51 protein-coding genes and 3 tRNA genes (2 of these 54 running past the window's edge) are annotated in these 57,209 nt (G+C 58.2%); 27 read left to right on the top strand and 27 right to left on the bottom strand.

What is annotated here, in order from left to right; translation table 11 throughout:
• The 3 genes from EQV96_RS11045 to EQV96_RS11035 form a co-directional block, all read right to left on the bottom strand.
• On the bottom strand, positions 1–57 hold the 5' portion of the coding sequence (locus EQV96_RS11045; protein WP_095002994.1) for a high-affinity branched-chain amino acid ABC transporter permease LivM. Its footprint begins 1,200 nt before the window's first position; only the first 57 of its 1,257 coding nucleotides appear in the window; it begins with the start codon at positions 55–57; its stop codon lies off the left edge, out of view.
• Positions 54–977, bottom strand: a complete 924-nt coding sequence (livH, locus tag EQV96_RS11040) for a high-affinity branched-chain amino acid ABC transporter permease LivH (RefSeq protein ID WP_016779736.1) — start codon at positions 975–977, stop codon at positions 54–56. Before livH ends, EQV96_RS11045 begins: the two co-directional genes overlap by 4 nt.
• 249 nt (positions 978–1,226) lie before the next feature.
• A complete protein-coding gene (locus tag EQV96_RS11035; RefSeq protein WP_095002995.1) occupies positions 1,227–2,354 on the bottom strand; it encodes a branched-chain amino acid ABC transporter substrate-binding protein in 1,128 nt (375 codons plus the stop codon).
• Positions 2,355–2,714: 360 nt separating this feature from the next.
• Here EQV96_RS11035 and EQV96_RS11030 point away from each other — a divergent pair, with 360 nt between their 5' ends.
• The gene (locus EQV96_RS11030; RefSeq protein ID WP_095002996.1) at positions 2,715–3,020 is read left to right on the top strand and encodes a DUF2288 domain-containing protein; all 306 of its coding nucleotides are present in this window, start codon (positions 2,715–2,717) and stop codon (positions 3,018–3,020) included.
• A gap of 155 nt (positions 3,021–3,175) precedes the next feature.
• Here EQV96_RS11030 and EQV96_RS11025 read toward each other — a convergent pair whose 3' ends face one another.
• The gene (locus EQV96_RS11025) at positions 3,176–5,164 is read right to left on the bottom strand and encodes an EAL domain-containing protein (protein ID WP_240882027.1); all 1,989 of its coding nucleotides are present in this window, start codon (positions 5,162–5,164) and stop codon (positions 3,176–3,178) included.
• Between the two features lie 262 nt (positions 5,165–5,426).
• On the bottom strand, positions 5,427–8,273 hold the full coding sequence (gene rapA / locus EQV96_RS11020) for an RNA polymerase-associated protein RapA (RefSeq protein WP_240882026.1): 2,847 nt from the start codon (positions 8,271–8,273) through the stop codon (positions 5,427–5,429).
• 172 nt (positions 8,274–8,445) lie between these two features.
• On the opposite strand from rapA, the gene EQV96_RS11015 reads away from it, so the two are divergent.
• The 3 genes from EQV96_RS11015 to ccoM all read left to right on the top strand — a co-directional run bounded on the left by EQV96_RS11015 (position 8,446) and on the right by ccoM (position 9,259).
• A complete protein-coding gene (locus EQV96_RS11015) occupies positions 8,446–8,760 on the top strand; it encodes an aspartate-semialdehyde dehydrogenase (RefSeq protein ID WP_095002999.1) in 315 nt (104 codons plus the stop codon).
• A 79-nt stretch (positions 8,761–8,839) separates the two neighbouring features.
• Complete coding sequence (locus tag EQV96_RS11010; RefSeq protein WP_095003000.1) at positions 8,840–9,001, top strand: hypothetical protein; 162 nt, start codon at positions 8,840–8,842, stop codon at positions 8,999–9,001.
• 147 nt (positions 9,002–9,148) lie between these two features.
• Entirely contained in the window at positions 9,149–9,259 is a 111-nt protein-coding gene (ccoM, locus tag EQV96_RS23265) for a cytochrome c oxidase subunit CcoM (RefSeq protein ID WP_016779744.1), read from the top strand.
• Positions 9,260–9,514: 255 nt separating this feature from the next.
• On the opposite strand, the gene EQV96_RS11005 is transcribed toward ccoM, so the two are convergent.
• Positions 9,515–10,987 carry an inorganic phosphate transporter gene (locus tag EQV96_RS11005; RefSeq protein WP_095003001.1) on the bottom strand — a complete coding sequence of 491 codons (1,473 nt, stop codon included), beginning with the start codon at positions 10,985–10,987 and terminating at the stop codon, positions 9,515–9,517.
• A gap of 352 nt (positions 10,988–11,339) precedes the next feature.
• On the bottom strand, positions 11,340–11,540 hold the full coding sequence (locus tag EQV96_RS11000) for a hypothetical protein (protein WP_095003002.1): 201 nt from the start codon (positions 11,538–11,540) through the stop codon (positions 11,340–11,342).
• Between the two features lie 701 nt (positions 11,541–12,241).
• On the opposite strand from EQV96_RS11000, the gene pcaR reads away from it, so the two are divergent.
• The 9 genes from pcaR (at position 12,242) to pcaC (ending at position 21,723) form a co-directional block, all read left to right on the top strand.
• Positions 12,242–13,084, top strand: coding sequence for a pca regulon transcriptional regulator PcaR (gene pcaR, locus EQV96_RS10995; RefSeq protein WP_095003003.1), 843 nt, complete (start codon positions 12,242–12,244; stop codon positions 13,082–13,084).
• Between the two features lie 265 nt (positions 13,085–13,349).
• Entirely contained in the window at positions 13,350–14,696 is a 1,347-nt protein-coding gene (locus EQV96_RS10990; protein ID WP_095003004.1) for an MFS transporter, read from the top strand.
• 156 nt (positions 14,697–14,852) lie between these two features.
• Complete coding sequence (locus EQV96_RS10985) at positions 14,853–15,710, top strand: CoA transferase subunit A (protein ID WP_088379144.1); 858 nt, start codon at positions 14,853–14,855, stop codon at positions 15,708–15,710.
• A complete protein-coding gene (locus EQV96_RS10980; protein ID WP_169916892.1) occupies positions 15,707–16,489 on the top strand; it encodes a CoA-transferase subunit beta in 783 nt (260 codons plus the stop codon). Before EQV96_RS10985 ends, EQV96_RS10980 begins: the two co-directional genes overlap by 4 nt.
• On the top strand, positions 16,486–17,691 hold the full coding sequence (pcaF, locus tag EQV96_RS10975) for a 3-oxoadipyl-CoA thiolase (RefSeq protein WP_240882019.1): 1,206 nt from the start codon (positions 16,486–16,488) through the stop codon (positions 17,689–17,691). The genes EQV96_RS10980 and pcaF overlap by 4 nt, the downstream gene beginning before the upstream one ends.
• Positions 17,692–17,825: 134 nt before the next feature.
• Positions 17,826–19,118 (top strand): MFS family transporter, encoded by a 1,293-nt coding sequence (locus EQV96_RS10970; protein ID WP_016779752.1) that lies wholly within the window; start codon positions 17,826–17,828, stop codon positions 19,116–19,118.
• 46 nt (positions 19,119–19,164) lie between these two features.
• A complete protein-coding gene (locus tag EQV96_RS10965; protein WP_095003007.1) occupies positions 19,165–20,517 on the top strand; it encodes a 3-carboxy-cis,cis-muconate cycloisomerase in 1,353 nt (450 codons plus the stop codon).
• A gap of 11 nt (positions 20,518–20,528) precedes the next feature.
• Positions 20,529–21,320, top strand: a complete 792-nt coding sequence (pcaD, locus tag EQV96_RS10960) for a 3-oxoadipate enol-lactonase (RefSeq protein WP_095003008.1) — start codon at positions 20,529–20,531, stop codon at positions 21,318–21,320.
• Between the two features lie 10 nt (positions 21,321–21,330).
• Entirely contained in the window at positions 21,331–21,723 is a 393-nt protein-coding gene (pcaC, locus tag EQV96_RS10955) for a 4-carboxymuconolactone decarboxylase (protein WP_095025909.1), read from the top strand.
• An 82-nt stretch (positions 21,724–21,805) separates the two neighbouring features.
• Here pcaC and EQV96_RS10950 read toward each other — a convergent pair whose 3' ends face one another.
• The 3 genes from EQV96_RS10950 to EQV96_RS10940 are packed head-to-tail and all read right to left on the bottom strand — an operon-like array spanning position 21,806 to position 27,570.
• Complete coding sequence (locus EQV96_RS10950; RefSeq protein ID WP_016779756.1) at positions 21,806–23,257, bottom strand: AdeC/AdeK/OprM family multidrug efflux complex outer membrane factor; 1,452 nt, start codon at positions 23,255–23,257, stop codon at positions 21,806–21,808.
• Complete coding sequence (locus tag EQV96_RS10945) at positions 23,254–26,415, bottom strand: efflux RND transporter permease subunit (RefSeq protein ID WP_095003010.1); 3,162 nt, start codon at positions 26,413–26,415, stop codon at positions 23,254–23,256. Before EQV96_RS10945 ends, EQV96_RS10950 begins: the two co-directional genes overlap by 4 nt.
• A 3-nt stretch (positions 26,416–26,418) precedes the next feature.
• The gene (locus tag EQV96_RS10940) at positions 26,419–27,570 is read right to left on the bottom strand and encodes an efflux RND transporter periplasmic adaptor subunit (RefSeq protein ID WP_095003011.1); all 1,152 of its coding nucleotides are present in this window, start codon (positions 27,568–27,570) and stop codon (positions 26,419–26,421) included.
• Positions 27,571–27,835: 265 nt separating this feature from the next.
• Between EQV96_RS10940 and EQV96_RS10935 the strand changes: the two genes are divergently transcribed.
• From EQV96_RS10935 to EQV96_RS10925, 3 genes are all read left to right on the top strand, one after another.
• On the top strand, positions 27,836–28,492 hold the full coding sequence (locus tag EQV96_RS10935) for a TetR family transcriptional regulator (RefSeq protein ID WP_095003031.1): 657 nt from the start codon (positions 27,836–27,838) through the stop codon (positions 28,490–28,492).
• Between the two features lie 393 nt (positions 28,493–28,885).
• Positions 28,886–29,584: a CoA transferase subunit A gene (locus EQV96_RS10930; protein ID WP_095020417.1), complete on the top strand. Its 699-nt coding sequence runs from the start codon at positions 28,886–28,888 to the stop codon at positions 29,582–29,584.
• A 2-nt stretch (positions 29,585–29,586) separates the two neighbouring features.
• The gene (locus tag EQV96_RS10925; protein WP_095003013.1) at positions 29,587–30,216 is read left to right on the top strand and encodes a CoA transferase subunit B; all 630 of its coding nucleotides are present in this window, start codon (positions 29,587–29,589) and stop codon (positions 30,214–30,216) included.
• Positions 30,217–30,351: 135 nt separating this feature from the next.
• On the opposite strand, the gene fdxA is transcribed toward EQV96_RS10925, so the two are convergent.
• Together fdxA and mutS are read right to left on the bottom strand one after the other, a co-directional pair.
• Positions 30,352–30,675, bottom strand: coding sequence for a ferredoxin FdxA (gene fdxA / locus EQV96_RS10920; protein ID WP_016779762.1), 324 nt, complete (start codon positions 30,673–30,675; stop codon positions 30,352–30,354).
• A gap of 129 nt (positions 30,676–30,804) precedes the next feature.
• Entirely contained in the window at positions 30,805–33,384 is a 2,580-nt protein-coding gene (gene mutS, locus EQV96_RS10915) for a DNA mismatch repair protein MutS (protein ID WP_095003014.1), read from the bottom strand.
• Between the two features lie 188 nt (positions 33,385–33,572).
• On the opposite strand from mutS, the gene EQV96_RS10910 reads away from it, so the two are divergent.
• From EQV96_RS10910 to recX, 5 genes are all read left to right on the top strand, one after another.
• Positions 33,573–34,298: an XRE family transcriptional regulator gene (locus EQV96_RS10910; protein ID WP_095019810.1), complete on the top strand. Its 726-nt coding sequence runs from the start codon at positions 33,573–33,575 to the stop codon at positions 34,296–34,298.
• 280 nt (positions 34,299–34,578) lie between these two features.
• Entirely contained in the window at positions 34,579–34,923 is a 345-nt protein-coding gene (locus EQV96_RS10905) for a phage holin family protein (protein WP_095003016.1), read from the top strand.
• A gap of 52 nt (positions 34,924–34,975) precedes the next feature.
• Entirely contained in the window at positions 34,976–35,476 is a 501-nt protein-coding gene (locus tag EQV96_RS10900) for a CinA family protein (protein ID WP_095020419.1), read from the top strand.
• Between the two features lie 83 nt (positions 35,477–35,559).
• Entirely contained in the window at positions 35,560–36,666 is a 1,107-nt protein-coding gene (recA, locus tag EQV96_RS10895; RefSeq protein WP_240882013.1) for a recombinase RecA, read from the top strand.
• Positions 36,667–36,674: 8 nt separating this feature from the next.
• Positions 36,675–37,142: a recombination regulator RecX gene (gene recX / locus EQV96_RS10890; RefSeq protein WP_095003018.1), complete on the top strand. Its 468-nt coding sequence runs from the start codon at positions 36,675–36,677 to the stop codon at positions 37,140–37,142.
• Positions 37,143–37,309: 167 nt separating this feature from the next.
• On the opposite strand, the gene EQV96_RS10885 is transcribed toward recX, so the two are convergent.
• The gene (locus EQV96_RS10885) at positions 37,310–38,425 is read right to left on the bottom strand and encodes a TIGR00730 family Rossman fold protein (protein ID WP_240882006.1); all 1,116 of its coding nucleotides are present in this window, start codon (positions 38,423–38,425) and stop codon (positions 37,310–37,312) included.
• A 207-nt stretch (positions 38,426–38,632) separates the two neighbouring features.
• Positions 38,633–39,043 (bottom strand): PA3611 family quorum-sensing-regulated virulence factor, encoded by a 411-nt coding sequence (locus tag EQV96_RS10880; protein ID WP_095003020.1) that lies wholly within the window; start codon positions 39,041–39,043, stop codon positions 38,633–38,635.
• 207 nt (positions 39,044–39,250) lie between these two features.
• Here EQV96_RS10880 and EQV96_RS10875 point away from each other — a divergent pair, with 207 nt between their 5' ends.
• From EQV96_RS10875 to EQV96_RS10865, 3 genes are all read left to right on the top strand, one after another.
• Entirely contained in the window at positions 39,251–40,006 is a 756-nt protein-coding gene (locus tag EQV96_RS10875; RefSeq protein ID WP_095003021.1) for a tRNA-uridine aminocarboxypropyltransferase, read from the top strand.
• Between the two features lie 303 nt (positions 40,007–40,309).
• The gene (erdR, locus tag EQV96_RS10870) at positions 40,310–40,960 is read left to right on the top strand and encodes a response regulator transcription factor ErdR (protein ID WP_095003022.1); all 651 of its coding nucleotides are present in this window, start codon (positions 40,310–40,312) and stop codon (positions 40,958–40,960) included.
• 75 nt (positions 40,961–41,035) lie between these two features.
• Positions 41,036–41,398 (top strand): diacylglycerol kinase, encoded by a 363-nt coding sequence (locus tag EQV96_RS10865; protein WP_016779774.1) that lies wholly within the window; start codon positions 41,036–41,038, stop codon positions 41,396–41,398.
• On the opposite strand, the gene EQV96_RS10860 is transcribed toward EQV96_RS10865, so the two are convergent.
• Positions 41,395–42,321, bottom strand: coding sequence for a LysR family transcriptional regulator (locus tag EQV96_RS10860; RefSeq protein WP_095003023.1), 927 nt, complete (start codon positions 42,319–42,321; stop codon positions 41,395–41,397). The genes EQV96_RS10865 and EQV96_RS10860 overlap by 4 nt on opposite strands.
• Before the next feature lie 117 nt (positions 42,322–42,438).
• Here EQV96_RS10860 and fpr point away from each other — a divergent pair, with 117 nt between their 5' ends.
• Positions 42,439–43,218 carry a ferredoxin-NADP reductase gene (gene fpr / locus EQV96_RS10855; protein WP_019827846.1) on the top strand — a complete coding sequence of 260 codons (780 nt, stop codon included), beginning with the start codon at positions 42,439–42,441 and terminating at the stop codon, positions 43,216–43,218.
• A gap of 121 nt (positions 43,219–43,339) precedes the next feature.
• Here fpr and tsaA read toward each other — a convergent pair whose 3' ends face one another.
• The 5 genes from tsaA to rimO all read right to left on the bottom strand — a co-directional run bounded on the left by tsaA (position 43,340) and on the right by rimO (position 47,403).
• The gene (tsaA, locus tag EQV96_RS10850; protein ID WP_095019814.1) at positions 43,340–44,035 is read right to left on the bottom strand and encodes a tRNA (N6-threonylcarbamoyladenosine(37)-N6)-methyltransferase TrmO; all 696 of its coding nucleotides are present in this window, start codon (positions 44,033–44,035) and stop codon (positions 43,340–43,342) included.
• A gap of 134 nt (positions 44,036–44,169) precedes the next feature.
• Positions 44,170–44,631, bottom strand: coding sequence for a DUF1456 family protein (locus tag EQV96_RS10845; RefSeq protein ID WP_095003025.1), 462 nt, complete (start codon positions 44,629–44,631; stop codon positions 44,170–44,172).
• Between the two features lie 80 nt (positions 44,632–44,711).
• Positions 44,712–45,422: an rRNA pseudouridine synthase gene (locus tag EQV96_RS10840; RefSeq protein WP_095003026.1), complete on the bottom strand. Its 711-nt coding sequence runs from the start codon at positions 45,420–45,422 to the stop codon at positions 44,712–44,714.
• 71 nt (positions 45,423–45,493) lie between these two features.
• A complete protein-coding gene (locus EQV96_RS10835) occupies positions 45,494–45,958 on the bottom strand; it encodes a GNAT family N-acetyltransferase (protein WP_095019816.1) in 465 nt (154 codons plus the stop codon).
• 104 nt (positions 45,959–46,062) lie between these two features.
• Entirely contained in the window at positions 46,063–47,403 is a 1,341-nt protein-coding gene (gene rimO, locus EQV96_RS10830; RefSeq protein ID WP_086795996.1) for a 30S ribosomal protein S12 methylthiotransferase RimO, read from the bottom strand.
• Positions 47,404–47,707: 304 nt separating this feature from the next.
• On the opposite strand from rimO, the gene EQV96_RS10825 reads away from it, so the two are divergent.
• Complete coding sequence (locus tag EQV96_RS10825) at positions 47,708–49,609, top strand: potassium transporter Kup (RefSeq protein ID WP_095003028.1); 1,902 nt, start codon at positions 47,708–47,710, stop codon at positions 49,607–49,609.
• A gap of 111 nt (positions 49,610–49,720) precedes the next feature.
• Here the strand turns inward: EQV96_RS10825 and EQV96_RS10820 are convergent, their stop codons facing one another.
• From EQV96_RS10820 to EQV96_RS10800, 5 genes are all read right to left on the bottom strand, one after another.
• A complete protein-coding gene (locus EQV96_RS10820) occupies positions 49,721–51,001 on the bottom strand; it encodes an AcvB/VirJ family lysyl-phosphatidylglycerol hydrolase (protein WP_095019817.1) in 1,281 nt (426 codons plus the stop codon).
• Entirely contained in the window at positions 51,001–53,643 is a 2,643-nt protein-coding gene (gene mprF, locus EQV96_RS10815) for a bifunctional lysylphosphatidylglycerol flippase/synthetase MprF (RefSeq protein ID WP_095019818.1), read from the bottom strand. Before mprF ends, EQV96_RS10820 begins: the two co-directional genes overlap by 1 nt.
• A 259-nt stretch (positions 53,644–53,902) precedes the next feature.
• Positions 53,903–53,979: transfer RNA gene (locus EQV96_RS10810), tRNA-Met, on the bottom strand.
• 161 nt (positions 53,980–54,140) lie between these two features.
• Positions 54,141–54,217: transfer RNA gene (locus EQV96_RS10805), tRNA-Met, on the bottom strand.
• 193 nt (positions 54,218–54,410) lie between these two features.
• Positions 54,411–54,487: transfer RNA gene (locus EQV96_RS10800), tRNA-Met, on the bottom strand.
• 289 nt (positions 54,488–54,776) lie between these two features.
• Between EQV96_RS10800 and dinB the strand changes: the two genes are divergently transcribed.
• Positions 54,777–55,838 (top strand): DNA polymerase IV, encoded by a 1,062-nt coding sequence (dinB, locus tag EQV96_RS10795; protein ID WP_095003345.1) that lies wholly within the window; start codon positions 54,777–54,779, stop codon positions 55,836–55,838.
• A 113-nt stretch (positions 55,839–55,951) separates the two neighbouring features.
• On the opposite strand, the gene EQV96_RS10790 is transcribed toward dinB, so the two are convergent.
• Both EQV96_RS10790 and EQV96_RS10785 read right to left on the bottom strand, forming a co-directional pair.
• Positions 55,952–56,905, bottom strand: coding sequence for a hypothetical protein (locus EQV96_RS10790; RefSeq protein ID WP_095003346.1), 954 nt, complete (start codon positions 56,903–56,905; stop codon positions 55,952–55,954).
• 17 nt (positions 56,906–56,922) lie between these two features.
• Positions 56,923–57,209 carry the final stretch of a proline--tRNA ligase gene (locus EQV96_RS10785; protein ID WP_095003347.1) on the bottom strand. It continues 1,429 nt past the right edge of the window, so the window shows 287 of its 1,716 coding nt (coding positions 1,430–1,716); its start codon lies beyond the right edge, outside the window; the stop codon is at positions 56,923–56,925.

Here is a 57,209-nt window from a genome sequence, read left to right as displayed (position 1 = left end):
GGCGACGGCCCAGACCAACAGGGCGCTGAAGAGCGCCGACTTAAGATTCCTAGTCATACTTTTTCAATCTCCGGACGCCCCAGAATGCCGGTCGGACGGAACAGCAGCACCAGTACCAGCAAGCCAAAAGCCACAACGTCTTTGTACTGGTCGCCGAAAATATCGGCACCGAAGGCTTCAGCCACACCCAGCACCAGGCCACCGAGCATCGCGCCAGGAATGCTGCCAATGCCACCCAGTACCGCTGCGGTAAAGGCTTTGAGACCTACCAGGAAACCCGCGTTGGGGTTGATCACGCCGTATTGCACGCTGATCAGCACCGCAGCAACAGCGGCCAGGGCAGCACCGATCACGAAGGTCAGCGCAATAACGTTGTTGGTGTTGATACCCAACAGGTTGGCCATCTTCATGTCTTCGGCGCAGGCGCGGCAGGCACGACCCATGCGGGAGCGTGAGATAAACAGGGTCAGGCCGAGCATGGCGAGGAAAGTGACAACGAAAACCACGATCTGCATGTAGGAGACGATAACTTCGCTGGCACCTCCAGGGCCAAAGGTGAAGCCGCCGGGGATCAGGTTGGGGATCGATTTGTCTTTGGAGTCTTGTGCCAGTAGCACGGTGTTTTGCAGGAAGATCGACATGCCGATGGCCGAAATCAGCGGGATCAGGCGGTTACTGCCACGCAATGGACGGTAGGCAACCCGTTCAATGCTGTAGCCGTAGGCGCTGGTGACCACGATGCTGGCGATAAACGCGGCAGTCAGCAGTAGCGGTACGCTGTCCAGACCCATCATGGTCAGGCCGGCGATGGCGATAAACGCAATATAGGAACCAATCATGTACACCTCGCCATGGGCGAAGTTGATCATTCCAATAATGCCGTAAACCATCGTATAGCCGATGGCGATCAGGGCATAGGTGCTGCCAACGTTGAGGCCGTTAACCAGCATTTGGAAGAAGTGATAGATGTCAGGCATTACAAAGCTCCTAAAAACCTGAGACGCATTTCACTGGTGGAGTCATTTTCCGGCCCGGGCCGTATGGGTTTTCACCCACTTGGAGCACAGGTCTTCTGCCAGCGAACCGCTGGTGACGGTTTTAAAGATTTTCAGGTGGGCAGGCTTTCGGATCACGAAAGCGCGGCCCCATTTCCATGAACCGCGGGCCTGTAAAACAAAACCCACCGCTTGAGCAGTGGGCTTGGTTTTCAGGTCAGGAACCGACCCTTACTGAGGGCTTACTTCAGTTTTTGGCTTGCCGAAGTGCCATTCGTAGACCACGAACTTGAAGTCTTCCACGTCACCCTTGGCGTCAAACTTCAGGTTACCGGTAGGCGTTTTGAACGTACCTTTGTGGATGGCTTCAGCGACTTTGGCCGGGTCTTCGCTTTTCGCCTGCTCGATACCGCCGGCAATCACTTCAACTGCGGCGTAGGCCGGGAACACGAATGGGCCGGTTGGGTCCTGCTTCTTGGCAGCGAAAGCATCAACCAGTGCCTTGTTTTCCGGATCGGCGTCGAACGCTTTTGGCAGGGTGACCAGCAGGCCTTCGGAAGCGCCCTGGGCGATTTGCGAGATGGACTCGTTGCCCACACCTTCAGGGCCCATGAACTTGGCGTTCAGGCCTTTTTCTTTGGCCTGGCGCAGGATCAGACCCAACTCAGGGTGGTAGCCGCCGTAGTAGACGAAGTCGACGTTGGCTTGCTTGAGCTTGGCGATGACCGAGGAATAGTCTTTTTCACCGGCGTTGACGCCTTCAAAGACAGCAACCTTGATGCCTTTGTCTTCGAGGGTCTTTTTAACGGCGCTGGCGATGCCTTCACCGTATTGTTGTTTGTCGTGCAATACCGCAACGACCTTGGGCTTGACGTGATCCGCGATGTAGTTACCGGCGGCAGGGCCCTGGGCGCTGTCCAGACCGATGGTGCGGAAGATCATCTTGTAGCCACGAGCGGTGATTTCCGGGCCGGTGGCGGCCGGGGTAATCATGATGATGCCTTCGTCTTCGTAAATGTCCGAAGCAGGCTGGGTGGAGCTGGAGCACAGGTGACCGACTACGTACTTGATACCGTCATTGACCACTTTGTTGGCAACGGCAACCGCTTGTTTCGGGTCGCAGGCGTCATCGTAGTCAACCGCTTCTAGTTTTTTGCCATCAACGCCGCCCTTGGCGTTGATTTGTTCGATGGCCATTTTTGCGCCAGCAAACTGCATGTCGCCGTACTGAGTCAGAGGCCCGGTTTTAGGGCCGGCAATACCGATCTTGATGGTGTCTGCGGCAAATGAATGGCTGGCGAACCCGGCCAAAACCATAGCGGCAAACAGTTTAGTAATCTGCTTCGTAGCCATCTTTATTGGTGCTCCACTCTTCTGTTGTAATTTTTATAGTCCTGGAAGCCAAGGCAGCCGGACCGGGTCTTCTTGTAGCGAAATTCCCGGTCAATTCCCCTTGCAACTGTACCGGTACAGTGTAGAGCGCCGCTTCAGCGCTTGAATAGCGTGCTGGCGAGGGAAAAAACAGAGAATGTCGCTTAAACGTAAGAAAAAGACAAAATGGCGGCGGATTCATCGGTTGATAGTTATCTGAATGTTGCCATATCAACCGGTTTGACCTTGGCCCTCAGCTCTTGCCACGTTTTATTACCTGTAAAGCCGGGTTTTTCTACCGGGTATGCGGCGTTATCATGACGCCGATTTTTTTCCCCGGTGAAACCCATGAATCAAGAACCTAGCACCCTCTATGCCAAGCTGCTTGGCGAGACCTCAACAATTGAATGGAAAGCGTTGCAACCCTTCTTCGCCAAAGGGGATTTGCTGTGGGTCGAACCCGCTCTGGACTTGATCGAGGCGGCGCAGGCCGTGACTCAGGATGATGCAGAGAAAGTCGCGGCCTGGATGGCATCCGGGCTGCTTGGCAGGATGACTGAGGCGCAGGCGCTAGACGTTCTTGAGCGCGACCCTCAGCTATGGGCAGTGGTGGTTTCACCTTGGGTGATGGTCCAGGAAAGGGCGCAAAATTAAACCTGCGCACCAAGCCGGCGCATTTATTTGCACCGCTGTGAAGAGCCCGGAGTGTGTAGCTCAGTAACCCGTCTTCACGTAGTGGCAATATGCCGTAGAGAAACGCCACAGTCGCCACTGTGGCGTTTTTTTGTGCCTGGGATCTGGCTGTACCGCTATTGGTTGGTAAGTACGAAGGTGGCGTGATCGGGAGCGGGCGCAGGGCGCTTGTCGAGTTGTTGAAGAATCTCTGGCAGCGCCTCAAAGGGCACAGGCCGGCTGAGCAGATAGCCCTGGATAAAGTCGCAGCCGAACTGGTTGAGAAATTCGAACTGTTGGATGGTTTCAACCCCCTCGGTGACTACTTGCAGGTGCAGGGTATGGGCCATGAGGATAATGGCCTGAACGATCTCCATGTCCTGGCTGGAGGCCGGGATGTCTTGAATAAAAGTGCGATCAATTTTCAGGGTGTTAAGCGGCAGACGCTTTAGGTAGGCCAGGGACGAATACCCGGTACCGAAATCGTCAATGGACAGGGATACACCCAGCGCACGGATCTGTCGTAACAGTTGCGAGGTGCTGCTCAGGTTGCACATCAGGGCGTTTTCTGTGACTTCCAGCTCCAGCCGGTGTGCAGCAACGCCTGATGTGCGCAGGGCGTTTTCGATTTCGTCGGCCAACTCAACCCGTACCAGATTCAGCGCCGAACAGTTAACGGCTATGCCCAGGTGCTGCCAGCCCAGGCGGGAGAGGGCGGCGAGATCATGACAGGCTTTGCGCAACACCCAATGGTCGAGCCTGGCGATCAGCCCGTTGGCCTCGGCGATGCTGATAAAACGATCAGGGCCGAGCAGCCCGTGTTCGGGATGCTGCCAGCGTATCAGCGCCTCCAGTTTGGCGACCCGGCCACTCTTGAGGTCGAAGATGGGCTGGTAATGCAGGGACAGCCCCTTGTCCTCGTTAAGCGCGTTGCGCAGTTCCTCTTCGATTTGCAGCTCCAGCGAGGCTCGGGTTTTCAGGCTCGGGCTGAAAAAATTGAGGTTGTTACGCCCGCTGCCCTTGGACTGGTAGAGCGCCAGGTCGGCATGCTTGAGCAGTTCGGCACTGGTGGTGCCATCATCCGGGTACACACTGATGCCAATGCTGGTGGTCATGACCATTTGGCGACCTGACAGCTCAATGGGCTCTTTGAGCTTGAGCATGATGCGCTGGGCCATGCCTTGGGCTTCATCGCGCTGGCTCAGGCTGAACAGGATGCAGAACTCGTCTCCGCCAAAGCGTGCAACAACGTCATCGTGGCTGCGGGTAGCGAGCTTGATGCGGGTGGCGATTGTCTTGAGCAATTCGTCCCCGGCATCGTGACCCAGGCTGTCGTTGATGCGTTTGAAGTGGTCAATGTCGAGAAACATTACCGCAAGCCTGGTGTTCCTGGTGGCGCAGTCGATGAGTTTTTCAGCAAACAGCTGATTGAAGCCGCGACGGTTGATCAGATTGGTCAGCGGGTCGTAGTGGGCCACTTGCTGCAAGGATGCGCGCGCCTGGTCGAGCTGGCTGAGCAGGGCATTGACGCGGCGCAGGTCGTGCTCCTTGAGTTGCAGTTTCTTGTCGACAATCGTGGCGCTGATGCAACTGCCAATCAGCAACAGGGTGATCACGGCCAGCACAAGGGCCGGCTGCCAGTTATTGCTGCCTGCATCCGAATTGCCAGCCAGTGTATTGCCAATGAGCAAGTGAGTGCTGAGCAGGCCGCCAGCAGCAAGCATGCACAGGGCATATTTGAATAACTGATGGAGCAGGCGGCTGTTTGGGCGCCAGGCTGTAGTGTTGTCGAGGGTTTGCACAATAATCAGGGCAATCAGCAATGAGCCAAGCGCGATAACAACGCCGTAGCGAGCTTCGAGCGGGGAGTCAAAGGCCAGGATGCAGATGCTGTGCATCGCCCAGATGCCGATGGTCAGGCAAGCGACAGCTATCCATCGCCAAATGGTTCTTGCCGCAGTTTTTTCGGCATTGGCTGCGCGGTCGAGCAGATTCAGCGTGGCCACGCAGGCAGTACAGGCAACGAGCCAAGCGAGAAACAGCAGATAGGGGTTATAGCCGCCGATCAACAGCAGTTGCCCGTTTTCTGCGGATTCGGCCAAAAGTTGCAACCCCGGACTTTCCATTGCACGCCTCGGCGATCCAGATGCGCTAGTCGTTGGGTGCTAGCTTGAGATCGAGTATAGAAGCTGGATTGGCTGTGACAGGGGTGATGGCAAAATGATGGTTATCATTTTGTTATTAGGGCGGGGGTTTATAGTTAGTTACGTTAGATCGGGACTGTCAGAAATGTGGGAGCGGGCTTGCTCGCGATAGGATTAACGCGGTGATTCAGTTTCACCTCATTGATCCTATCGCGAGCAAGCCCGCTCCCACAGCTCATGGGTTTTAACCCGCTACCAGAACCCGAATGGCTTCAAGGCGCAGGGCGGCTTTCTCAAGCATGGCCAGGCTTTGTTCGCGCTGCTTGCGCAGGGTAATCAGTTCGCTCTCGCGCACGCTCGGGTTGACAGCCTGCAGGGCAGTCAGGCGGGCCAGTTCTTCTTCCGTGTCGGCTGCCAGACGGCGCTGGGCTTCGGCCACGCGTTCCACATGACGTGGCGCGATTTTGGCTTCGCCTGCGTTGATTTTAGGCGTCAGTTGGTCGCGCTGGGCCTGAACGAACTTGTTGGCGCTGGCGCGGGGAACGCTTTCCAGCTGTTCGTTCAAGGTGTCAAAGGCCACGCGCGACGACAGGTCGTTGCCATTGGCATCGAGCAGGCAGCGCAGGGCGGCCGGCGGCAGGTAGCGGCCCAGTTGCAGGGAGCGCGGAGCAACCACTTCACTGACGTAAATCAGCTCGAGCAGGACGGTACCGGGCTTGAGGGCCTTGTTCTTGATCAGGGCGACGGCGGTGTTGCCCATCGAACCCGACAGCACCAGGTCCATGCCGCCTTGCACCATCGGGTGCTCCCAGGTGATGAACTGCATGTCTTCGCGCGACAGGGCCTGCTCGCGATCGTAGGTGATGGTCACGCCTTCGTCGTCACCCAGGGGGAAGCTGGCGTCGAGCATTTTTTCGCTGGGCTTGAGGATCAGCGCGTTTTCCGAGTGGTCTTCGCTGTCGATGCCAAAGGCGTTGAACAGGGTTTCCATGTAGATCGGCAGGGTGAACTGATCGTCTTGCTCAAGGATCGCCTCAACCAGTGCTTCACCTTCACCCGAACCACCGGAGTTAAGCTCCAGCAAACGGTCGCGGCCGGTGTGCAGCTCTTGCTCCAGACGCTCACGTTCAACCCGGGCTTCGTCGATCAGTGCTTGCCACTCTTGGTCGTCCGCAGCTTCCAGCAATGGCAGCAAACGAGGACCGAACTGGTGTTGCAGGGCGTTACCGGTCGGGCAGGTGTTGAGGAAAGCGTTCAGCGCTTCGTGGTACCACTGGAACAGGCGCTGTTGCGGGCTGGTCTCAAGGTACGGTACGTGCAGTTCGATCACGTGCTTCTGGCCGATCCGGTCCAGACGGCCGATCCGCTGCTCCAGCAAATCCGGGTGGGCCGGCAGGTCGAACAGCACCAGGTGGTGGGCAAACTGGAAGTTACGGCCTTCACTGCCGATTTCGGAACAGATCAACACCTGAGCGCCGAACTCTTCGTCAGCGAAGTAGGCCGCAGCGCGGTCACGCTCAAGAATGTTCATGCCTTCGTGGAAGACCGTTGCAGGAATACCGGAACGCACGCGCAGGGCGTCTTCCAGATCCATCGCGGTTTCGGCGTGGGCGCAGATCACCAGCACCTTGGTGCGCTTGAGCATTTTCAGGGTGTCGATCAGCCATTCGACCCGCGGGTCGAAGTTCCACCAACGCTCTTCATCGCTGGCGTCCGGCTGGGCCTGGAAGCTGACTTCAGGGTACAGCTCGGCGTGTTCGCCCAACGGCAGCTCAAGGTATTCGGCCGGGCACGGCAGCGGGTAGGCATGCAGTTTGCGCTCCGGGAAGCCCTGGATCGCGGCGCGGGTATTACGGAACAGCACGCGGCCGGTGCCGTGGCGGTCAAGCAGTTCGCGCACCAGGCGGGCGCTGGCCTCGGCATCGCCAGCATTGACGGCGGCCAGCAGGGTATCGCCTTCGGCGCCGAGGAAACCGTGGATGGTTTTATGGGCTTCAGGGGACAGGCTGCCTTTATCCAGCAGTTCCTGTACGGCCTGAGCCACCGGGCGGTAGTTTTCGCTTTCGGCGCGGAAGGCGGCCAGGTCGTGGAAGCGGTTCGGGTCCAGCAGGCGCAAGCGCGCAAAGTGGCTGTCCTGGCCCAGTTGTTCCGGGGTTGCAGTGAGCAGCAGCACGCCCGGGATCACGCCGGCGAGTTGTTCAACCAGGCCGTACTCGGGGCTGACGTTGTCTTCGTGCCACACCAGGTGGTGAGCTTCGTCGACTACCAGCAGGTCCCAGTCGGCATCAAACAGCGCTGCCTGGGCCTTGGGATCGTCCACCAGCCATTCCAGGGCAACCAGGGCCAGCTGGCAGTCTTCGAACGGGTTGCTGGCGTCGCTTTCGATAAAGCGCTCTTCGTCGAACAACGCCACTTCAAGATTGAAGCGTCGACGCATCTCGACCAGCCATTGGTGCTGCAGGTTTTCCGGGACTACGATCAATACACGGTTGGCGCGGCCACTGAGCAGCTGGCGGTGGATCACCAGACCGGCTTCGATGGTTTTGCCCAGGCCCACTTCGTCGGCCAGCAAAACCCGAGGGGCGATGCGGTCAGCGACTTCGCGGGCGATATGCAGTTGGTGCGCAATAGGTTGCGCACGTACGCCACCCAGGCCCCACAGCGGCGATTGCAGCTGGCGGCTGGTGTGTTCGAGGGTGTGGTAGCGCAGGGAGAACCAGGACAGCGGGTCGATTTGCCCGGCAAACAGACGGTCACTGGCCAGACGGAACTGGATAAAGTTCGACAGTTGGGTCTCTGGCAGGGTGACGGCTTCGTTTCGCTCGTTGAGGCCGTGGTAGACCATCAGGCCGTCAACGTCCTCAACTTCGCGCACGGTCATCTTCCAGCCTTCGAAGTGGATGATGGTGTCACCCGGCGAGAACCGTACGCGCGTGAGCGGTGCGTTGCGCAGCGAATATTGGCGGGTTTCGCCAGTGGCCGGATAGAGCACGGTCAGCAAGCGACCGTCCTGTGCCAGAACGGTGCCCAAACCTAGCTCTGCTTCGCTGTCACTAATCCAGCGTTGCCCCGGTTGATACTGCTGCGCCATGCTGCCTGACTCCCGCTTTGAAAAAGCCGAGTATATTAACGGATCAAGGGCCTCAGTCCAAAGGACTCTCAAAAAAAGCTGTCCGGTTTGCCAGGGTGTCAGCCCGGTTATCGACCAATGGTTCACGATTGCCGGTTCGCGCAAATAGCCAGAAGACAGGAGAACAATCACCATGCTGCCGTCCATTTTGCCCCTTGGCGCAGTACCGGTTACCTCCGGGCAGGATCCGGTTCGCCCGCGCCCGGACATTCCGCCTGTGGTGCCGGCCCAGGCCAGCTCCAGCGAAAGTGCCATTGACCTCAAGCACAGCGATGCCGACCAGGCCACTTTATTGTTGCGTGAGGAGCAACGGCGTCAGCAGGAACAGCGCCGCCGCGAATCCCGGGAGCAGGGGAGTACGCTCCCGCAGGTGGTTGACGAGGTGCCGGTTGAACCCTTGGCCGATGGCATGCAGCGCCAGGGTGTGTGGGTTGATATCAAGGTCTAGGTGGTTTTTTCTGGTCAGGGCCGAATGTGCATCGCATTATTGGCGTACTGAAACATACTGACAGTGGTCTGATTTGCTTATGAGCCAAGACACCAAGCTGGTTGACCTGGGCGCCGAGCGCGCCAAACGGGTACATGACCTCAATGAAAAGCGCCTGAACGAGGTGCGCAAGGCGTTCGAACAGGCAATGCCGTTGGCAAAAACGGCGAAAAAGCCGAAGAAAAAACCGAAAAAGCGCTGAACTGCCGCGTTTTCGATGATCTGCGTCAACTAACCCCCTCAACTGCCGGCTGGCCGTGGGTCACTATTGATCCCGGTCAAGTTGTGCGCCTGCGTGTCTGGTTAATCTAGCTTCAACAGACACACAAACAGAGCGCAGGAGGCCGTCATGTTTCTCGATAATGTGGTTATCGCCGGAGTACTTACTGTCGGCCTCATGGTTTTGTTTTTCGCCGGTCTGGGCATTTTTATCTGGAAAGACTCGCAGAAGCGCAAATAGCGCCGGGTCTTTCCATGGCATGAGCACGCAAGGCATTTTGGGCGACTTCGGTCGCCTATTTTTTTGCCTGTAATAAATGGGACTTGCCCGAATGCGGTGGGAGCGGACTTGCTCGCGATGCAGGCAACGCGGTCTGTCAGGCAAACTGAGTCGATGCCATCGCGGGCAAGCCCGCTCCCACAGGGTCTGCATAATGACCGGGCATAAAAAAAGGTACGACCCGTGCGGGTCGTACCTTTTTTGTGCGGCGCGCTATCAGGCGAGGACTTTGGAAGCCAGCCAGAACAGCGTTGCAGACAGTGCAATGGTAGCCGGCAAGGTCAGCACCCACGCCATCAGGATGGTTTTGATCGTACCGCCCTGCAGGCCGCTTTTGTTGGCGACCATGGTACCTGCCACGCCCGACGACAGAATGTGCGTCGTCGATACCGGGAGGGAGAAGATATTGGCCATGCCGATGGCGAAAGCCGTGGTGATTTGAGCGGCCATGCCCTGAGCATAGGTCATGCCCTGCTTGCCGATCTTCTCGCCGATGGTTTTAACCACACGCTTCCAGCCCACCATGGTGCCCAGCCCCAGGGCCAGGGCTACAGCCAGGATCACCCAGAACGGTGCGTATTCGGTGGTGGCGGTCAGGTCTTTGCGCAGTTTCTCGAGGTCCGCTTTTTCGCGGGAATCAAGCACTGGCAATTTGCTGACTTTCTTCGCGGTGTCATCCAGGCAAAGCAGGTAGCGGCGGATCTCGATACGCTTTTCAGCCGGGATCGAGTGGTAGTCCGCTACACCTTTGAGCGAGCTCAACAGGGCTGCGATGGTCGGTTCGGTCTGCTGCGGATTGCAGCTGAACTGATCCGGCAGGTCGCCCTTGACGCTTTTGCCCAGGGCCAGGAACTCGGTCAGCGAAGCGTTGTTGCGCTCGTAGAACTGGCTCAGGTGCAAGGTGGCGTCGCGGGTGCGTTCGATCTGATAGGTGGTGCTGTTCAGATCCAGAACGAAAGCGCTTGGCACGATGCCGATCAATACCAGCATGATCAGGCCGATGCCTTTCTGGCCATCGTTGGAGCCGTGCACGAAACTGACTGCCATGGCCGAAATCACCAGCACCAGTCGGTTCCAGAACGGCGGGTGCTTCTTGTCATCCAGCTTGCGGCGCTGCTCAGGGGTCTTGTGCATCTTGGACCCCGGACGCCACCACTTCAGGCCGACCAGTACCAGGCCCGCTACCACGAAACCGGCGATTGGCGAGAACACCAGCGAGGCACCAATATCGATAGCCTTCTGCCAGTTAACCCCGTCACTCACCGGGATGCCGCTGATCAGGGCGTTGGCCAGGCCGACACCGAGGATCGAACCGATCAGGGTGTGTGAGCTTGAGGCAGGAATGCCGAAATACCAGGTGCCAAGGTTCCAGGTGATGGCCGCAGCGAGCAACGAGAACACCATGGCCAGGCCATGTCCGGTGTTTACGTTGACCAGCAGCTCAACCGGCAGCAGGTGGACGATGGCATAGGCCACGCCAACCCCGCCCAGCAACACGCCGAGGAAATTGAACACACCGGAAAAGAACACCGCCAGGTGAGGCGGCATGGCTTTGGTGTAGATGACAGTCGCTACCGCGTTTGCGGTGTCATGAAAGCCGTTGATGAACTCAAACGCGAGAACAAAGGCTAGGGCGAAGAAGAGGCTGATAAGAACCCAGGCGTCCAATCCGCTTAATAGATCGATCATGAAGGTTTTCTGACACGGTCATAAAGGGGGGCGGATTATGCCAGAAAACCCCGCTAATCAATGCACTAGCTGCCCGTTGGTAACATCTATAAATGAAAAAACCTGTAAGAATCCATCGCGAGCAGGCGTAGGCAATTCCCTTCAAGCCACTGATACCAAAGGCTATAGGGCTTTTCCAGGGGCATGCGCACGCTGTGGCGCAGGTCTGATTTGGATAGATGAAATTTCTTAAATCAGAGGGGCCGACGCTGCTGGTTCAGGTTCTGATATAGCAAACAGCCATACCCGCTCATGCAAATGGCGAGCACGCAAGAGGCAGCAGGGGCTGTTCTGGTACGTTTTCAGGTGCGGGTCAGGGCTCTTCGGCCTTGAGCTCTTTTTCGATCTTCTGGATTTCTTGAGTGAACGCCTGGTCGAGCAGGCTGGCCCGTTTGCGCCAGGGTTTGCGTCCGGGCTCGGGTTTGGCCGCGTAGGTGGTCACTTCACCACCGTAAAGATCCTTGAATCGTTGTTCCTGTCGCTCAAGTTCTGCGCGCAGTTCGTCTTTTGTCACTGTCTTACCTAATTGAGTTGAGTTTGAACCTGGTGAATCACCGTGCAGGGAGGTTGATTCATATGACGAATGACAGGCAATAAGACAAAGGCCTATAAATAACGTCATGCTTACATACACCACGCTATGCACTCGGCCACGTCATTTACAGAAACATGAGCGTCGCCGTCTCAAGTGTTCACCCCCGGGTGAAACTACACACGATGCAATTGCCGGCAAGCTGCGCGTAGCAATCGAACGCAACGCTCTGGTTGGATCCAATCGGCTGTACGGGCTTGACCTTGTACTCTCAATAACTTGCGCGTTCTCAATAGCTGAGAAGTGCCTCTACTATCGCTGAATAACTTCCTGCGCGTCAACTTCCTGTCGTGACATGTGTTATGAATATTTGTGAATTAGCCTGCGCTTTGCACGCGTGACTCTATTTGATTCGCTGCCGGGTAGTTGGCCATCAAGTTGTTTAAGGCCAGAGCTGAACTTGACCTGAATACATATTAATCAGACGTTTTCTATCATTGAGCGGATGCGCCTGATTGTAATAAAGCCCAGGTTAAAAAAATGTCATCCAACTAAAATGATTCAAGATCGTACAAAATCATGTGAACATTACCTCGCTGCAGCACTGATTGCGATTATCGACTAGCGGTTCGATAATCGCCCGGCATGTCATAACTATAAATAGCTGAAGCTGGGGGTTGGGAATGAATGATCGACTGCACAATGCCGTTGCCAGTATCGCGCCACCGATTGTGGCGTCGCCGGCCAAGCGTATTCAGGCGTTTACCGGTGATCCTGACTTCATGTCGTCGTTGGCCCGTGGCCTGGCGGTTGTGCAGGCGTTTCAGGAACGCAAGCGGCATCTGACCATCGCGCAGATCAGCCACCGCACGGAAATTCCCCGGGCGGCGGTGCGCCGTTGTTTGTACACCCTGATCAAGCTGGGCTATGCGACCACTGACGGGCGTACCTACTCCCTGTTGCCCAAAGTGTTGACGCTGGGCCATGCCTATCTGTCGTCCACGCCGCTGGCCGTGTCGGCTCAACCTTATCTGGACCGCATGAGCGAGCAATTGCACGAGGCGTGCAACATGGCGACGCTCGAAGGCGATGACATCCTCTACATCGCCCGTTCGGCTACTACGCAGCGGCTGATTTCGGTTGATCTGTCGGTTGGCGGCCGCCTGCCCGCCTACTGCACTTCGATGGGGCGCATTCTGTTGGCGGCGCTGGACGACGTGACCCTGCACGAATACCTGGCCCACGGTGAGTTCCAGGCCAAGACCAGTCGTACCCTGCACACCCGCGAAGCACTGCTGGAGTGTTTGCAACTGGTGCGTGAGCAGGGCTGGTGTGTGGTCGACCAGGAACTGGAGCAAGGCCTGCGTTCGATTGCCGTGCCGGTCTACGACGCTTCCGGGCAAGTGCTTGCCGCCCTGAATGTCAGCACCCACGCAGGAAGGGTCACACGCACGGAGCTGGAGCAGCGCTTTTTGCCGATCATGCTCAACGCCAGCCGCGAGCTGAGCACCCAGTTGTTTAGTTGATGGGTGAAAACTAAGCGTTCGATAAACGCACAGTTAAGCGTTTATCGAATTGCATGGCGGCAGTGGGCTGATTAATGTCGGCTCAGCGCTGCCTTGCCGGGCAGGCTAAATAATAATGAGAAGAGGCCAAACGCCATGACACTCCCCCTGACGCTGCCACTGCGCAGTCGCCCGCTGCCCTTCTGATCCCCCGATAACTATTAATGTGAGCCGCTGGCCCCTGGCCGGTTTTCGTTCGCCCTGGTTTTTGACCGGTATAAAAATAATGAATTCACCCCAGTCTTCTGTCGGCAACTGCCTCGATGTGCAGTCCTTTATCAACGCCCAACCCCTGTCGCGCTACCAGTGGCGCGTGGTGATCCTGTGTTTTCTGATTGTCTTCCTCGATGGCCTGGACACAGCGGCCATGGGCTTTATTGCGCCTGCCCTGTCCCAGGACTGGGGGATTGACCGCGCCAGCCTCGGTCCCGTGATGAGCGCCGCGCTGATCGGCATGGTGTTTGGTGCCCTGGGCTCTGGACCCTTGGCGGACCGTTTTGGCCGCAAGGTGGTGCTGGTGTCGGCGGTGCTGGTGTTTGGTGGCTTCAGTCTGGCCTCGGCCTACGCCAGCAACGTTGACCAACTGCTGGTACTGCGCTTTTTAACCGGGCTTGGCCTGGGGGCCGGCATGCCTAATGCCACTACCTTGCTTTCGGAATACACCCCCGAACGCCACAAGTCTTTGCTGGTAACCAGCATGTTTTGCGGCTTTAACCTCGGCATGGCGGGCGGCGGGTTTGTCTCTGCCAAGTTGATCCCGATGTATGGCTGGCACAGCCTGTTGTTGATTGGCGGCGTGCTGCCGCTGATTCTTGCCGTGGTATTGCTGTTCTGGTTACCGGAGTCGGCGCGCTACCTGGTGGTGCGCAACCGCAGTGTTGAGCGTATTCGCAAGACCCTTGCCCCGATCGACCCTGCCCAGGTGGCCCAGGCGTCAAGCTTCAGCGTGCCGGAGCAGAATACCGTCAAGGCGCGCAACGTCTTTGCAGTGATCTTTTCCGGCACTTACAGCACCGGCACCCTGTTGCTGTGGCTCACCTACTTTATGGGCCTGGTGATCGTTTATCTGTTGACCAGCTGGCTGCCGACGCTGATGCGTGACAGCGGCGCAAGCATGGAGCAGGCGGCATTTATTGGCGCTCTGTTCCAGTTCGGCGGGGTGTTGAGTGCAGTGGGGGTGGGTTGGGCGATGGACCGGTTCAACCCGCACAAAGTGATCGGCATTTTCTACCTGCTGGCCGGGGTGTTTGCCTACGCGGTTGGTCAGAGCCTGGGCAATATCACCGTGCTGGCAACTCTGGTGCTGGTGGCCGGTATGTGCGTCAACGGTGCGCAATCGGCGATGCCGTCGCTGGCCGCACGTTTTTATCCGACCCAGGGGCGGGCCACCGGTGTGTCATGGATGCTCGGCATCGGCCGCTTCGGCGCCATTCTGGGGGCGTGGATGGGCGCGACCCTGCTGGGTCTGGGCTGGAACTTCGAGCAGGTGCTGACCGCGCTGGTGATTCCGGCTGCCCTGGCAACCACGGCAGTGCTTATCAAAGGCATGGTCAGCCACGCTGATGCAACCTGATAGGCAGCCTGCTAACTATGTGTTCGATTAGCGAACACATAGTCGATTATCGGATTGTTTGGGCCAAAGCCGCGGCTTAATCTGCTGAGCATCCGGTGTCGCCCTGGCGCACCTTCTTCTACCGCAGTGGCCTACAAAAAACGGGAGCTACCCCAGATGGCAGACATCATTTCGTTACACGACGCGGTGAAACAATTTGTGAGCGATGGTGACACCGTTGCCCTTGAAGGTTTCACCCACCTGATCCCGACTGCAGCGGGTCATGAAATCATCCGTCAGGGCAAGAAAGACCTGACTCTGGTGCGGATGACGCCTGATCTGGTGTACGACCAGTTGATCGGTGCCGGTTGTGCACGAAAGTTGATCTTTTCCTGGGGTGGCAACCCTGGCGTTGGTTCCCTGCACCGTTTGCGCGATGCCGTCGAGAAACAGTGGCCACAGCCGCTGGAAATCGAAGAGCATAGCCACGCCGACCTGGCCAATGCCTACGTTGCGGGTGCCTCGGGCCTGCCATTTGCGGTGCTGCGTGCATACGCAGGGTCTGATTTACCCAAGGTCAACCCGCTGATCAAGACCGTCACTTGCCCGTTTACTGGCGAAGTACTGGCTGCAGTACCGGCGGTGCGCCCGGATGTCACGGTGATTCACGCGCAAAAGGCCGACCGCAAGGGCAACGTGCTGCTGTGGGGCATCCTGGGGGTGCAGAAAGAAGCGGCCCTGGCGGCCAAGCGCTGCATTGTCACCGTTGAAGAAATCGTCGACGACCTGCAAGCGCCAATGAATGCCTGCGTCCTGCCAACCTGGGCCTTGAGCGCAGTGTGTCATGTGCCGGGTGGGGCGCACCCTTCCTACGCTCATGGTTATACCGAGCGCGATAACCGTTTCTATCAGGCGTGGGACCCGATTGCTCGCGACCGTGAGACCTTTACTGCCTGGATCAATGAATACATCCACGGCACTGCGAATTTCAGTGAGTTCCAGGCCAAGCTGGCCCGCGCTTCGGAGGCTAAATAATGACCTACACCACCAATGAAATGATGACCGTTGCGGCGGCCCGCCGTTTGAAAAACGGTTCGGTGTGTTTTGTCGGCATTGGCTTGCCTTCCAAGGCGGCTAACCTGGCGCGTCTGACCTCGTCTCCGGATGTGGTGCTGATCTACGAGTCCGGCCCGATTGGGGCCAAGCCTGATGTGTTGCCGCTGTCGATTGGCGACGGTGAACTGGCCGAAACGGCTGACACCGTAGTCTCCACCAGTGAAATCTTCCGTTACTGGCTGCAGGGCGGTCGGGTCGATGTCGGCTTTTTGGGCGCAGCCCAGGTCGACCGTTTCGGCAATATCAACACCACAGTGGTCGGTGACTACCACCAACCAAAAGTGCGCCTGCCAGGTGCCGGTGGCGCGCCGGAAATCGCCGGTTCGGCGAAAAGCGTGCTGATTATCCTCAAGCAGTCGGCCCGTTCATTTGTCGACAAGCTGGACTTCATCACCTCGGTGGGCCACGGTGAAGGCGGCGACTCGCGCAAGCGTCTGGGCCTTCCGGGTGCCGGGCCGGTGGGCATCATTACCGATCTGTGCACCATGGAACCTGAAGAACAGACCAACGAATTTGTAGTCACTGCCCTGCATCCGGGCGTGACCCGCGAGCAAGTCATTGCTGCCACCGGCTGGGCCATTCGCTTTGCCGATAATGTGGCGCAAACAGCGGCCCCGACCGACGTCGAACTCAGCGCCTTGCGTGACCTGGAAGCGCGCACCGCACTGGCCCACGGTCAGGCTCCGGGAGAAGCATGATGCGCGAAGTCTTTATCTGCGACGCGATTCGTACCCCTATCGGCCGTTTTGGCGGTGGCCTGGCAGGTATGCGCGCCGATGATCTGGCGGCAGCGCCGATCAAGGCGCTGATCGAACGCAACCCGAATGTGAACTGGAACGAAGTCGACGAAGTATTTTTCGGCTGCGCCAACCAGGCCGGTGAAGACAACCGCAACGTGGCGCGCATGGCCGCGTTGCTGGCCGGGCTGTCGGACACCATTCCCGGCGTGACCCTCAACCGCCTGTGTGCCTCGGGTATGGATGCCATCGGCACGGCTTTCCGCGCCATTGCCAGCGGCGAGATGGAGCTGGCGATTGCCGGTGGCGTCGAGTCCATGTCGCGGGCGCCGTTTGTGATGGGCAAGGCCGATGCCGCGTTCTCGCGCAACATGAAACTGGAGGACACCACCATTGGCTGGCGCTTTATCAACCCGTTGATGAAAGCTCGGTACGGTGTGGACCCGATGCCGCAAACCGCAGACAACGTGGCCGACGAGTACAAGATTTCCCGCGCCGATCAGGACGCTTTCGCCCTGCGCAGCCAGCAACGGACTGCTGCTGCCCAGGCCGCAGGCTACTTTGCCGAAGAAATCGTGCCGGTGCGTATTGCCCATAAAAAAGGTGAGACGGTGGTTGAGCACGACGAGCATCCGCGTGCCGATACCAGCCTGGAAACCCTGGGCAAACTCAAGCCGGTCAACGGCCCGGACAAGACCGTCACTGCGGGCAATGCCTCGGGGGTCAACGATGGCGCCGCGGCGATGATCCTGGCATCGGCCGAGGCGGTCAAACGCCATGGCCTGACCGCTCGCGGTCGGGTTCTGGGCATGGCCAGCGCCGGTGTTGCGCCCCGTGTAATGGGCATTGGCCCGGTACCGGCGGTGCGTAAGCTGGTGGAGCGCCTGGGGTTGGCGGTGAGTGATTTTGACGTGATCGAACTCAACGAAGCCTTCGCCAGCCAGGGCCTGGCCGTTTTACGCGAGCTGGGCCTGGCTGACGATGCGCCGCAGGTAAACCCCAATGGCGGGGCAATTGCCCTGGGTCACCCCCTGGGCATGAGCGGTGCTCGCATCGTCTTGACCGCCTTGCATCAGCTGGAAAAAACCGGTGGCAAGAAAGGCCTGGCGACCATGTGCGTGGGCGTTGGGCAGGGTCTGGCATTGGCTATTGAAAGGGTCTGATAGCGCTCAATACTGCCTCTGTGGGAGCGAGCCCGCTCGCTCCCACGGCCTCAGTCGTTCGGCTTATTGCGGTGATGGCGCGAGATGTTGCAATGTGTGTCTGATTGCAACTAAAACCTGATGAGTAAATAAAGATGACAACAGCAACTCACTACACAGGAGAGGAGCGCAAAAAAAGGATTTTTGCGATTGTCGGTGCATCCTCCGGCAACCTGGTCGAATGGTTCGACTTTTACGTTTACGCCTTCTGTGCGATCTACTTCGCTCCCGCTTTCTTCCCCTCCGATGACCCTACGGTGCAGTTGCTGAACACGGCCGGTGTGTTTGCGGCGGGTTTTTTGATGCGCCCCATAGGTGGCTGGCTGTTTGGCCGGGTGGCTGACAAGCACGGGCGAAAGAATTCCATGATGATCTCGGTGCTGATGATGTGCGCCGGCTCACTGGTTATTGCCTTCTTGCCGACCTATGCCTCGATCGGCGCCTGGGCCCCGGCCTTGTTGCTGATGGCACGGCTGTTCCAGGGCCTGTCGGTAGGGGGTGAATACGGCACCACTGCGACCTATATGAGTGAAGTGGCACTCAAGGGCCAGCGCGGCTTCTTTGCTTCCTTCCAGTATGTAACGCTGATCGGCGGGCAACTGCTGGCGGTGCTGGTGGTGGTGATTCTTCAGCAGTTTCTGTCAGAAGACGAACTGCGGGCCTGGGGCTGGCGCATCCCCTTTGTGATCGGTGCCATTGCGGCGCTGATTTCGTTGTTGCTGCGTCGCACCCTGAAAGAAACCACCAGCGCCGAAACCCGCCAGGACAAGGATGCAGGTAGCGTGAGAGCGTTGTTCCGCGACCACAAAGCGGCATTTATTACCGTGCTGGGCTACACCGCAGGCGGCTCGCTGATTTTCTACACCTTTACCACCTACATGCAGAAATACCTGGTCAACACCGCCGGTATGCACGCCAAGACCGCCAGTTACATCATGACCGGGGCGCTGTTCCTTTATATGTGCATGCAGCCGCTGTTCGGCATGCTGGCGGACAAGATCGGCCGGCGTAACAACATGCTCTGGTTTGGCGCGCTGGGTACGCTGTGTACGGTGCCGATCCTGTTGACCCTGAAAACCATCAGCAGTCCCTTCCTGGCCTTTGTCCTGATTACCCTGGCGCTGGCGATTGTCAGCTTCTACACCTCGATCAGCGGCCTGGTCAAAGCCGAGATGTTCCCGCCGCAGGTACGGGCGCTGGGTGTTGGCCTGGCCTATGCCGTGGCTAACGCCATCTTTGGTGGTTCTGCGGAATACGTGGCACTGGGCCTCAAGTCCATGGGCATGGAAAACAGCTTCTACTGGTATGTGACGGTGATGATGGCCATCGCGTTCCTGTTCAGCTTCCGTTTGCCCAAGCAGCCCAAGTACCTGCACCACGATTTGTGATGTGCCCGCGCGCCCGGCTGTGGCGCGCGCTTTCTAAGGAAGGTTTATGAGTGATCAGCTGTTCGATGCGTACTTTACCGCCGAGGCCATGAAGCAAGTGTTTTGCGATCATGGCCGGGTACAGGCCATGCTCGACGTCGAAGCGGCGCTGGCCCGGGCACAAGCCCGGGTCGGGGTGATTCCTCACTCTGCGCTTGCACCGATTACCGCGGCCTGTCGCGCACAACTCTACGATTTTGAAGCGCTGGGCCTGGCGATCGCCAGTGCCGGCAATTCGGCGATCCCGCTGGTCAAGGCCCTGGGCAAACAGATTGCCAGCAGCGCGCCCGAAGCGGAACGTTATGTGCATTTGGGTGCCACCAGCCAGGACGTGATGGACAGCGGTCTGGTCCTGCAATTGCGCGCCGCTCTGGATTTGATCGAGCGTGACATGACGCAGCTGGCGGATGTGCTCGCCGCGCAGGCTCAGCGCTATGCCACAACGCCTTTGGCCGGACGCACCTGGCTGCAGCAGGCTACTCCGGTGACCTTGGGCATGAAAATCGCCAGCTGGCTGGGGGCCGTGACCCGTAGCCGCCAGCGTCTGCACGAGCTCAAACCGCGTTTACTGTGCCTGCAGTTTGGCGGTGCTTCCGGCACCCTGGCAGCCCTTGGCGATCAGGCCATGCCGGTGGCACAGGCGTTGGCTGATGAACTGGGCCTGAGTCTGCCTGAGCAACCCTGGCATACCCAGCGTGATCGTCTGGTGGAATTTGCCGCAGTTCTGGGCCTGATCGCCGGTGGCCTGGGCAAAATCGGTCGGGATATCAGCCTGCTGATGCAGACCGAGGCGGCGGAAGTGTTCGAGCCGTCGGCACCGGGCAAGGGCGGCTCGTCGACCATGCCGCACAAGCGCAACCCGGTTGGGTCTGCGGTATTGATCGGTGCCGCAACGAGGGTGCCGGGCCTGCTGAGCATTTTGTTCAGCGCCATGCCTCAGGAGCACGAGCGCAGCCTGGGCTTATGGCATGCCGAATGGGAAACCCTCCCCGAGATTTGTTGCGTGGTGTCCGGCGCGCTGGTACAGGCGTTGAATATTGCCCGTGGGCTGGAAGTGGACAGTGAGCGCATGGCGCGCAACCTCGATCTGACCCACGGGCTGGTGCTGGCTGAAGCGGTAAGCATTGTGCTGGCGCAGCGGGTAGGGCGCGAAACCGCGCATCATCTGCTGGAGCAGTGTTGCAAGCGGGCGGTGGCCGAAAAGCGCCATTTACGTGGGGTGCTGGGCGAAGAGCCGCAAATCACCGCGCACCTCAGCGCGCAGGAACTGGATCGCCTGCTCGATCCGGCCCATTACCTTGGTCAGGCGACGACGTGGGTCGAACGTGCGCGGGCTGAACATTTTGCGTTGGTCCTCTAAAGGAGAAACTCGTGGGACGTGTACAACTCGCTGAAGGTGAACTCAACTACCGCCTGGACGGCCCGCAAGGTGCACCGGTGCTGGTGCTGTCCAATTCCCTGGGCACTGATCTGGGGATGTGGGACACGCAGATTGCGGCGTTCGCCGAGCACTTCCAGGTATTGCGCTACGACACCCGGGGTCATGGCCAGTCGTTGGTGACCGAAGGACCGTATAGCATTGAACAACTGGGCGGAGATGTTTTGGCGTTGCTGGATGCGCTGCATATCGAGCGCGCGCATTTTTGCGGGTTGTCGATGGGTGGACTGATTGGCCAGTGGCTGGGGATCCATGCCGGTTCGCGGCTGCACAAGCTGGTGGTGTGCAACACGGCTGCCAAAATTGGCGAGCCTGCGGTCTGGAATCCGCGCATCGAGATGGTTTTGCGTGAGGGTGCTGCGGCGATGGCAGGGTTGCGTGATGCCTCTATTGCCCGCTGGTTTACCGCGGACTTCGCCCAGGCCAATCCCGGGCAGGCCAAGCGCATCACCGATATGCTGGCGGCCACTTCGCCCCAGGGCTATGCCGCCAATTGTGCTGCTGTGCGTGATGCAGATTTTCGCGATCAGTTGGGCGCAATCGAAGTGCCCATGCTGGTGATCGCGGGCACTGAAGATGCCGTCACGCCGCCTGCGGGCAGCCACTTCATTCAGGAACATGTGCGTGGCGCGCAGTACGCCGAGTTTTACGCCGCGCACCTGTCCAACGTGCAGGCGGGCGATGCTTTCAGCCAGCGCGTGCTGCAATTTTTGCAGGCAAGCTAAGGAGCTTTTTGTGGACGAGAAACAACGTTACAACGAGGGCATGCAAGTACGCCGCGCAGTGCTGGGTGATGCCCATGTGGATCGCAGCCTCAATGCCCTGACCGAGTTCAACAGCGAGTTTCAGGAAATGATCACCCGCCACGCCTGGGGTGATATCTGGACTCGTCCGGGGTTGGCGCGCCATACCCGTAGCCTGATTACCATCGCGATGCTGATCGGCATGAACCGCAATGAAGAGCTGAAACTGCATCTGCGCGCTGCGGCCAACAATGGCGTGACCCGGGCCGAGATCAAGGAAGTGATCATGCAGAGTGCTATCTATTGCGGGATTCCGGCGGCCAATGCGACGTTTCATCTGGCTGAATCGGTGTGGGATGAATTGGGGGTTGAGTCGCGGGAGTAACAGCGGCTACAGATCAATCTGCATCCCTAGCCTGAAACAACAAACCCGCCATAAGGCGGGTTTGTTGTTTAACCGATACGCATCAAGCCTTGGGTGGCTGATCCGAAACAGGGCGGTTTTGCCCGGTCTGTTCGTACCAGCCGCCACCCAGCGCCTTGTACAGCGTGACTTCACTGGTCAGCTGCGAAAGACGGTCGGTGATCAACGATTGCTGCGCGCTGAACAACGAGCGCTGGGCATCGAGGAAGGTCAGGTTGCTGTCGATGCCAATCCGATAACGACGCTCGGCCAAACGGTAGTAATCCTGGTTGGCGTTGACGAAGTCGGTTTGCGCCTGCAACTGCTGGTTGTAGGTTTGACGCGCTGCCAGACCGTCAGAAACTTCCTGGAAGGCGGTCTGGATTGTTTTCTCGTACTGGGAAACGGTTATCTCTTTCTGGATTTTTGCGTAGTCCAGGCTGGCGCGCAAAGCCCCTGCGTTAAAGATCGGCAAGTTGATTTGCGGTGAGAACAGCCAGGTGCCCGAGCCGCCTTTGAACAGCCCCGACAGGTCAGGGCTCAAGGTCCCGGCATTGGCCGTGAGGCTGATGCTCGGGAAAAACGCTGCCCGCGCCGCGCCGATGTTGGCGTTGGCGGCCAGCAACTTGTGCTCGGCTTCAAGGATGTCCGGACGACGTTGCAGCAAGTCCGATGGCAAGCCAGCCGGTACTTCGCTCAACAGGTCGGCTGCCAGCGGTTGGGCTGCCGGCAGGTTGTCCGGGATGGTGCTGCCCAGCAACAGCGCGAGGCTGTTCTGATCTTGCGCCACCTGACGGGTGTAGCGGGCCAGCTGCACCTTGGCGTTTTCCACCGAGGTACGCGACTGGCTGACTTCAAGGGCCGAGGCCACACCCACTTCATTGCTGCGCAAAGTGAGCTTGTAGCTCTCATCGAACGCCTTGAGGGTGTCTTCGGTGAGCTTGAGCAGTTCCTTGTCAGCCTGCCAGGTCAGGTAGGCATTGGCGACGCTGGCCACCAGACTGATCTGGGTGCTGCGTCGGGCTTCTTCGGTTGCAAAGTAGTTCTGCAACGCCTGATCGCTCAGGCTGCGAACCCGGCCGAACAGGTCCAGCTCGTATGCACTGACCCCAAGGGTCGCCGAATAAGAACTGGTGATGCTCGACTCGCCGGTTTGCGACATGTTGGCCGGAGTACGTTGACGGCTACCGCTGCCAGAGGCCGAAACCGCCGGGAACAGATCGGCGCGCTGGATGCGGTACTGCGCGGCATAGGCGTCGATGTTCAACGCCGCGACGCGCAGGTCGCGGTTGTTGACCAGAGCCGTCTGGATCAGCTGCTGCAGCGCCGGGTCATGGAAAAACTGACGCCAGCCCTGTTCCGCAGCGGCCTTGCTGGCCGCCTCGGTTGGCGAGTAGGCCGGGCCTTGCGGGTATTGCGCCGCTACCGGCGCTTCAGGGCGCTGGTAGTCGGGGATCAGCGAGCAGCCGCCGAGCGTAAACGCTGCAACAGCTACTGCGAGAAGCGACTTGCTCATTGGCCAGCCTCTTGGTTTGGAGTTTTAGTCAGATCCACTTTCTTTTCCGTGTCTTTATTCTTGCCGCCGCCAATGGACGATACGGCCACAAAGAACAGCGGTACCCAGAACACGGCCAGTACGGTGGCGGTGATCATGCCACCGATAACACCGGTACCAATAGCGTGCTGGCTGCCCGAGCCTGCGCCCGTGGAGATGGCCAGTGGAACCACACCCAGTACGAAGGCCAGGGAGGTCATGATGATCGGACGCAGACGCATGCGGCACGCCTCGATCGCGGCATCCACCAGGCTTCGTCCCTGCTCATGCAGTTCCTTGGCAAACTCGACGATCAGAATGGCGTTTTTCGAGGCCAGACCGATGGTCGTAAGCAAGCCCACCTGGAAGTACACGTCGTTGGACAACCCGCGCAGGCTGGTGGCCATAAGCGCACCAATGATCCCCAGGGGTACGACCAGCATCACCGCAATCGGGATCGACCAGCTTTCGTACAGTGCTGCAAGGCACAGGAATACCATCAGCAAGGAAATAGCGTACAGGGCAGGCGCTTGCGAACCTGACAGACGTTCCTCGTAAGACAGCCCCGTCCAGGAAATACCTACACCCGCTGGCAACTTCTTGGCCAGGGCTTCGACCTCAGCCATGGCTTGACCGCTGGTATAGCCCGGAGCCGGAGCACCGAGAATTTCCATCGCTTCTACGCCGTTGTAACGCGACAGCTTGGGTGGGCCGTAGATCCACTCGCCCTTGGCGAAGGCCGAGAACGGCACCATGGTTCCCTGATCGTTGCGCACGTACCACTTCTTCAGGTCTTCGGGGTTCATCCGCGAGTCAGCTTCGCCTTGCAGGAAAACCTTTTTGACTCGACCGTGGTCGATGAAGTCGTTGACATAACTGGCACCCAGACCAATGGACAGGGTGTTGTTGATGTCCGAAATGCTCAGGCCCAGGGCGCGAGCAGCCTCATCGTCGATCAGCAGCTTGTATTGCGGTTCATCGTTCAGACCGTTGGGGCGAACGCCCGCCAGGATCTTGCTCTGCGCCGCCATCCCCAGGAACTGATTGCGCGCAGCCATCAGTTTCTCGTGGCCAATGCCGGAGCGGTCTTGCAGGTACACGTCGAAACCGGTGGCGTTACCCAGTTCCATTACAGCAGGCGGGGCAAAAGCGAACACCATTGCATCGCGGTAGCTGGAGAACACTTTCTGCGCCCGTGCAGCCAGTGCAAATACACTGTTGTCGGAATCGCGCTCGCCCCACGGCTTGAGCATGATGAACGCCAGGCCGGAGCTCTGGCCACGGCCGGCGAAGTTGAAGCCGTTTACGGTAAACACCGAAGACACAGCATCCGACTCATCGGCCAGCAGGTATTCGCGCATCCGGTCGATCACTTGCTGGGTGCGCTCTGCAGTGGTGCCCGCCGGTGTTTGAACCTGTGCAAACAGTACGCCCTGGTCTTCTTCCGGGAGGAAGGAGGTAGGGATACGGGTAAACAGGAACACCATGCCAACCACAATCAGCACATAAGCCAGCAGGTACGGAGCCTTGTGCCGCAGAATGCTGCCGACACCTTTTTCATAGCGTTTCACGCCATTGTCGAAGGTCCGGTTGAACCAGCCGAAGAAACCGCGCTTGTTCTCGCCGTGATCACCCTTCTGGATTGGCTTGAGCATGGTGGCGCACAGGGCCGGGGTGAAGATCAGGGCAACCAGTACCGACAGGCCCATCGCCGAAACGATAGTGATCGAGAACTGGCGATAGATCACACCCGTGGAGCCGCTGAAGAAGGCCATCGGCAGCAATACCGCCGACAACACCAGTGCAATACCCACCAGGGCACCCTGGATCTGCTCCATGGATTTCTTGGTGGCTTCCTTGGGCGGCAGTCCCTCTTCGGACATGACCCGCTCAACGTTTTCAACCACCACGATCGCATCGTCCACCAGCAAGCCGATGGCCAGTACCATACCGAACATGGTCAGGGTGTTGATGCTGAAGCCTGCAGCGGCCAGGATCCCGAAGGTACCCAGCAGTACAACCGGTACTGTCATCGTGGTGATGATGGTGGCGCGGAAGTTTTGCAGGAACAGGAACATCACCAGGAACACCAGTACAACCGCTTCGACCAGGGTGTGCACCACACCTTCGATCGATGCCGAAACCACCGGCGTGGTGTCGTACGGGTAAACGACTTTCATACCTTCCGGGAAGAAGGGTTCCAGGCCGTTGATGGTTTCACGCAATGCCTTTGCCGTGTCCAGAGCGTTGGAGCCCGGGGCCAGCTTGATCGCGATACCCGATGCCGGTTTGCCGTTGAATTGGGCGCTGACGCTGTAGTTCTCACCACCCAGGGCAACATCTGCGACATCGCTCAGGCGTACCTGGGAGCCGTCGGTGTTGACCTTGAGCAGGATCTTTTTGAACTCTTCAGCCGTTTGCAGACGGGTTTTGCCGATGATGGTCGCGTTCAGCTCCTGACCCTTGACGGCAGGCAGGCCGCCCAGTTGCCCGGAGGACACCTGAACGTTCTGTGCGCTGATGGCCGATTTAACGTCCACCGGAGTCAGGTTGTATTTGTTCAGCTTGACCGGGTCGAGCCAGATACGCATGGCGTACTGGGCGCCGAACACCTGGAAGTCGCCCACACCTTCGGTACGGGAGATCGGGTCCTGCATGTTGGAAACGATGTAGTTGGACAGGTCGTCCTTGTTCATGCTGCCGTTTTCAGACACCACACCAATAACCATCAGGAAGTTTTTCACTGCCTTGGTTACACGGATACCTTGCTGCTGTACCTCTTGCGGTAGCAGGGGGGTCGCCAGGTTGAGCTTGTTCTGTACCTGGACCTGTGCGGTGTCAGGGTCAGTACCTTGCTCGAATGTGGCGGTGATGCTCATGCTGCCGTCGGAGTTACTTTCCGATGACACATAGCGCAGGTGGTCGATACCGTTGAGCTGTTGCTCGATCACCTGAACCACGGTGTCCTGCACGGTTTGCGCCGAAGCGCCCGGGTAGGTCACGGAGATCGAAATGGCCGGTGGTGCAATGCTCGGGTACTGGTTGATCGGCAACTTCAGGATCGATAGAGCCCCGACCAGCATGATCACCAGGGCTATAACCCAGGCGAAAATCGGACGGTCGATAAAAAATTTCGACATGGTTTATTCCCCTTTACTGCCTGCAGCTTTTTCTGTTGCCGGGGCAGATGCCGGGGTTTCGCCTTGTGGCTTGTCCATGATCTTGACTTCAATGCCAGGCTTGATGAATTGCAGGCCATCAGTAATCAGACGGTCGCCAGGGTTCAGGCCTTTCTCAACCAGCCAGTTGCTGCCAACGGTGCGCGAAGCTTGCAGTACACGCAGCTCAACCTTGTTGTCCGGTCCAACGATCATTGCAGTCGGTTGGCCCTTGAGGTTGTGGGTCACGCCGATCTGCGGTGCGAGGATGGCATTGCTGTCGATGCCTGCTTCCAGCTGCGCGTGGACAAACATGCCCGGCAACAGGGTTTCGTCAGGGTTCGGGAACACTGCGCGCAGGGTGACGGAACCGGTGGTTTCATCAACCGAGACTTCGGCGAACTCAAGGCGACCTTCCTGGCCGTACTCGCTGCCGTCAGGCAGGGTCAGCTTGACCTTGGCGGCGTTTTCACCGGCCTTCTTCAAACGGCCACTGGCCAGGTCGCGGCGCAGTTCGAGCATTTCTACCGAGGACTGGGTCACGTCAACATAGATCGGGTCCAGTTGGGTGATCACGGCCAAAGCGTTGGCCTGGCCACTGGTGACCAGTGCACCTTCGGTGTACAGCGAGCGACCGATACGACCGGTCAGCGGTGCCAGCACCTTGGTGTAGCGCAGGTTAACCTGGGCGGTGTTCAGCGCGGCTTCTGCTTCCAGGCGGGCGGCTTCGGCGTTGTCGTATTCCTGACGGCTTACGGCTTGCTCGGCGACCAGTTGCTTGTAGCGCTGAGCCAGTGATTTTGCCGATTGCAGGGTGGCGCGGGCGCTGAGTACGGCGCTTTCATAGATCGCCGGATCGATTTGATAGAGCTGCTGGCCGATCTTGACGTCACTGCCTTCTTTAAAGAAGCGCTTGAGGATGATGCCGTTTACCTGCGGGCGTACTTCTGCCGAACGATATGACGCGGTGCGGCCAGGCAGATCGGTGGTCAAGGTAAATGGCTGGGTTTTCAGCGTGACAACGCCGACCTGAGGGATTTGCGGGGCAGGTGCTGCCTCTTCCTTTTTGCATCCGCTGAGCAGCGAAGCAAGGGCGATGGCAGCAACCAGAGCGGTAACAGCTGGCTTGAATTGCATGAAGATCCTCGGGTCAGGCACGCGAAAGCGCACAAGAATAGTGGAAGGGTAAAGAAAGCTGTTCCGGGTGGATAAATAGCTTGCTAAGTAATATACTTACATTCGTGTCTGTTTGTAAATAGTGGGACGCTGTCTCGCCAAGCCTTACAGCGCCATTTTTCATGCGTGTAGTAGACCGGGATAAGGCATAACAAGCGCCACCCGATGTTGGTCCGGGCAAGTGACCGTAGAGGCCCGGATCCTTCTGATTGAGGTTTTTATTGCCATGGTGCGTCGTACCAAAGAAGAAGCTCTTGAAACCCGGAGCAAAATCCTCGAAGCGGCCGAACAGGCCTTCTATGAGCGCGGGGTTGCCCGCACGACGCTGGCTGATATCGCCACACTGGCGGGTGTCACCCGTGGTGCCATTTACTGGCACTTCAGCAACAAGGCCGAGTTGGTTCAAGCCATGCTCGACAGCTTGAATGAGCCTCTGGATGAAATGGCCAGGGCAAGCGAAAGCGAGAACGAAGTCGACCCGCTTGGCTGCATGCGCCAATTGCTGATTCACTTGTTTCGCCAGGTTGCCATTGACCCAAAAACCCGGCGTATCAATGAAATTTTGTTCCATAAGTGCGAATTCACTGACGAAATGTGTGATTTACGGGCTCAACGCCAGATGGCGATGCTCGATTGCAACAGCAGGATCGAGCTGGCCCTGAGCAATGCCATTCATCGTCAACAGCTCCCTGAAAATCTGGATGTTCGCCGTGCTGCCATCTGCCTGCATGCCTATATCGACGGAATACTCGGACAATGGCTGCTGGTTCCCGACAGCTTTGACCTGTACACACACGCGCAATCCTGGGTCGATACGGGGCTGGACATGCTGCGCACAAGCCCAGCTTTAAGAAACTCCGGCAATATCCGAGAGGGAGTCTAGTAGGCTCAAGCAATAAGGCGAGTGAAGATTTTGCCCTTTGGGCCATTTGATGGCAGATGGCATTTATATACGTCTGGCCCGCGGGTTTAAAGTTAGCGAGCTAAGTATTTTGTAGCTAAATTGTTATCGTTTAGTTAAACGTCCCACAGCCAGATGTAATTAATCCTAAGCGATTGCGGATTAAGGATTACTGAACGGCGGCATCTTTCTCGGTTATTTTTTCCAATCAACCCTTCCTGCCTTGGCTTCCCCTACACTTGAGCAACGTTTTGGCCTCAGGCCAGAGCTGCCAGCAACGGGGGAGCGGGCAACTGCCAGGCTGTTTTCCTCTCCCGACTGAAGCAAACAGACTGCGACGGTGTGGTGTGTCGTGGACAATTCGAGGAATAACAAGTGAACAAGATTTACTCGAGTGCTGAATCCGCTTTGCAAGGCCTGGTCGAAGACGGCATGACCCTGGCTGTAGGCGGTTTTGGCTTGTGCGGTATCCCCGAAGCGCTGATCGCGGCTTTGCGCGATACCGGCAAGCGCGAGCTGACGGTGATCAGCAATAACGCCGGGGTTGACGGATTTGGTCTGGGGCAACTGCTGGAAACGCGCCAGATTCGCAAAATGATTTCTTCCTATGTTGGCGAGAACAAAGAGTTCGAGCGCCAGTACCTGGCGGGCGAGCTGGAGCTTGAGTTCACCCCGCAAGGTACCCTTGCGGAAAAGCTGCGGGCGGGCGGGGCGGGTATCCCGGCGTTCTTTACCAAGACTGGCTACGGCACGCTGGTAGCTGAAGGCAAGGAAACCCGGGAGTTCGATGGCGAGTGGTATGTCATGGAGCGTTCACTGCGCGCCGATGTAGCCCTGGTCAAGGCCTGGAAGGCCGATACCTCTGGCAACCTGCTATTCAATAAAACGGCACGCAACTTCAACCCTTTGGCGGCCATGGCGGCCAAGGTGTGTGTGGTGGAAGTGGAAGAGATTGTCGAGGTTGGCGAGATCGAGCCCGATCAGGTGCATTTGCCCGGGATTTACGTACAACGGCTGGTGCTCAACGCTGCGCCGGAAAAACGTATTGAACATCGCACTGTGCGGAGCGCCTGACCATGGCCTGGACTCGTGAAGAAATGGCGCATCGTGCCGCCCAAGAACTGCAGGACGGTTTCTACGTCAACCTGGGTATCGGTTTGCCCACCCTGGTGGCGAACTACATTCCTGAAGGTATGGATGTGTGGTTGCAAAGCGAAAATGGCCTGCTGGGCATTGGTCCGTTTCCGACTGACGATGAGGTCGATGCCGACCTGATCAACGCCGGCAAGCAAACCATCACGACTTTGCCGGGGAGCAGCTTCTTCAACAGTGCCGATTCGTTCGCGATGATTCGTGGCGGTCATATCAACTTGTCGATTCTGGGGGCGATGCAGGTGTCCGAGAAGGGCGACCTGGCCAACTGGATGATCCCCGGCAAGATGGTCAAGGGCATGGGCGGGGCGATGGATCTGGTAGCCGGGGTCAAGCGCGTTGTCGTGCTGATGGAGCACACGGCCAAGGGCGGCGTCCATAAACTGCTCAAGCAGTGTGATCTGCCGCTGACGGGCGTGGCCGTGGTCGACCGGATTATCACCGACCTGGCCGTGCTGGATGTGACCGGGCAAGGACTCAAGCTGGTGGAACTGGCGCCGGGAGTCACCCGCGAGCAGCTTCAAGAGGCCACGGGCTGCGCAATCAACGGTTAGGAGCCAAGCCTCTGGTAGCAAGTGCCGTAGAAACGAGGCTGCTGCTACGCAGACGACTGCCTTCTAGTTTTAAGGTGTTTTCGCCGAGTCAAATACGCAAAAAGCCCCAAAAGGGGCTTTTTGCTTAAACGTGAATCAGCGTTCCAGGTCGACGATCTTGCCTGGTTTGCCATCCCACTCGGCCGCGTCCGGCAGAGGGTCTTTGCGTTCAGTGATATTTGGCCAGATTTCAGCCAGCTCGACGTTCAACTGAATGAAATTCTCCATGCCGGCAGGCACTTCATCTTCAGAGAAGATCGCCTGTGCAGGGCATTCAGGCTCACAAAGCGCGCAGTCAATGCACTCATCCGGGTGAATCACCAGGAAGTTCGGGCCTTCGTAAAAGCAGTCCACCGGACAGACTTCTACGCAGTCGGTGTACTTGCACTTGATGCAGTTGTCGGTGACGACGAAGGTCATTTCTAATTCTCTCCTCAGGCGGCGGCAGCGAAGCCCTTCCAGAACGGGTTCGCCGGGTTCGGGAGTGATATCTAAAGACCAGGCTAAAAGGTCAGTAGCATCCCGAACCGCGCGCGATTCTAGCAGCTTTTAAAGGCGTGTCTTTAATGTGTAGAGCAAATCGAGCGCTTTACGTGGCGTCATGTTGTCCAGATCGGCCCTGGAAAGGTCATCCAGCACCGGGTGCGGCAGGCTGGCAAACAGGTCGCTTTGTTGTGGCGCAGGCTTTTTGCCAGGCTTCGCAAGTGGCACTTCATGGGGCAGGCTGGTGGTCTCCAGGCGGCTCAAATGCTCGCGGGCACGGCTGATGACTTCACTCGGTACCCCCGCCAGTTGCGCCACGGCCAGGCCATAACTCTGGCTGGCCGGGCCCGGCAGAACATGGTGCAGGAACACGATACGTTCATTGTGCTCGGTTGCGCTCAAATGCACGTTGGCGACCAGCGGTTCACTTTCGGGCAGTACCGTCAGTTCGAAGTAGTGCGTGGCAAACAAGGTGTAGGCGCGCAACTGGGCCAGACGTTCTGCTGCAGCCCAGGCCAGGGACAGGCCGTCAAAGGTACTGGTGCCACGACCCACTTCGTCCATCAGCACCAGGCTGCGTTCGGTGGCGTTGTGCAAAATATTGGCGGTTTCGCTCATCTCGACCATAAAGGTCGAACGGCCACCTGCCAGGTCATCACTGGAACCGATCCGGGTAAAAATCCGGTCAACCAGCGACAGCTCGCAACTGGCTGCTGGCACAAAACTGCCGATATGGGCCAGCAATACGATCAATGCAGTCTGGCGCATATAAGTCGATTTACCGCCCATGTTAGGACCGGTAATCACCAGCATGCGGGTGTTGTCATCCAGCCCCAGGTCGTTGGCCACAAACGGCGTAGTCAGCACTTGCTCGACCACCGGGTGGCGACCCTGGCTGATGCGCATGCACGGCTCTTCAACAAAGCGCGGGCAGTTCAGGTCCAGGTTCAGCGCACGCTCGGCCAGGTTGCTCAGCACATCCAGCTCGGCCAGGGCGGCGGCGGTGTCCTGCAGCGGTGCGAGGTGGCCGATCATCTCTTCGAGCAATGCCTCATAGAGCATTTTCTCACGAGCCAGGGCACGGCTCTTGGCCGACAGGGCCTTGTCTTCGAAGGCTTTCAGCTCAGGGGTGATAAAGCGTTCGGCGCCTTTGAGCGTCTGGCGGCGGATGTAATCGGCCGGAGCCTGTTCGGCCTGTTTGCTTGGCAGCTCGATAAAGTAGCCGTGGACCCGGTTGTAACCGACCTTGAGGTTGGACAGGCCGGTGCGGGCTTTTTCTCGGGCTTCCAGGTCAATCAGGAACTGGCCGGCGTTTTCGCTCAGTGCCTGCAACTCGTCCAGCTCGGCGTCATAGCCGGTTTTAAGCACGCCGCCATCGCGGATCACCGCGGGTGGGTTATCATTGATGGCTTTTTCCAGCAGTGCGCCCAGTTCGGGGTAGGTGCTGGTGATCGTGGCCAGTTGCTGCAAGTGCGGCGCTTCGAGGCCGAGCATGGCGTCTTGCAGTTCCGGCAGCGCGTTCAAGGCATCACGCAGGCGGGCCAGGTCGCGGGGGCGCGCGTTGCGCAGGCCGATACGGGCCAGGATCCGCTCCAGGTCACCGATTTCCTTGAGCTGTGGCTGCAGCTTTTCAAAGCGATAGCCATCGAGCAGGCAGGTAATTGAAGACTGGCGCGCCAGTAGCACGCTCAAATCGCGCAACGGACGGTTCAACCAGCGGGTCAGCAAGCGGCTGCCCATCGAGGTCTGGCAACGGTCGACCACCGATTGCAGGGTATTGTCGCGACCGCCGGCCAGGTTGGTGTCCAGCTCCAGGTTGCGGCGGCTGGCGCCGTCGAGCACCACGGTGTCGTCCAGGCGCTCATGGCGCAGGCTGCGCAAGTGGGGCAGGGCCGTGCGCTGGGTTTCCTTGGCATAGCTGAGCAGGCAGCCTGCAGCGCCGATGGCCAGGGTCAGGTTTTCGCAGCCAAAGCCTTTTAGATCCTGGGTTGAGAACTGCTGGCACAGGCTTTTCAGGGCCGAGTCACGCTCAAAGTCCCACGGCGCACGGCGACGAACGCCACGACGTTTTTCCGCTGGCAGGCCTTGTGGCCAGTCATCCGGGATCATCAGCTCAACCGGGTTGATGCGCTCAAGCTCTGCCAGCAGGTTTTCCCAGCCCTTGATCTCCAGCACCGAGAAGTTGCCACTGGTGATATCCAGCACGGCGAGGCCAAACAGACGCTCATCGCCCAGCACCGCGGCAATCAGGTTGTCGCGGCGCTCATCCATCAGCGCCTCGTCACTGACGGTGCCCGGGGTGATGATGCGTACGACCTGACGCTCAACCGGGCCTTTGCTGGTGGCCGGGTCGCCGACCTGCTCGCAGATCACTACCGACTCCCCCAGCTTGACCAGCTTGGCCAGGTAACCTTCGGCCGCATGGTAAGGTATCCCGCACATCGGAATCGCCTGCCCGGCAGACTGGCCACGTGCCGTGAGGGTGATGTCCAGCAGTTTGGCGGCTTTCTTCGCGTCTTCGTAGAAGATTTCGTAGAAATCGCCCATGCGATAAAACATCAGCTGGTCAGGGTGCTGGTTCTTCAGGCGCCAGTACTGCTGCATCATCGGGGTATGGCTGGACAGGTCGGAAGTATTTTTACTCATCAGGACTTAGGCGGATTCGTTCAGAAGTGGGGGAAAGGCAGGCCGTGGCCTGAGGTTTTCGCAATGGGCGCAAGGTTAACATGTCAGCCCCTTGCATCTACAGGTGCGCACCGGGCGCGCTGACTGGCTGCTATAAATAGAAGAAATAGCATTTGCCATCAATAAACACGGCCAGCACTATTGCCGCCATGTCAAAACGAACTGTTTCAACCGTCCTTAAAGAGCTGCTGGCCCGGCACGGTATCAGCGCGATGGCGCTTCACCGCAGTACGGGAGTACCGCAACCTACGTTGTCGCGAATATTGAGCGGCAAAATTGCCGATCCTTCCGACAGGCATATCTCCAAAATCGCCGAGTATTTCCACATCAGCACCGATCGCTTGCGCGGCCGGGAGGATGTGCGGGTGCCTGAAATCGAGCTACGTCACCCAGAGTTGCGTGATATTTGCCTGTGGGATGACGACACCCCGGTGGCGGACGATGAAGTGTCCATTCCATTTTTGCGTCAGGTTGAACTGGCCGCCGGCTCAGGGCGCTTTGCCATTGAGGAGAGCGAACGCGCCAGGTTGCGTTTCGGCAAGCGCAGCCTGCGCCATAACGGCGTGGAGTTCGATCAGGCCAAGTGCGTGACCGTACGCGGCGACAGCATGCTGCCAGTCCTGCGCGATGGCGCAACGGTGGGAGTCAATGCGGGCAAACGTACCCTTGACGAAGTGGTTGATGGCGACCTGTATGCGGTCAATCACAATGGCCAGTTGCGGGTGAAACAGGTGTATCGCCTGGCGGGCGGTATTCGTTTGCGCAGTTTCAATCGCGACGAGTTCCCGGATGAGGACTACGCCTACAACGATCTCGAGGATGAACAACTGGTCATTCTTGGTCATGTGTTCTGGTGGGGCATGTACGCCCGCTAACCATAACTCTTGGAACACCCTGTGGGAGCGAGCCTGCTCGCGAATCAGCTTTCGCGAGCAGTATTTTCACCCAACCAACAGACAATTCTCACCGTATTTGCATGTCTTGGCCGACTTGTTGAAATTGTCCGAATAAATATATGCACTGGTGCATTGACTGTATATCCATACATGCATAGTCTTTATTCCATTGCGGCCAACGATGGATCTCAGGCAGGGGTATGACGTTTCAGCCAGACCGGAAATTGGCGCTTATCAATAAGGACACAGGAGTGATCACATGATGAATGAACCGCAAGTCTTACTGGAAATGCCGGTTTTACTGGTCATCCTCCTTGCCTTGGTAGGCGGCGTTTTTGGCGAGATGTGGCGGGCAGACAAGGACGGCACCAGCGGATGGCCACTGATGCGGCGCCTGGCGTTGCGTTCGGGCGCGTGCGTGGTGTGCGGTGTCTCGACCTTTATGCTGCTGTACTCGGCCGGGATGTCGATTCTGGCCGCAGGGGCCCTGGGTTGCCTGACCGCACTGGCCGGTGCAGATGCGGCAATCAGCCTGTACCAGCGCTGGGCCGCGAAGCGGCTCGGGGTAGATGCTGCGCCCGGTGACTCGCGGATCGAGCCGTAACAGGCGCTTTTTGGTGTAGGTTATGGCGCAGACCCGCCATCAGGAGAGGACAGTGGATCAAATATCTCAACTTGCATCTGAACTCGGGCTGCTGTTAAAGGCTCTCAATGCCCAGGTGACAACCGCCGAGTCCTGCACCGGTGGCGGCATTGCCGAGGCCATCACCCGTATTGCCGGCAGCTCCGCGTGGTTTGAGGCGGGGTTTGTGACCTACTCCAACCAGCAAAAGACCCGGCAACTGGAGGTTCCCGAGCCTTTATTCACCCGGGTGGGGGCGGTCAGCCGCGAGGTGGTCGAGGCGATGGTGCAGGGTGCGCAGGGCCAAAGCGGGGCGCGATTTGCCGTGGCGGTCAGTGGTGTGGCCGGGCCGGGGGGCGGTTCGCCCGAGAAGCCGGTCGGCACCGTGTGGCTGGCGTGGGGCGCCGGCGACGAGGTATCCAGCGAGCGCAGGCACTTTGCGGGCAACCGCGATGAGGTGCGCCGGCAAACCGTGATTGCCGCTCTGGAAGGTTTAATACGCCGAACGGTACGAGAAATAAAAAATCAGGGGTAGGCGATCCTCTAACCCTGTGGAATAATACTGGCTACTTATACAGTTATCGGCCGTCGGGCCTTATTGATTACGAGAGGACTTTAATGGACGACAACAAGAAGAAAGCCTTGGCTGCGGCCCTGGGTCAGATCGAACGTCAATTCGGCAAGGGAGCCGTGATGCTGATGGGCGACCAGGAGCGTCAGGCCGTGCCGGCGATCTCCACCGGCTCGTTGGGTCTGGACATCGCACTGGGCATTGGCGGTCTGCCAAAAGGCCGTATTGTTGAAATCTACGGCCCTGAGTCGTCGGGTAAAACCACCTTGACCCTGTCCGTGATTGCACAGGCGCAAAAGGCCGGTGCTACCTGCGCCTTCGTCGATGCCGAGCACGCCCTTGATCCTGAGTACGCTGCCAAACTGGGCGTAAACGTTGATGACCTGCTGGTTTCACAGCCTGACACCGGCGAACAGGCACTGGAAATCACCGATATGCTGGTGCGTTCCAATGCGGTTGACGTGATCATCATCGACTCCGTTGCTGCACTGACGCCAAAAGCTGAAATCGAAGGCGACATGGGCGATACCCACGTTGGCCTGCAAGCCCGTCTGATGTCGCAAGCGCTGCGTAAAATCACCGGTAACATCAAGAACGCCAACTGCCTGGTTATCTTCATTAACCAGATCCGCATGAAAATCGGCGTGATGTTCGGCAGCCCTGAAACCACCACCGGTGGTAACGCACTGAAGTTCTACGCTTCGGTACGTCTGGATATCCGCCGCACCGGCGCCGTAAAAGAAGGTGATGTGGTGGTGGGTAGCGAAACCCGCGTGAAAGTGGTCAAGAACAAGGTGGCACCACCGTTCCGTCAGGCTGAATTCCAGATCCTGTACGGCAAGGGTATCTACCTGAACGGTGAAATGATTGACCTGGGCGTACTGCATGGCTTTGTTGAAAAAGCTGGCGCCTGGTACAGCTACAACGGCAGCAAAATCGGTCAGGGCAAGGCCAACTCCGCCAAGTTCCTGGACGATAACCCGGACATCAAGGATGCGCTGGAGAAGCAGCTGCGTGAGAAGTTGCTCGGGCCAAAAACCGATGCCGAACTGGCAGAGCTGAAAGTCATGCCAAAAATGAGCAAGGCTGCCAAAGAAGCTGCAGCGCTGGCTGAAGCCGAAGAAATGGAAAACGCCACCGAGGGCGATAACTGATCACTGCCATGATTGCCGTCCTGGATACCCCCGTCGCGGTGCGACGGACTGCAATGGACCTGCTCGCGCGACGCGAGCACGGTCGAGTCGAGCTGACGCGCAAGTTGCGTCAGCGCGGCGCTTGCCCCGACATGATCGACGCTGCCCTTGACCGTTTGACGGAAGAGGGGCTGTTGTCCGAGTCTCGTTACCTTGAAAGCTATATCAACTACCGTGCCGGTTCCGGTTATGGCCCTTTGCGAATTCGTGAAGAGCTTGGCCAGCGTGGGCTGGTGCGTGGAGATATAGAGGAGGCGTTGCGAGAATGCGGTTTCGACTGGCAAGAGCGACTGGAAGAGACCTGGCGCCGCAAGTTTTCCGGTCAGTTGCCCGCTGATGCAAAAGAGCGTGCCCGCCAGGGGCGCTTTTTGAGTTACCGCGGTTACCCGCTTGAAATGATCGGCCGCCTGTTAAGCGGCCGAGAGTTTGATGACTGACGCTGTTTACGCTCGTACCCTTTAAGGTTCGGATTCAGTGGGCGCCACAAAACCTGTGGGAGCAGGCTTGCCTGCGAAGGCGGCAATGCGGTTTGCCTGCCAGATCGTGCCGCCTGCATCGCGAGCAAGCCCGCTCCCACAGTACCAGCCCACTTACCAATTCCGGCTTAATCAGCCAGCGACTCGTGCATCTGCGCCGTAGGCGCATTATCAGTTGCAGCCCAGTTTTGCGGCAGGTTGATAAAGTCGACCAGTTCGCGCAGCCGTCCCTGATTGCGCCCGCTAAACGCAAAGCCCAGGCAGGTCAGGTGGTTGAGTTTTGGGTCGTCATGTTCAAAGTGGCAGTATTGCTCTTGATGGAAGCCATCACTCAGGCAGATATCGGCAAACGCCTGCTGTATCTCCTTGAGTGCCTGCACACTGACCGGCCGCTTCATGCGGATCACAAAAGTTTTGTTCAACCAGCGGCTTGAATGGAAGTTGCTGTAGAACTGGTTGATTTCAGCAAGGGCCTCTTCGGCGCTATGCACCAGGCGCATCAACTTCAAATCGTTGGGCAGGATGTACTGGTTGGCTTCCAGCTGGTTGTGAATAAAGTCCAGCGCCCCCTGCCAGAACTTGCCCCCCGGCACATCCAGTAAAACTACCGGCACCAACGGGGTTTTACCCGTTTGCATCAGGGTCACTACTTCCAGCACTTCATCCAGCGTGCCAAAACCGCCCGGGCACATCACCAGAGCATCTGCTTCCTTGGTGAAAAACAGTTTGCGGGTAAAGAAAAAGTGAAACGCCAGAACATTGGGCGTGCCATTGATGGTGGGGTTGGCCCGTTGCTCGAACGGCAGGGTGATATTGAACCCCAAACTGTGAGCCAGGCCTGCACCTTCATGGGCGGCAGCCATGATGCCAGCGCCGCCGCCGGTAATGACCATCATGTCGGACTTGGCCAGCACGCTGCCCATTTCCCGTGCCAGGGCATAGAGCGGGTGTTCTACCGGGGTTCTGGCCGAGCCGAAGACCGTGACTTTGCGACGGCACTTGAACTGCTCCAGGGTGCGAAAGGTTTTTTCCAGTTCGCGAATGGCTTGCAGGGTGATCTTGGCATTCCAGCGATCAAGGTCGTCATGGGCCATGCGCAATACGGTCAGCAGCATCTCGCGGTAAAGCGCCCGGTTAGGGCTGTCGGGTGCAACCCGCTGCAGTTGCTCGTCCACTTCTTGTGCAAGCTCAAGACCCTGCTCCTGGAAAAACAGCGTCAGGGAGTCATTGGATTGATCAGGCATGTATTTCTCCTTCTACGCAACATCCTTGAAAACGCCGCAACCTGAGCAGGCGCTGAGACACTGAGTGTCACAATGATGCTTCGATGATGGTCCTGAGATGTCTTGACTGGCAATAGCTAATTGCCTGACATACATGAAGTTTAGCGGAAGGAGGCAGGGCTGCAGAGCGGGGTCATACGCCGTACGGGGTACGGCGTGGCGGGGGATTTACTTTTTGCGCTGACAGTTTTCAGCGCGGAAATCCTGGATCAGGACCGGGCTGTTGGTTTTGTACTCCCTGAAGCTGTAGCGCAGCGTGGCGCCTTGAGCCATCAGGGTACGGAAACCTGCATTGCTGCACACGCTGCGACCCAGTTGCGGCACGGTCTCTTCTGGGTTGGAGCGCATCTGGGCGGCCAGTGTCGGGCTGGCTTCCAGGTTGTTGATCAGCACAGTGCCGTCTACCGTAAAGCCTTTATCCAGCAGGTCTGCATTGATTGCTCGCGGTTTGCCTTCATTACTTTTCTCTGCAACCTTGAGCAAGGTTTTGTTCAGCTCAAAATCCTTCAGAGAGGCTGCGTGTGCGGCCAGAGGCAGTGCAAGCATTAGAGCGACGGTCGGAATGATATGGCGCAGCATGAATCTCTCCTGATTTCAGTGACGCAGACTTGGACAGGCCATATATCTGTGCGTTCAGTGGCGCGGGAGTATAGGTCAGCATAGCCATGCAGGAAATGCCAAAGGTCATGGAATCGCGCCTCTGGTAAACTTGGCTCCTTTCTATTGTGAATCCGTTTATGCGCCAATTCTGGCGAATGGACGCTTGGCGCCTTTAAAGTAAAAATCATGACCCTGACGACCTTTTCCCCGAATGCTGTAGCCCGTTTACGAGACGAGCGTGAAGAGGAGAGCACCAAGCCCTACCTGGCCCGCGGCTCGCGGGCTCCGCGTTGCCATACCTGCCGTGTGATCGAAAGCCACTGCCTGTGCAGCTGGCGACCCCGGGTCGAGACACGTTCGGGGGTGTGTCTGGTCATGACTAAAAAGGAAGTGTTCAAGCCCAGCAATACCGGCTGGTTGATCGCAGATGTGGTCAAAGACAATTTTGCCTTTATCTGGTCACGCACTGAAACCGACGAAGCCTTGCTGGCGTTGCTGGCCGATCCACAATGGCAACCGTATCTGGTGTTTCCCGGCGAGTACGTCGCGCCTGAGCGGGTAACGCACACGGTGGATCTGGACAGCAGCAAGCGCCCGTTGTTTATTCTGCTGGATGCCACCTGGACCGAAGCACGCAAGATTTTCCGCAAAAGCCCGTACTTCGACACCTTGCCGATTTTGAGCCTGCTGCCTGAGCGGCTTTCGCGTTACCGCTTGCGCCGCTCTACCCGCAGCGAGCATCTGTGTACCGCGGAAGTTGCCAGCCTGTGTCTTGAACTTGCCGGTGACTCCCAGGCCTCAAGTGCGCTGGATGCCTACTTCGATGTCTTCAGTCAGCATTATCTGGATGCCAAGAACCAGTTGCCGATCAATGAGTCCAGCGCAGCGCACCAGGAACTGGGCGTTTTTGTAAAAGACCTTCCCCAGAATCGGGCTCAATAGACTAAAGAAGTAGCGCTACAATTTTCCAACAGATGTAAGCGCGCAGCATGGCGGGTTTTTCGATGATGGCGCTCTAAGGGGTTCTACGTGGACCCGGGTGTCAGGTTTTCAGCTTGACCACCCTTGTTTCGCTGGGCATGCTTGGCGCCGATTCGGCTATCGCAGCTGTCAAAACACTTATATTTGCCGACGTTTCGCGTAAATCGCGCCCTTTGACGCACAGTCTTTGAGCTTTTGCTCGAGTTGCCTTAGCGAGTGCTGGAATTGATCAGTGCTCGCCTGAAAAACGGGATCATTTAAATAATGGCCACATACGAAATCCTGATTGCCGACGACCATCCACTGTTTCGCAGTGCCCTGCACCAGGCCGTGAGCCTGGGTCTGGGCTCTGATGTTCGCCTGGTAGAGGTCGCCAGTATTGCCGAGCTTGAAGCACAGCTGGCGGTAAAGGCAGATTGGGATCTGGTACTGCTCGATTTGAACATGCCGGGTGCTTACGGTTTCTCCGGCCTGGTGTTGTTGCGTGGCCAATACCCGCAAATTCCGGTGGTGATGGTGTCGGCCCAGGAAGAAGCCTCGATCATGGTGCGTTCCCGCGAGTTCGGAGCCAGCGGCTTTATTCCGAAATCCAGTTCGCTGGAAGACATCCAGAAGGCCGTACGTGCCGTACTGGATGGTGATGTGTCATGGCCGCCCCAGGCGTTTGAGGATGTTCAGGTCTCGGCCGAGGCCAAAGCGGCCAGCGAAGGGCTGGCCAGCCTGACGCCCCAGCAGTTCCGCGTGCTGACCATGGTCTGCGAAGGTTTGCTGAACAAGCAGATCGCTTATGAGCTAAGCGTTTCCGAGGCAACCATCAAGGCCCATGTTACGGCGATTTTCCGCAAGCTGGGGGTTCGCACTCGCACCCAGGCCGCGCTACTCTTGCAGCAACTTGAATCAATTTCGAGTCATTAATCTGCGAATCTTCACGCTTTTTTGACGAAGCGTGAACTAGCGTTCCCCTCTCATTTTTTGTGCAGTTGCCTATCTATGTCGCCTTTCAAGGGTAAAACCGGTTTTAAACGGATTTTGAATGCTGGCGGTTACTCGCTGGACGGTTTGCGCGCAGCCTTTACGGGCGAGGCGGCTTTTCGGCAGTTGGTGCTGCTCAACGTGATCCTGATCCCGCTGAGCTTCTTGCTAAATGTGAGCCGCGTAGAGCGCGCATTGCTGATCGCTGTGTGCCTGCTGGCATTGATTGTCGAGTTGTTGAACTCGGCCATTGAAGCGGTGGTTGACCGAATCTCCCTCGACCTTCACCCCTTGTCGAAAAACGCCAAGGACATGGGCAGCGCTGCCCAGTTTGTGGTGCTGACCATGATTGCCGTGGTGTGGGCAGTGATTCTGCTTTAAGCAATAGTCGGCAATACGATCTCGTCGCTGCGCTGAACCCCGGCGGTGAAGGCGCGGCACAGCTCCAGAAATTCGCGCATGGCGGATGTCTGATACTTCTTTTTGTGCCAGATAAAGAAGAACTGCCGGGCCAGATCCAGTTCAGGCGTTTCCACTGCCACCAGGCTGCCGCGCCTGAAAGCGTCACGCAACGCCAGGCGTGAAATGCAGCCAATGCCCAGCCCCGACTCAACGGCGCGCTTGATCGCTTCGGTGTGTTCCAGTTCCAGGCGAATATTGAGCGACGTTTGATGATGGCGCATGGCCTGGTCGAACGTCAGGCGAGTTCCCGAGCCTTGTTCGCGCAAAATCCAGGCTTCACGGGTCAGCTCGTCAAGTGTGGCGCGACCACGAGCCGCCAGTGGATGCTGCGGGGCGCAAAACACCACCAGTTCATCCTCGACCCAGCTCTGCACTTCAATATCCGGGTGGGCGCAATCGCCTTCGATCAGACCCAGATCAATTTCGTAGTGGGCGACTTGTTGCACGATATGAGCCGTGTTCTGAACCACCAGCTTGACCTGACTTTCCGGGTGCGCCTGCATAAAGCTGCCGATCAGCAGGGTGGCCAGGTAGTTGCCGATGGTCAGTGTCGCGCCGACGGTCAATGAGCCAAAACCGGACTTGCCATTAAGCAGGTCTTCGATCTCCTTGGCTTGATCCAGTAATGCGACAGCCTGTGGCAGCAATTGCCGGCCCAGTGCGTTGAGACTCAAGCGCTTGCCGGCACGGTCGAACAGCTGGCAGCTGGTCTGGCGCTCCAGTTCGGTGATCGAGGTACTGGCAGCAGATTGTGAAAGGGCCAACAAGCCGGCAGCGCGAGACACGCTCTCTTGTTGGGCGACGGCGACGAAAACCTGGAGTTGTCTGAGAGTAAATCGCATATCGATATAACCGATAACCCTTATCTTGATAATTCAGTTAACAGATATTGTCGCCGCCATTAGAATGCTGTGCAATCGCGCCCATAGTCAGCGCAGGCGAATTTAGGAGCCCCGTACATGAGCAACATGAACCACGAACGTGTCCTCAGTGTTCATCACTGGAACGACACCCTGTTCAGCTTCAAGTGTACCCGTGACCCGGGCTTGCGCTTCGAGAACGGTCAGTTCGTGATGATCGGCCTGCAACAGCCCAATGGCCGTCCGCTTATGCGTGCCTACTCGATTGCCAGCCCGAACTGGGAAGAGCATCTGGAGTTCTTCAGCATCAAGGTGCCTGATGGCCCGCTGACCTCCCAGTTGCAGCACTTGAAGGAAGGCGACGAGATCATCATCAGCAAAAAACCTACGGGTACGCTGGTGCTGGACGACTTGAAGCCGGGCAAGCATCTGTACCTGCTCAGCACCGGCACCGGTCTGGCGCCCTTTATGAGCGTTATCCAGGATCCGGAAACCTACGAGCGTTTCGAAAAAGTGATCCTGTGCCACGGTGTGCGTTACGTCAATGAAGTCGCTTACCGCGAATTCATTACCGAGCACCTGCCGCAGAACGAATTCTTCGGCGAAGCGCTGCGTGAAAAGCTGATCTACTACCCGACCGTGACCCGCGAGCCATTCGAGAATGAAGGCCGCCTGACCGACCTGATGCGCAGCGGCAAGCTGTTCAGCGATATCGGTCTGCCGCCGATCAACCCGCAGGACGACCGTGCCATGTTGTGCGGCAGCCCGAGCATGCTCGACGAGACCAGCGAAGTGCTTAACAGCTTCGGCCTGAAAGTTTCGCCGCGTATGCGGGAGCCGGGTGATTACCTGATCGAGCGTGCTTTCGTCGAGAAGTAACAAACGCAGATCGATACAAATGTGGGAGCGGGCTTGCCCGCGATTGTGGAGTGTCAGCCACCGCATGGGTGACTGACAGGCCGTAATCGCGAGCAAGCCCGCTCCCACATTGCGTTTCAGGTCACGGCTTGGGAATCACCTCAAGCACACGGATCAAACCAGGCTCGGGGTAATGCCAGCGTACATCCAGATCCCAGAACTGCGCGCCGTATTCTCGTTCGGCTGTGGGCGTCTGGTAAGCAGGGCGTGGATCTTGCGCCAGGCATTGCTCGATCAGCTCCACCAGCGGCTCCTGAAGGCGCAGGGCTTCCCTGTGGGCCTGTTGCAGGGCGCTGTCGGCCCATTGCACGGGGATCAATACCGGTGCGGCGCTGGCCATGCCATTGCTGGCATCGCTGATGATATCGGCGTAGGGCACATAGGGTTTGATATCCAGAATCGGCGTGCCGTCGAGCAGGTCGATGCCGGAAATCCACAGGCGATTGGCTTCTACCTTGTCCAGCTTGACCACTGACTGGCCGATGCCGTTCGGGCGATGGGTGGCGCGGGTGGCAAACACGCCCATCGACTTGTTGCCGCCCAGGCGTGGCGGGCGCACCTTGAGGCGAGGCTTGTCTTCAAGTGCCTGATGAAACACAAACAGCAACCAGACATGGCTGACCTGCTCCAGGCCCTGCACCGCATCGCCCTGGTCAAAGGGTGCGACCAGTTCCAGTACGCCACGGGCGGCCGGTGCCAGTTGTGGCTGGCGCGGGATGGCGAACTTCTCCTTGAAGCAGGAGCGCACAAAGCCGATGGGGGAGACGGTGTAGGGCATGGGAGATATCGGGCTGGTGGGTCAGAACAGGCTCTTGTGGGAGCGGGCTTGCTCGCGATTCAGACGGCTCGGTCAATCTGAATCACTGCGGTGCTGCTATCGCGAGCAAGCCCGCTCCCACAGGAGGTGTGTTTTCAGTCGCGAACGCGCAGGGTCAGGCCCTTGAGGAAGTTGCGCAGCAACTGGTCGCCACAGGTGCGGTAGTTGGTGTGGCCGAACTTGCGGAACAGGGCGCTCAGCTCGGGCTTGGACACCGGGAAGCCCGCAGCCTTGAGGATGGCGTGCATGTCGTCTTCCTTCAGTTCGAAGGCCACACGCAGTTTTTTCAGAATGATGTTGTTGGTCACCGGCAGCTCGACCGGCATTGGCGCACGGCTTTCGTCCTTGCCGCGCTTGAAGATCACCAGGCCATCCAGGAAGTGCGCCATCACGTCGTCAGGGCAACGTACAAAACCTTCTTCTTCGTCTTTTTTCAGGTAGGTCAGTACATCTTCCTTGGTAACTTCCAGGCCACCAAGCTTGATGATTTCGACAACCTTGTTGTCGCTGATGTCGAGCATGTAGCGCACGCTGCGCAGTACGTCGTTATGAATCATTTGGGTAATCCTGATATTCAGCAGTGAGCACCGCAGGCATTGCTGCGGTGTCGAAATGTTCGGGGTAGGGCTGTAAGTCGTTAGAACTTTTCTTTGGCGCTCATATAGCGCCATTGGCCTACGGGCAATTTGCCCATCGACACGCCGCCGATACGAATCCGGCGCATGGAAATCACGGTCAGGCCTACCGCCTGGCAGAACAGGGCAATCACACCTGGTTGCGGATTTTTCATCGCAAAACGCAGGCGGTTTTCACTCTGCCAGCTGGCCTTGACCGCAGGCAGCTCGCGACCCTTGTAGGTCATGCCGTGGTTGAGACGGTTCAGACCGTGGGGGGCCATTTCGCCAGAAACCTCGACCACGTATTCCTGCTCGATCTTGCTGGCATCGGCCGTCAGCTTGCGCACGATCTTCCAGTCCTGGGTAAACACCAGCAGGCCGCTGGCGTTGGCTTGCAGCTCATTGCCAACGCTCAGGCGCAGGAAGTGGCCCTTGAGCGGGCGCTTGCCGAAGCGGTGTTCTTCGCTCAGGGTGTCCGGGCCGATCAACGCCATGGCGCTGTCGGTATCCAGGCCCGCCGGGGCGTTGAGCAAAATGGTCACAGGCTCGGGCGCGGTGGCCTTGGCTTCAGGGTCCAGCTCGACTTTCTGGTTGTCGACCTTGAACTGTGGCTCGTCGATGACTTCGCCATCTACCGTGACCCAGCCACCTTCAATGAACAGTTCGGCCTCACGGCGGGAGCAGCCGACGAGTTCGATGAGGCGTTTGGAGAGACGTATCGGTTCAGACATGACAGGGGCCGTAAAGGAATTGGGCGGCTATTGTACCCGCCTGGCGCCGGTTAAGCCCGGCAACATTTGCCTTATGCACGTGCTGGGCGTTTATACCGCAGGTGCAGCAGGGGATAGGGCTGGCCCATGCCGTCTTTTTCGCAGCGCCCGATCACCTCAAACCCCTGTTTGAGGTAAAAGCCGATGGCTTGCGAGTTTTGCTCATTGACGTCGAGGCGTTCGGCATTCAGTTCATTGATGGCGAACATTAACAGGCACTTGCCGATGCCTTGCCCCCGGTAATCCGGGTGAACAAACAGCATTTCAACCTTGCCGGCCGCGACTCCGGCAAAGCCGGTAATGCGTTTGCTGACCGGGTCCTTGCAGCAGATCAGCATGACGGCGTCCAGATATTGGTCTTTGACCAGGCCGCGCAGAAGTTGAATATAGCTGTCAGGTAAAAAATCATGGGTGGCACGAACAGATGCTTCCCATACGTCGGTTAGTTCGGCGAAGTCCGTAAGACGTGGGGTATGAATGACCCATTGTTGTTGCATCGAGCGTGTCTCCTGACACAGGTGTGGAAGGCAATGGGTTTACGATAGCCGTAAAAAAAGCCCTGGCGCGAGAGCGGCAGGGCTTTTTGCGAGGCAGTCGCGAATTAGATCACTTCAGCCCACAGGTCATATTCGTCGGCGTCGGTGACGCGGCACATGATCTTGTCACCCGGCTTGATATCTTTTTCGGTCGCAATAAATACGTTGCCGTCGATTTCCGGAGCATCGAAGAAGCAGCGGCCTACAGCGCCTTGCTCGTCGACTTCATCGATCAGGACTTCGATTTCCTTGCCGATCTTCATCTGCAGGCGTGCTGCGCTGATGGCCTGTTGATGGGCCATAAAGCGATCCCAGCGATCCTGTTTGACGTCGTCTGGCACGATGGCCGCGTCCAGCAGGTTGGCAGGTGCTCCTTCTACCGGCGAGTACTGGAAGCAACCCACGCGATCCAGTTGAGCTTCGGTCAGCCAGTCGAGCAGGTACTGGAAGTCTTCTTCGGTTTCACCCGGGAAGCCGACGATAAAGGTCGAACGGATGATCAGTTCCGGGCAGATTTCACGCCAGTTCTTGATCCGGGCCAGGGTCTTGTCTTCAAACGCCGGGCGTTTCATGGCCTTGAGCACTTTCGGGCTGGCGTGCTGGAACGGGATGTCCAGATACGGCAGGATTTTGCCGGCGGCCATCAGCGGGATCAGTTCGTCAACGTGCGGGTACGGGTAAACGTAGTGCAGACGCACCCATACGCCCAGAGAGCTCAAGGCTTCGCACAGCTCGGTCATGCGCGTCTTGACCGGAGCACCGTTCCAGAAGCCGGTGCGGTATTTGACGTCAACGCCGTAGGCGCTGGTGTCCTGAGAAATCACCAGCAGCTCTTTGACGCCGGCCTTGACCAGGCGCTGGGCTTCGTCGAGCACGTCACCCACCGGGCGGCTGACCAGCTTGCCGCGCATCGACGGGATGATGCAGAAGCTGCAGCTGTGGTTGCAGCCTTCGGAAATCTTCAAGTAGGCGTAGTGACGTGGCGTCAGCTTGATGCCCTGTGGCGGCACCAGGTCGATCAGCGGGTTGTGATCCTGGCGCGGCGGCACCACCTGGTGCACGGCGTTGACTACCTGCTCGTACTGCTGCGGGCCGGTCACGGCCAGTACGCTTGGGTGCACGTCGCGGATATTGCCTTCTTCGACACCCATGCAGCCGGTCACGATGACCTTGCCGTTTTCCTTGATGGCTTCGCCGATCACTTCCAGGGATTCGGCCTTGGCGCTGTCGATAAAGCCGCAGGTGTTGACCACCACGACGTCGGCGTCCTGATAGGTTGAGACGACGTCATAGCCTTCCATGCGCAGTTGCGTAAGGATGCGCTCGGAGTCGACCAGTGCTTTCGGGCAACCCAGGGAAACAAAGCCAACCTTTGGGTTGGCTGGCTTGGTGGTAACGGTGGACATGGCGAACCTCGGTATGTAGTGACGTTACATGCCCGTAAAGGCTGCACGACGAACGGGCGCTTATTGCGCCTCTGATCAAAAAAAGTGCGCAATTTTAGCTATGGTCAACGCACTTGACCAGCGTTATACGGGGATTTGCGACGAGTGCTGCGCTATGCTGCGCGCCGTTGCGAAAGCAGGGTTTTTAACTAACGTGATTTTGTAGGCAGGAGCCGTAGCTAACACTCGGGAAATCAGCGCATGCTGCTGATCAAATGTAGCGCAAGCCATTAAGAAACGCGGTCAATGGTCGTAGGAGTGGTTGATGGGGCAGGCAAGCAGTCAGGCGGCAGAAGACGGTCACTCGAAGGCCAAGCCTATCGGGATGCTGGTTGCAGCGGTCGGAGTGGTGTACGGCGATATTGGTACCAGCCCGTTGTACACCCTCAAAGAGGTGTTTTCCGGCGGCTATGGTGTGCAGGTCAACCATGACGGTGTCTTCGGTATTTTGGCGCTGATCCTTTGGTCGCTGATCTGGGTGGTCTCGATCAAGTACGTGCTGTTTATCCTGCGCGCCGACAACGAAGGGGAGGGTGGCATCATGGCCCTGACCGCACTGGCCAGGCGTGCGGCGTCGCCTTATCCGAAGTTGCGTTCGGTGCTGGTGATCCTGGGGTTGATCGGTGCGGCACTGTTTTACGGCGATAGCATGATTACCCCGGCGATCTCGGTGCTATCCGCCGTAGAAGGGCTTGAGCTGGCATTCGACGGCCTGGAGCATTGGGTCGTGCCGCTGGCCTTGATTGTGCTGGTGCTGCTGTTTTTGATTCAGCGCCATGGCACGGCCAGTATCGGCAAGCTGTTCGGGCCAGTCATGGTGGTGTGGTTTGTGGTGCTGGGCGGCCTGGGGATCCACGGTATCGTTCAGCACCCTGAAGTGCTCAATGCGCTGAACCCGCTATGGGGTGTGCGGTTCTTTGTTTCTCACCCTGGCATGGGCGTTGCCATTCTGGGTGCCGTGGTGCTGGCGCTGACCGGCGCCGAGGCACTGTATGCCGATATGGGCCACTTTGGTCGCAAGCCGATTGCCCGGGCCTGGTTCATCCTGGTGTTGCCCGCGCTGGTGCTCAACTACTTTGGCCAGGGCGCCTTGCTGCTGGAAAATCCTGAGGCGGCGCGCAACCCGTTCTATCTGCTGGCGCCGGCCTGGGCGTTGATACCTTTGGTCGGGCTGGCCACGCTGGCGACGGTGATTGCCTCCCAGGCCGTGATTTCCGGAGCCTTCTCCCTGACCCATCAGGCAATTCAGCTGGGTTATATCCCGCGCATGCATATCCAGCACACCTCAAGCGCCGAACAGGGCCAGATCTACATTGGCGCGGTGAACTGGTCGCTGATGGTCGGGGTGATTTTGCTGGTGCTGGGCTTTGAGTCTTCGGGTGCCCTGGCTTCGGCTTATGGGGTGGCGGTCACAGGGACCATGCTGATTACCAGTATTCTGGTGTCGGCAGTGATGTTGCTGTTGTGGAAGTGGCCACCTGTTCTGGCCGTGCCCGTGTTGATCGGCTTTTTGCTGGTGGACGGTCTGTTCTTTATTGCCAACGTGCCGAAAATCTTCCAGGGCGGGGCGTTTCCGGTGCTGGCGGGCATAGTGCTGTTTGTCCTGATGACCACCTGGCGCCGCGGCAAGCAACTACTGGTGGATCGTCTTGACGAAAGCGCGCTGCCACTGCCGCTGTTTATCAGCAGCATCCGGGTACAGCCGCCGCATCGGGTGAAGGGGACGGCGGTGTTTCTGACTGCGCGTCCGGATGCCGTACCTCATGCGCTGTTGCACAACTTGCTGCACAACCAGGTGCTGCACGAGCAGGTGGTATTGCTCACGGTGGTCAATGAAGACTCGCCGCGAGTGCCCGCTTCGCGACGGTTCGAGGTGGACGCCTATGGTGACGGGTTCTTCCGGGTGATCCTGCACTTTGGCTTTATGGATGAACCGGATGTGCCTGAGGCGCTGAAGCTGTGCCATCTTGATGAACTGGATTTCAGCCCGATGCGCACCACTTACTTCCTTAGCCGTGAGACAGTGATTACCTCCAAACTGGTGGGTATGGCGCGTTGGCGTGAAGCCTTGTTCGCCTTTATGCTCAAGAATGCCAACAGCAACCTGCGCTTCTTCAAGCTGCCGGTTAACCGGGTGATTGAGCTGGGGACGCAGGTCGAGATGTAAACCCGTCCAGGCGCAATAAAAAAGCCCCGGCTCGCGAGAGTCGGGGCTTTTTTGGTTAAGCCCGGGCCTGTAACTGTGGGAGCGGGCAAGCCCGCTCCCACAAAGGCTGACTTATTGGGCCGTCGCCTGATGTTTCTTGATCAGGTCCACCAGGCGCTGGGCCAGGGCCGGGTAATTCTCGTCGAAGTGATGGCCGCCGGGCAGCTTGAGGCTTTCGCCGACCGCGGTCTTGGCAGTGCAGCCGCTTTCATCGACTTCTTCTGCGCCATAGATGCACACCACTTTACTGGCTGGCAGCTTGGACATTTCTTCGCCGGTATCCGCTTCTGCGCCAGCCTTGCCCAGCCAGCCATCGACATGGATCTCAAAACTGCCGCTGCGGGCAAAGGCCAGCAGCATGATCGAGTCGACACGCTTTTGCTCCGCTTCAGGCAGGCGGTTGTAGGTGGCCGGCAAAACATCTGCACCAAACGAATAGCCCACCAGTACAAAGCGCTGGGTGCCCCATTTTTGCCGGTAGTGCTGCATCAGCTCGGTGAGGTCGGTGGCGCTTTGCTCGGGGGTCTTGTGCTGCCAGTAGTAGCGCAGCATGTCGATGCCCACCACCGGGTAGCCGATCTTGGCCATCTCGCCCGCCACGTCACGGTCCAGATCCCGCCAGCCTCCATCACCGGAGAGGAACAGGGTCACGGTGCTGTTTTGCTGGCCGGCAGGTACTTCGACCACCGGCATGCTCAGCCCGCCGTTTTCATCGCCCACCAGGATTTTGCGCAGCTCGTTGCTCAGGACTTGTGGGTAGTGAATGTCGTAGTCGCTGATGCTGGTCTGCGCATTCGGTTGATCGCGTACAAAAGCCGCGCTCGGGTCATCAGGGTTGTCGTTCCAGGCCACCAGCCAGTTACCGTGGGTGGCAGTTTTCGGAACGGGCAGTGTGCAGCCGGGTTCTTCCAGCTTGAAACCCACCGATACGGCTTGCGCCTTGTCGTTGGTTTGCGCGGCCAGCCAGCGCCAGGCCAGAGTGGCCCCAGGGCCTATGCCGCTGACCAGGGTTGCAGGCCCCTTGAGCTGCTGTAGCGCGGTTTGCAGTGCTTGCTGTTGCAGGGTGCAGTCGTCCTTGGGCAGGATCACTTGCACCAGTTGCGCCTTGCCTGCGCGGCTGAGGGCCATGAGTTGCTTGTCGTTCAGGGCTTCTTCGGCCGGAGTGGCAATCACCACCCGGGCCTGGGCTCTCTGTCCGGGTGTGACCCTGGTCAGGGTCGAGCCATCGCTCTGGCCCAGGTGTTCAATCGTCGGTTCCGGAGCCGGGCGATTCCACCACCAATAGCCGCCTGCTGCCAGGGCGACCAGAACTATCAAGGCAAGCAACAAAAACCGCCAGGAACGATGTTTCATTAACGTTTCACCAATCCAGTCAAGCCGCCTGCAATCAGGGCGGCGGTATCAGCCAGTGCCACCAGCGGATCAAGTCCGGCGGGTACGGCCATATAACGAGGTTCCCAGTCGGGCTGGAATTTGTCTTTAAAGCGACGCAAACCCTGGAAGTTGTACAGGTGCTCGCCGCGCTGGAACAGCATCGAACCCAAACGTTGGGTCAAGGGTGCGCCGCGACGCGGTTGCAGGCCGGACAGAGGTACCATTCCCAGGCTGAAACGGGCGTATCCATGCTTTTTATAATGCTGAATCAGGCCGACCATCATGAATTCCATGGTCAGTTTCGGCGCGTCCGGGTGGGCACGCATCAGGTCGAGGCTCGACAGCTCATGGCTGTGGGTCTCAAGCAGGTTGGCAAAGGCCACCGGCTTGCCTTCAAAGCGAATGATCGCGATGCGAAAGTGCTTGATGTAGTCCTCGCTGAAGCGCCCGAGTGAGAAGCCTTTTTCCCGCACATTCTTGCCGGTGAGCCAGGCGTCGGAAATGACCTTGAGCTCATCCATTGGTGCCTCACCCGGTTCGTGGATTTCCAGTGATAGGCCGTCACGGGTGCCACGGTTCCAGGTGTAGCGCAGGTCCTTCATCTCTTTGCCCTTGGCTTCGAGATCAAAGCGGTGCAAGTCGACCCGGGCTTCTTCACCGAGCTTGATCGCGGTCAGGCCGATGTCCATATAGAACGGCAGGTTCTCGGCGCGTACCTGATAGAACACGGGGCGGGCATGGACGGTGTCGCACAGGTCGCGAAACTGCCAGATCAACTCGGCACGTTGCTGGGGCGGTCCGATCGGGTCGTACAGCGCCACCAGGCTGCGCCCGCGGCGAGCGTACATCAGGAAGGCGTTGTCGTCGGGGTGGAACAGCAAGGCCTTGTCGCCGGTCAGTGCGAGGCCGCCGTCGGGCTGGTCGGAGGCAAGGATGATCTTGCCGGCCTTTTCCAGTTCGGTGGCATCGGGCAGGTGGATCACCGGGCGGGCGGTGCGCAGCAACCAGGTCAGGGATACGACCACCAGCAGTACCGCGGCACCCAGCAGCGAGCGCAGGCCCCGTGGTGCGTCCGAGTCAAGGGTGAACTGCCACCACAGTTGATGGCTATAAGGAACGTCCTGATAGGCGAACAACAGCAACCAGATCGAGGCACCCAGTACGCAGACACTGGCCACCAGATATAGCGGTGAAAAGGGCAGTTCGGTCAGGCGGCTCGGGCGGTAGAAAGAGCGGCGGAACAGGCCCAGCAGGCTGGCGGTGAGAACCAGGATAGTGGCTTCCTCCCAGTCGAAGCCTTTCAGCAGGGACAGCACGGCGCCGACCAGCAACAGGATAGTGGTCAGCATCCAGGCGGCGGACAGGCGGCGGCGCAAGCCCTGGGCCAAAAGCAGGCAGAGCACGCCGATCAGGCTGGCGCCAAAGTGCGAAGCGTCGACCAGGCGATGGGGGATCAGAAAACCGATGTGTTCGAGGCGCGTGTCGATTTCCGGTGTGGCACCGGAGAACAGCAAAACCACGCCGGACATGAATACCAGCACGGCCAGTACCGGAGCGGCCAGGCCTGACGCAACCCGCAGGCTTTGGCGAGTGTGAATCAGGCGCTGAGCTTCGGTCATCAGCAGCATCAGGCAGGCAATCAGCAGCGGCAGAATCACATAGATCATGCGATACAGCAGCAGGGCTGCCGCCAATGGTGCGGCGCCGAGCTTGTCGGCGAAGGCTGCCAGCAAGATTGCCTCAAACACCCCGACACCGCCGGGGACGTGGCTGAGCACGCCGGCCGCCAGGGCCAGCAGGTAAACCAGCATAAATGCGCCGAAGGGCGGTGCTTCAGGCAACAGCAGATAGAGCACCGTGGCGGCGGCCGCGACGTCCAGAGCGGTAATGACCAGTTGCAGCAAGGTCAGGCGCGCACTTGGCAGGCGCAATGTGCGGCGCCCGGCCTTGACCAGCAGGTTATCCGGGATCGGCTGCTCGGGCAGGCGTCGGCGGTAGATTCCTATTGCCAGCAAGGCAAACAGGGCCAGCACCGCAAAAGCGATAGCACCCAATATCCAGGCCGGGATATGCAGGGCGGCGGAGGCTGCGGGCAAATTGCTCAATGTGGCCAGTGCCGCCAGCGGTGGCAGGGCGCAGCCCAGCGACAGGCTGGCAAACAGAGTCATATGGGCGACTTCTGATGCCCCCGCGCCATACCGGGCATAAAGGCGATACCGCACAGAGCCGCCGGACAGCAGCGACAGGCCGATGGCATTGCCAATGGCAAAGGCGGTAAAGCCGCCCAGTGCCAGGGTTTTGGGTGGCAGTTTTACCCCCGCATAGCGGCTGGCTGACCACTCATAACCGAGCAGGATGATAAAACCCGCGGCAGTCGCAGCCACGGCACCGAAGAGGGCGGGCTTGGGAACTTCGAGGATCGAGTCATGCAGGGCGTACAGGTCAAGTTCGCTTAACAGATGGCGACACGCAATCAGTGCTATTGCAAATAACAGCAGCGTGAGCGCGAGCCCAATGGGTTGGCGATACTTGCTCAGCAAATCCAGCCAGCGCAAACGGGTCGCGGCTATGGGGTGGGCTGCTGTAACGGCTTCTTTGGGTTCTGGCGAGTTATCGGGCATCAATCACCTCGTGGATCGTGCGCGATAGGATGGAGGCATAGGCTCAAGTTACCAATCCTTTTGGTCAAAATATTTCTAAATGTGTTCAGCCGTTTGCCTGAGGTTCAGGATTGGTCTGAGAAAAAAGGGTAATTGTTGGCGGACAGCATAGATGAACGGACTTTCAGAAATATGACGTTTAATGTCAATAAACGCTTGCCCCTGACTTTTCGAGCGCGCACAAAAAAGGCCACTCTTTCGAGTAGCCTTTTTTGATGTTTGGTTGCGGGAGCCGGATTTGAACCGACGACCTTCGGGTTATGAGCCCGACGAGCTACCAGACTGCTCCATCCCGCGTCTGTGTGGTGGATTCTACAGCGAATCGTTAAGGTGTCAACCCTTAAATCACGTAACCGCTTGAAATACCCGGTTTTAATCCATTCTCTGCATTTGGCAGGAGGAGGGTAAAAACACCCGGGCACAAAAAAGGCCACTCTTTCGAGCAGCCTTTTAATGTTTGGTTGCGGGAGCCGGATTTGAACCGACGACCTTCGGGTTATGAGCCCGACGAGCTACCAGACTGCTCCATCCCGCGTCTGTGGGGCGCACTTTACAGTGATGGGCGGGGGAGTCAACCTTTAATGTATAAATGAGTTAAATAAGATCAAAGCTGGCATTGATTTTGGATATGGGCAGTTCGGTCCGTAGCAGCTGCTACGGGGTGGGTGGCAGCACAAAACACACGCGCACAAAAAAGGCCACTCTTTCGAGTAGCCTTTTTCGATGTTTGGTTGCGGGAGCCGGATTTGAACCGACGACCTTCGGGTTATGAGCCCGACGAGCTACCAGACTGCTCCATCCCGCGTCTGTGGGGTGGATTCTACAGCGATACGCTGGGCTGTCAAATGTTAATTTAGAAAAATTCGTTATGCGTCAATTGCTTAGCTAGAAAATACAGCTATAAAAAGACCTGCAGGCCCTGTTCCGTATGGGGTGTAGCTCTATTGAGGGTAGAGATTCGATTGAAAAAAACAATTCAGCTGCGATTTTTCCCGCGTCTGTCGGGGAGAATCAAGACTACTGGTGCTATATACAGTTCGCGGTGACATACTTGCGCCGAGTATTGCCTACCTCCTTGAAGAACACCGCCTTACATGACGCAGCGCAAAATCATCCACGTCGACTGTGACTGTTTCTATGCCGCTATTGAGATGCGTGATGACCCGAGCCTGGCAAACAAGCCGATGGCTGTCGGGGGCTCGGCTGATCGGCGCGGGGTCATCTCGACCTGTAATTATGAAGCTCGGGCTTATGGCGTGCGCTCGGCAATGGCGTCCCGGCATGCGCTCAAGCTGTGCCCGGACCTGGTTATCGTCAACGGCAGGATGGATGCTTATAAAGAAGCGTCCAGAGAGATTCACGGCATCTTGCGCGACTACACCGAGCTGATTGAGCCGCTGTCTCTGGATGAAGCCTATCTGGATGTATCCGACAGCCCGCATTTTGCCGGCAGTGCCACGCGCATAGCTCAGGACATCCGCCGGCGCGTTTCCAATCAGTTGCATATCACGGTGTCGGCCGGGGTAGCCCCCAACAAGTTTCTGGCCAAAATTGCCAGTGACTGGCGCAAGCCCAACGGCTTGTTCGTGATCACCCCTGATCAGGTTGATGATTTCGTGTCTGCCTTGCCGGTCAATAAGCTGCATGGCGTGGGCAAAGTCACGGCGGACAAGCTTGGGCGCCTGGGTATCGAAACCTGCCTGCAACTGCGTGATTGGAACAAACTGGCTCTGGTGCGGGAATTCGGCAGTTTTGGTGAGCGGTTGTGGGGGTTGGCGCAGGGGATTGATGAGCGTCCGGTGCAAAGTGACAGTCGGCGTCAGTCAGTCAGCGTGGAAAACACTTACGATACTGACCTGCCAGATCTGGCCTCTTGCCTGGAGAAACTCCCGGAGTTGCTAGAGACCCTGAACCGGCGTATTGGCCGTATCGACAGCAGTTATCGCCCCGGCAAGCCGTTTGTCAAAGTGAAGTTCCATGACTTTACCCAGACCACGCTGGAGCAGTCCGGTGCCGGGCGCGACCTTGAGAGTTATCAGGGGTTGTTGAGCCAGGCGTTTGCGCGCGGTGCCAGGCCCGTGCGATTGCTCGGGCTGGGCGTGCGTTTGCATGATTTGAACAGTGGTTTTGAGCAGCTGGAGCTGTTCAAGGGGTAGGCTGGTTTGCTGGTTGGGGGAGCGGGCTTGCTCGCGATGCTGGCGTGCGGTCTGTCAGGAAAACCGCAGCGATATCATCGCGAGCAAGCCCGCTCCCACATGTCAGAGTTGCGTCAACTGACGCCGGGATCCGCTACCAGTCTCCCGGCATTTTTGGTCAAGGATTGAAGAAATTCACGTTGCAGCTCAGGATCGTTGCGCGTGAGTTCGATCAGGCTTTGTTCCAGTTCGCTGGCTTCTTCTTCCAGCCCCAGTTCCGACAGGCGTTTGACCCGATGTACCCATTGGTTGACGTCGTCACCCTCCAGGTCGTCGTAGATCAGGTTATGTGCTTCGAGCAGCTTGCCACGCAGGTGACTGCTGATCGACAGGGTCGAATCGGAATGGGTTTCGTCCTGGGCGTCTTCCACCATGATGGTCAGCTTGCCGACGTGATTGAGATCCTGTTCGGCAAAAGGGCTGTCCAGCAGGTTGAGGCGCAGCACGCCATTGCGGTCTGTGGTCAGCTCGTGGGTCTGTTTGCCAGCCTTGATCACCACCGGGCGTTCGGCCCAGGGCAGGCTTGAATATTCCAGGCGCTTGTCACGCTGAACATCATCAATCCCCGCCAGGTTCTGCTCGGCGCGGCCATGGGACTGCACGTTCATCGCCGGGTTTACCCCTGCAAAGCCGTAGTTGATCCAGTCTTTGGTCACGCTGTCAGGCAGTTGCCCGAACATGAACACATTAAGCACATTGGCACCTACCCCGGCGACAATAGCCACCGCGCCCAGCGGAATCTCGTAGACTTCGCGCCAGGGTTGGTATGGGGTGTAGCGGTCGTAATGACGTGTGACATCGAACTCGGTGACCTCGAAGGTCTTCTGTTCATTGATGCGCACACGACGTTGCGGCAGCTCAAGCACAGTTGGCGAGCCGACATCGATCTGCAGGCTGTGGGCGAGCAGTTTGCGCTCGATGCGTTCCTCGTGCTCGCTGCGTTGCGACATGTGATTGGCACAGCCGCTCAGCAGCAGGGCGCCGCACATGGCGGCGCCCCCGAGGGTCAAGGTGTTTCGAGTGAACATGGCGTCTCTATCTGGTTTCAGCGAGCGATACGGGCCTGAAGGAAGGCAAGCACATCAGCAACGGGCAGGGCTTGCGGCTCTGCTTCGGTGCGGCTCTTGTATTCCAGATTGCCTTCAGCCAGGCCACGGTCGCTGACCACGATCCGGTGCGGGATGCCGATCAGTTCCATGTCTGCGAACTTGATGCCGGGGCTGGTTTTCTTGTCGCGATCGTCCAGCAGCACTTCAAAGCCAGCTGCAGTCAGTTCGGCATAGAGCGTGTCGGTAGCTTCACGTACGGCTTCGGTTTCGTAGCGCAGCGGTA

Source organism: Pseudomonas sp. TMW22080 (assembly GCF_022496745.1).
Taxonomy (GTDB): domain Bacteria; phylum Pseudomonadota; class Gammaproteobacteria; order Pseudomonadales; family Pseudomonadaceae; genus Aquipseudomonas; species Aquipseudomonas bubulae.
Note: the sequence above shows the minus strand (reverse complement) of the source record. Positions and strands in the feature narration are given on the sequence as shown.

Excerpts from the sequence above, each read along its gene's own strand:
- EQV96_RS10865 (WP_016779774.1), top strand. The coding sequence starts at position 41,036 with ATGTCGCCTTTCAAGGGTAAAACCGGTTTTAAACGGATTTTGAATGCT.
- rimO (WP_086795996.1), bottom strand. The coding sequence starts at position 47,403 with ATGTCCACCGTTACCACCAAGCCAGCCAACCCAAAGGTTGGCTTTGTT.
- rapA (WP_240882026.1), bottom strand. The coding sequence starts at position 8,273 with ATGGCGCAGCAGTATCAACCGGGGCAACGCTGGATTAGTGACAGCGAA.
- EQV96_RS11010 (WP_095003000.1), top strand. The coding sequence starts at position 8,840 with ATGAGCCAAGACACCAAGCTGGTTGACCTGGGCGCCGAGCGCGCCAAA.
- EQV96_RS10905 (WP_095003016.1), top strand. The coding sequence starts at position 34,579 with ATGATGAATGAACCGCAAGTCTTACTGGAAATGCCGGTTTTACTGGTC.
- EQV96_RS11015 (WP_095002999.1), top strand. The coding sequence starts at position 8,446 with ATGCTGCCGTCCATTTTGCCCCTTGGCGCAGTACCGGTTACCTCCGGG.
- EQV96_RS10970 (WP_016779752.1), top strand. The coding sequence starts at position 17,826 with ATGACAACAGCAACTCACTACACAGGAGAGGAGCGCAAAAAAAGGATT.
- mprF (WP_095019818.1), bottom strand. The coding sequence starts at position 53,643 with ATGCCCGATAACTCGCCAGAACCCAAAGAAGCCGTTACAGCAGCCCAC.
- EQV96_RS10835 (WP_095019816.1), bottom strand. The coding sequence starts at position 45,958 with ATGCAACAACAATGGGTCATTCATACCCCACGTCTTACGGACTTCGCC.
- EQV96_RS10945 (WP_095003010.1), bottom strand. The coding sequence starts at position 26,415 with ATGTCGAAATTTTTTATCGACCGTCCGATTTTCGCCTGGGTTATAGCC.
- EQV96_RS10860 (WP_095003023.1), bottom strand. The coding sequence starts at position 42,321 with ATGCGATTTACTCTCAGACAACTCCAGGTTTTCGTCGCCGTCGCCCAA.
- ccoM (WP_016779744.1), top strand. The coding sequence starts at position 9,149 with ATGTTTCTCGATAATGTGGTTATCGCCGGAGTACTTACTGTCGGCCTC.
- pcaR (WP_095003003.1), top strand. The coding sequence starts at position 12,242 with ATGAATGATCGACTGCACAATGCCGTTGCCAGTATCGCGCCACCGATT.
- EQV96_RS10965 (WP_095003007.1), top strand. The coding sequence starts at position 19,165 with ATGAGTGATCAGCTGTTCGATGCGTACTTTACCGCCGAGGCCATGAAG.
- EQV96_RS10875 (WP_095003021.1), top strand. The coding sequence starts at position 39,251 with ATGACCCTGACGACCTTTTCCCCGAATGCTGTAGCCCGTTTACGAGAC.
- EQV96_RS11030 (WP_095002996.1), top strand. The coding sequence starts at position 2,715 with ATGAATCAAGAACCTAGCACCCTCTATGCCAAGCTGCTTGGCGAGACC.
- EQV96_RS10825 (WP_095003028.1), top strand. The coding sequence starts at position 47,708 with ATGGGGCAGGCAAGCAGTCAGGCGGCAGAAGACGGTCACTCGAAGGCC.
- EQV96_RS11025 (WP_240882027.1), bottom strand. The coding sequence starts at position 5,164 with ATGGAAAGTCCGGGGTTGCAACTTTTGGCCGAATCCGCAGAAAACGGG.
- EQV96_RS11005 (WP_095003001.1), bottom strand. The coding sequence starts at position 10,987 with ATGATCGATCTATTAAGCGGATTGGACGCCTGGGTTCTTATCAGCCTC.
- EQV96_RS10990 (WP_095003004.1), top strand. The coding sequence starts at position 13,350 with ATGAATTCACCCCAGTCTTCTGTCGGCAACTGCCTCGATGTGCAGTCC.
- EQV96_RS10880 (WP_095003020.1), bottom strand. The coding sequence starts at position 39,043 with ATGCTGCGCCATATCATTCCGACCGTCGCTCTAATGCTTGCACTGCCT.
- mutS (WP_095003014.1), bottom strand. The coding sequence starts at position 33,384 with ATGAGTAAAAATACTTCCGACCTGTCCAGCCATACCCCGATGATGCAG.
- EQV96_RS10935 (WP_095003031.1), top strand. The coding sequence starts at position 27,836 with ATGGTGCGTCGTACCAAAGAAGAAGCTCTTGAAACCCGGAGCAAAATC.
- fpr (WP_019827846.1), top strand. The coding sequence starts at position 42,439 with ATGAGCAACATGAACCACGAACGTGTCCTCAGTGTTCATCACTGGAAC.
- EQV96_RS10820 (WP_095019817.1), bottom strand. The coding sequence starts at position 51,001 with ATGAAACATCGTTCCTGGCGGTTTTTGTTGCTTGCCTTGATAGTTCTG.
- EQV96_RS10925 (WP_095003013.1), top strand. The coding sequence starts at position 29,587 with ATGGCCTGGACTCGTGAAGAAATGGCGCATCGTGCCGCCCAAGAACTG.
- EQV96_RS10845 (WP_095003025.1), bottom strand. The coding sequence starts at position 44,631 with ATGATTCATAACGACGTACTGCGCAGCGTGCGCTACATGCTCGACATC.
- EQV96_RS10910 (WP_095019810.1), top strand. The coding sequence starts at position 33,573 with ATGTCAAAACGAACTGTTTCAACCGTCCTTAAAGAGCTGCTGGCCCGG.
- dinB (WP_095003345.1), top strand. The coding sequence starts at position 54,777 with ATGACGCAGCGCAAAATCATCCACGTCGACTGTGACTGTTTCTATGCC.
- livH (WP_016779736.1), bottom strand. The coding sequence starts at position 977 with ATGCCTGACATCTATCACTTCTTCCAAATGCTGGTTAACGGCCTCAAC.
- recA (WP_240882013.1), top strand. The coding sequence starts at position 35,560 with ATGGACGACAACAAGAAGAAAGCCTTGGCTGCGGCCCTGGGTCAGATC.
- EQV96_RS10790 (WP_095003346.1), bottom strand. The coding sequence starts at position 56,905 with ATGTTCACTCGAAACACCTTGACCCTCGGGGGCGCCGCCATGTGCGGC.
- pcaF (WP_240882019.1), top strand. The coding sequence starts at position 16,486 with ATGATGCGCGAAGTCTTTATCTGCGACGCGATTCGTACCCCTATCGGC.
- EQV96_RS10885 (WP_240882006.1), bottom strand. The coding sequence starts at position 38,425 with ATGCCTGATCAATCCAATGACTCCCTGACGCTGTTTTTCCAGGAGCAG.
- EQV96_RS10940 (WP_095003011.1), bottom strand. The coding sequence starts at position 27,570 with ATGCAATTCAAGCCAGCTGTTACCGCTCTGGTTGCTGCCATCGCCCTT.
- recX (WP_095003018.1), top strand. The coding sequence starts at position 36,675 with ATGATTGCCGTCCTGGATACCCCCGTCGCGGTGCGACGGACTGCAATG.
- tsaA (WP_095019814.1), bottom strand. The coding sequence starts at position 44,035 with ATGCCCTACACCGTCTCCCCCATCGGCTTTGTGCGCTCCTGCTTCAAG.
- EQV96_RS10840 (WP_095003026.1), bottom strand. The coding sequence starts at position 45,422 with ATGTCTGAACCGATACGTCTCTCCAAACGCCTCATCGAACTCGTCGGC.
- erdR (WP_095003022.1), top strand. The coding sequence starts at position 40,310 with ATGGCCACATACGAAATCCTGATTGCCGACGACCATCCACTGTTTCGC.
- fdxA (WP_016779762.1), bottom strand. The coding sequence starts at position 30,675 with ATGACCTTCGTCGTCACCGACAACTGCATCAAGTGCAAGTACACCGAC.
- EQV96_RS10985 (WP_088379144.1), top strand. The coding sequence starts at position 14,853 with ATGGCAGACATCATTTCGTTACACGACGCGGTGAAACAATTTGTGAGC.
- EQV96_RS10950 (WP_016779756.1), bottom strand. The coding sequence starts at position 23,257 with ATGAGCAAGTCGCTTCTCGCAGTAGCTGTTGCAGCGTTTACGCTCGGC.